This is a genomic window from Blastopirellula marina (assembly GCF_002967715.1).
Taxonomy (GTDB): Bacteria; Planctomycetota; Planctomycetia; order Pirellulales; family Pirellulaceae; genus Bremerella; species Bremerella marina_B.
The window spans coordinates 57,672-115,342 of sequence record NZ_PUIA01000017.1 but is presented as its reverse complement, the minus strand read 5'-3'; the positions used below and the strand labels follow the sequence as shown (position 1 = coordinate 115,342).

Below are 57,671 nucleotides of genomic sequence, written 5' to 3'. Positions count from 1 at the left end.
TCGGAGATTTGACCGGTGTCTATTCCCCGCTTGATTGTGTTTGATCTCGACTTCACCCTGTGGGACTGTGGGGGGACCTGGTGCGACTGTTTGAGTCCTCCGTTCCGCGTGAACGGAAAGCGGATTGAAGATCGTACAGGTCGGCTCGTGCGGCTGTACGATGACGTGCATGAGATCCTCGCGCACTGCGACGATCACGCTATCACTCTTGCGTTGGCTTCCCGCACCGAGAAGCCCACTTGGGCACGCGAGTTACTCAGTCACTTGGACATCACACATCGATTCGCCTTCGCCGAGATCTATCCGTCCTCGAAGCTGCGGCACTTCGCTGCACTGCAGAAAGATAGTGGTTTTGCCTACGAGGAGATGCTCTTCTTCGATGATGAGATGCGCAACATTCACGAAGTGGGTGGACTAGGGGTGACGAGCATCTACGTGCGTGACGGTATGACGGCCGATCTGTTCCATTCGAGCCTGAATGAATTCGCCGACAGACAGAATCCTCATCGAGGTTAGATTGTCAAGGTAAAAGGAAACATCCCAGATGCCATCACGCCGCGAACAAACGAAACAATGGCTGACCGAGGTCATCGAGCCTCGCTGTCCTGAATTACTGCCGGAAATTCATGCTGTGATGGATGCGGCAGATAGCATTGATCAGCGAGGAACTGTATCGGACACAGATCTTGCTGCCATTGTCCACGGCGCACGTAGTGCTCGTCGCCCTTTGTACGAATACACGGTTGATATCGTCGCTGGCCTTGCCGCAGACTATCAGGAAGTTCAAGCCGTTGTCATGGAGTTGGCCGAGGATAAGTCCGCCCAAGTACGCTTCAATGCGGTACTCTGCCTGGGGAAGAGAACACCGTCCGAATTGTGCGAGCGAGTCCTACGCAGAGGATTCGTTGATCGAAGCACCAAGGTACGACGCAAGGCGGCAGACTGGATGCTTCGACTTCGCATGTCGTCGCTATTGCCTGATTTGGAAGAGGCTATGTCGCTTGAGTCCGACGAGAAGGTACGCTCCGCAATGGAGTTCACCTTGGGACTGGTCCGAGACAGATACCTTCTTCGGCCAAGTGGCGATGGCTACAGCATCGTGATTCAATCGGGGGGAATCATTGGACAAAGCATTACCCAGCAGCAACTCGATGACGAAGGCATCGAGGCTATTGTGCAAAGACTCTATCGCGAACAAGAATAGCGAGCCGCCAGGCGACGTGCCCTGTCGCCAGACAGCGAGGAGTCAACTTAATCGTTCGCTCCTAACACCCGAATCGTGGTGCTCAAGTAAAGTGGCACCTTGTCGTGGGCGTACACCACTTCCGCGAACGTAGCACGGTAGCCTTCGGCTGGCGGGGTGAGCTTGGTGGTGGCGGTTCCGAACTCGTCACGCGGCAGAACCTGGCTGGTCCATTTGGCTTTGCGGAAGTCGCGTGTGGGGGACTCGGCCGTCCACAAGTGAACCACGGCAGCTTTCTCGCCGGGGGAAACCGCGAGCTTCAAGGGAACATCACCACCGGCGGTGATGTAGTCCCATTTCAGGTTGGGAAGTTCCTTCTGCTCGTCAACGTGTCGTCGCAGGGCGCGCAGGCCGCCAAAGATGCGGCCCCAGTCGTTGGCCAGGTCGTGGTCGGCGTTGGGAACGTAGACGATGAACTTGTCTCCTTCGACGTCATCCCAGTACAGGTTCAGCGAGTCGACCGTCCAGAATGAATCGTTCGTTCCTAGGAAGATAACCTTGGGCTGCTTGATCTGGGGGAGGTAATGATACGGATCGACGATGCGGCGAAGCTTCTGGCCTTCCGCCGTTTCCATCAACTCAGGAAGTTTCAGATCGGTATAGTCGTCGATGCGTTGCGAAAGTGCGCCGTACGAATTCTTTTGATGCTTGAGTTGCGCGTCCATCTTCAGCGTGTCGATTACCATCGGAGCCAAGCCTTGAACGCGAGGGTCAACCGCCGAGACGAGCCACGTGGTCCACCCTCGCTTAGAAGCACCCGTGACGGTAAAGCCATCGATCTTGACGTCCAGGCTTTCGCTGGCGTAGGCCTGAACGGCATCCATGGCTTTGGTGGCGCTTTTGACCATCGGCAGTAGCAGCGGCCAATCACTTTCGCCTGTCTTGATGTACTTGGCGAAGGTTAACGCAATGATGGCGTCTTCCTTCTTGCCGTCGAAGATCGGCTGCTGCGGAACGTTCAGCAGCACGGCGATCGGGCAGCCGATTTGCTGGGCATATAGCGAAAGGAGTGTGGTCTCTTTCGGTAGGCCAAGCTTGCCATCCGCTGGTGGCTGAGCGTATTCATCCTTCCATGAACCCCCAGCGACGACCAGCACGGCGTCCGTTTCCTGGGGAACGCCCGCCGGCAGAATGACAAACAGCCGGTGTTTCCATACGATATCCTTCCAGGTCTGCGACGTAAGCGTCAACTCGGTGACGTCGCACGTGCCGATTTTCTCTTGGTGTCGGACCTTCCAGGCAAAGCTGTCGTCCGGCTTCTGCATGTAGGTAGCCAACGCATCCGAGGGATCCTGGGCATTAACCGTGGGTAGAAGGTGAAAGAGGGCAAGAATGGTGGCAACGGCTGAAAGGATGCGAAGAGGCGTCACGACGAGGGCTCCAGGGGGTGGCGCGACAAAAAAGCCCACGGCCAATTAGCCATGGGCAAGGTCATATTACATACTCTTTTCGTGGGGAGCGAGTTTCACCAAGGGAAATTTATTTAGCCCCGACAAAAACGGTCTTCCAGTCGTCCTTCATGTTGACCACCGTCCAGCCGTACTTGGGGGCCACTTCTAGGGCCGTGATCAGCGTTCCACTGGCAGGCGGGTGTTTGTCGTAGGCGTATTCCCGTTCGGCGTCGGTGTGATGGACGAGCAGGCCGAAGCTGGGGTACTTGTTAGCGATGGTCGTGTACTCAAGCATGGCCTGGTCGCCGTCCGAGTTGCCAAAGCAGGCAATCGGTTTGCGGCCAATGAACTGCCAGATACCAACCGGTTTGCCCGTTTTGTCATCGACGAAGGCCTGCTCCATCGTTTTCGTCAAGGTTGGCTTACCGTCGATCATCTCGAACTTGGTGAGCGAGTTGGAGCCGATAACCTGATTCGGTGGAATGCCGTAAATACGATGGGAAAAGACTCGCATGAAGTCGGCACCCCCGCCCGAAACGATAAACGTTTGGAACCCATTGGCACGCAGGTACTTCAAAAGTTCCTGCATCGGCTGATAAGTCATGCCAGGCAGATTGTAGCCGAAACGCTTGTCCTTGAAGGTCTTGATCCAGTTGCGGACGTTCTGGTCGTATTGGTCGGTGGTCATTCCGGAATGCGTGAGCGCCAGGATCTCCATCAAGCCGTCATGGTGTTTACCGGCCAGAAGCTTTGCGAAGTCTCCGCTCAAGGCGGCTTTCACCATTTCGTTGTCAGCGAGCTTCGGTTCATTCGGGGCGCGTCGCTTAAGTTCGCTGAGAATGTAGTCGACCTGTAGCGGCAACGGTGCCTCGCACCAGAGGGTGCCATCGTTATCGAACACCGCGATACGGTCGTACTTGGGAACGAAGCCTTCGCTTCCCTCGGTAGTGACCTTGGTCACGAAGTCAATGATCGACTGCTTGGATGGGCCATCGTTCCACGAGGGAAGTGGATCGTCCTGCCCCAGGGCCAATGTGGGAGCCAGGGTAAGTAAAATCAGCGCAAGCCACTTCATTGGTTGGATCCTTGTAGATGTCTAAAAGCAAGGTCTCCGCCGCCCCGAATTGACGGCGGAGATCTAATGGAACTCTACTACAATCTAATGACCGCCGGCCGCGCCTTCGATTTGTTTCTGGATTTTTTCCAGGTTAAAGGAGCCTGGTGTCTGGCTCGGTGGATATTCGGCCATCGTTTGCAAAAACTTGCCGGCAAGCTGCTGCATAGGCACCAGTACAAACGCACGGTCGAGGAACCAGTCGTTATAGGTGTTCGAGTTGTGCTGAGCCTTCTCGAAAGGGTCTCGACGGAGATTGAACAGCAGAGGAACACGAAGTTCGGTAAATGGTTCTCGCCATACTTCGAAGGCTTGTCCCCGATTTTCCAGGAAGACAGCTTTCCAGTCGTCGTAACGCATAGCCACAATTTGACCATCGTCGTTGACGTAAATGAACTCGTGCCGGGGTGAGTCTTTGGTTTTGCCCATGAAGTAATCGAGCATGTTGTAGCCGTCGGGATGGTTACGGTATTTGCGACCGTTCAGTTCCACGCCGTTCATTAACTTTTCTTTGATATCTGGGGCACCTGCTGCGGCGGCTAAGGTAACCATCCAGTCTTCGTGAGCGACGATGCCGTTGCGAACTTCGCCAGCTGGGATCTTGCCGGGCCAGCGGACGAAACAAGGAACGCGATAGGCACCTTCCCAGTTCGAGTTCTTTTCGCTGCGGAAAGGAGTCGTGGCGGCGTCGGGCCACGTATTGTAGTGGGGACCATTATCGGTCGAGTACATCACGATGGTGTTGTCGGTAAGCTCCAGGTCATCCAGCAATGCGAGCAGTTCACCCACGTGCCGATCGTGTTCGACCATGCCGTCGTGGTATTCATTGCCACTGGGACCGGAAATGCCTTTGTGCTCTTCCTTGACATGTGTACGGAAGTGCATGCGAGTTGCGTTCCACCAGCAGAAAAACGGCTTGTCTGCTTTATCTTGTCGGGCAATGAAGTCCTTCGCAGCGGCGAGGGTTTCTTCATCGATGGTTTTCATGCGCTTCTTGGTGAGTGGTCCGGTGTCTACGATCTTGCCATCGGCCGAGGCTTTGATGATGCCGCGCGGGCCGTACGTTTGCAGGAATGTCTTGCCGTTGGCCAGCACCATGTCAGCTGGGTAGTCGCGGTTCTCTGGTTCTTCTTGTGCGTTCAAGTGATAGAGGTTGCCATAGAACTCATCGAAGCCGTGGTTGGTAGGCAGATGTTCGTCACGGTCACCGAAATGATTCTTGCCAAACTGACCTGTGGAGTAGCCTTGGCTCTTCATGATGGTAGCGATCGTGCAGTCGCTGTTCTGCCAACCTTCTTTGGCACCAGGCAGGCCAACCTTGGTCATGCCGGTGCGTACCGGAACGGTACCACCCATGAATGCCGCACGGCCTGCGGTACAGCTTTGCTGGCCGTAGTAATCGGTGAAGTAGAGACCTTCCTTGGCGATACGATCGATGTTGGGCGTTTGATACCCCATCATGCCACGGCTGATGTGGCTCACATTCCAGGTGCCGATGTCATCACCCCAGATGATCAAGATATTCGGCTTGTCGGCGGCTTGGCTTATGCCGGCCAAAAACAGCACGCATAGCGTCGCGAGCATGAATTGTTTTCGATTCATGGTGCAGGGCCTTTCAGGGCAACACAGAAAAACATGGTTGTTGTGCATAGCAGATTCTGCTGACTACAAGAAACTTCCGAGATGAAGATAGAGCGTTCATCATGATTGGACAAGTAACGCTGGCTGACAGCAACGCCTCGAAGAGTAGATCCTATTGGAATCTAGGCAATGACAGTCACGCACGCAATGTAATTCGATAGAAAATCATAAAAGCACGAAATTACGGCGTTTCAGGGCATTTGAACCGAATTTCCCGCGGTTCAATCATGGATTTCCTATAATAAGTGTTGCCCAAAAGCTTCTTCTCGGTCCGCATGCAGGAGACCAGCCATGCGACGTGCCATGCTTTTTCTTTCCGCTGTGTTATTGCTTTCTTCTGGTTGCAAGCAGTATGTAACCTTGTTTCCCTTAGCCAATCCCAATCAGCCTGTGTACGACGACCAACTGCTAGGTCGTTGGTATGGAGCACAGGAGAACGAAGACCCACTGACAGGCGAGAAAGTGCTTGTGGCGGATACCAGCAATCACTTCACGTTCACCAAGTATGGAATCACTGGGTACAAGCTGTCGGCGGAGAATACGAAGAAGGAAACGTCGATCGAGTTCGAGACGCGTCCGTTTCAAGTAGGCGATCAGAAGTTCTTGCAGCTTCAACGCACGAAGTCGAGCGTCAGCGAGCAAAACGTGGGGATCTTGCGTGTCTATTATTTCATGCCTTATCGGATCGAGAATGATAGACTCTTTGTGAAGTTCACTCCGACTGATCGCCTGCAGGCCCTGGCTAAGGACGCTGGAATACCGATGGTGGAAGCCGAGGGGACCCTTCTTTTGACAGGGAATCGCCAGCAGATGCTGGACTTTCTGGAGAAGCACATGGACGAGCTCTTTCCCCAGGACCGGGAAACGAAACCCCTTTATCGCGACAAGATATTGAATCTCGATGTGGCGGATCAATCGTGAATCTCGTAAGGTAATTCCATCTTTACTTGCCAGCTTCAAGGATGAGGAATCTTGCCATGGTCGGTTGCCGCGTTCGCATTGTTTGGGCGGTGCTTCTTGGGTGCTTTTGCCTGAACGATCTCAGGGCGGACGAGACACCAATCGAACGCTGGGACCGGGCTGTCTGCCTGGTCGAAAAGCATATCGATAAAGAAAGTAAGCAGGTAAAGCACGAGTGGTCGACGGCGTTTCTGGTCAGTGACGATAAGCAAGTTCTGTTGGTTGGAACGGCCCACGGAGCCCAGGCCACCAGCCGCGAAACGACCGTCATGTTTCGTCGCCCCGATGGTGGTACGGGCGAAGTCATCCTGGCCGATCTATTTCAAGCCGATGGCAATCCCTGGCGAACCCAAGCCAACTCGGATATGGCCGTGATACGGATTGAACCTGGCAGAGAGCCCCGCGAGGAAATTAGGGAGCTAATGAAACTGGCGATTCCACTGGAAAGCATTCAGACGACGCTACCTCGACGAACCACTCCGATCGAGCTTACCGGTTTTCCACTAGGCTTGGGGGTGAAGGGCTTCCGGGCCCAGCCTGAGTTATCATCGATCGTGATTTGCGGCCAGATTGCCTCGCGTGAAATGCCGTTCCCGGCCAAGTGGGGTAACGAGACGGTCTTCATCATTCAGCTTGCCGGAGCTGGTGGTATCAGTGGTGCACCGGTCTTCCTGGCCGAAGAGTCGCCTGAGTCGGTAACGGTGGTGGGCATGGTCATGGGGTATGTCCGCGAAGATAGCAGCGGCATCATGATGAGCCGAATCATCCCTGGGCGTCTTGTGGTCGACGCGGTGAAAGCTTCCTACTCGCGATTCTCGCCGTAAATTAGTCTTCGCCTTGCAACGGTTTCGCGATGAGCACCCGCCCTTGATAGACGACTTCAAAGTCACGGGCAAACTCCATCTCTGGCAGGGCAAGTAGACGCTCCATCATAAGATGCACACGCTCGTCTCCAAAATCATTGTGGTGTCGAAGCTCGATGTGCCCTGGTTTGACCACCCCGGCCAGCGCGTTGCCAACCGAGTCAGGCTCGTATCGGATGTCGGGTTCCGAGATCTGCTCATGTTCGATGTCGCGAGAAAACAGTAGAACCCCATGGTCGTTGACCAAAAGCTTGAAGAGGTAGCTTTTCTCTTTCAGGGTCGTTTCGATGCTGTCGCGGCCATAAACATGCATAGTGGGTCTCCGGTGTCTCTAAGCTGCAAATTCCACGACACGATTCTAGCGAATTGTTAAGCTTGTATTAGCAGGCCAGCCATGGCTTTGACTCCATTTCTGTCAGGAAATCATCCGATGGCCGATCTCAGGTCTCCGACACTCATCTATCTCAAAGGCTTCCTATTTGTCGTGTTGGGGATGTTCGCCTCCGGGATCTTGCTGGCCAAGGTAGGCGACTGGCAAATTGCTGTGCTTCTGGGCCTCTCGATCTGGGCATTTTGCCGGGCCTACTACTTCGCGTTCTACGTCATCCAGCACTATGTCGACCCCGGCTACAAGTTCGCTGGACTGGGGGATTTTGTGGTTTACGTGTGGTCTGGTGGATGTCGATCGCGGTCTAACGTATAGCCTGTAATAGGTTTAGGTCGATTATCGAGTATCTTGCTCAAGAAAAATAGTCCATCTAACAACTTTTTACATGTAATCTGAAACGCATCCTCGTCGGTGGCATCTACGAAGGAGGTAGGGCAGCTTAGCGCTGGCCTAGGCAGGTCTACTTCCGATGCATCCAAGGATCCGACAATGAGCTATCACGATTCGCCGCTGTTTCAGCCATACGATTTGCAGGGACTGACACTTCGTAACCGAATTGCCATGGCTCCGATGACCAGGGCTCGTGCCGGCAAAGAGCGAATTGCCAACCAACTGATGGCCCAGTATTACCGGCAACGCGCCGCGGCGGGACTGATCATTAGCGAAGCTACCACGATCTCGCCCCAGGCCAACGGCTGGAATCAGTCGCCAGGGATTTACACCAGCGAAATGATCCAGGGGTGGCAGCAGGTTACCCAGGCCGTGCACGAAGAAGGAGGCAAGATCTTCATGCAACTGTGGCACATGGGGCGTGCCTCGCACAGCAGCTTTCATGATGGCGAGTTAGCCGTGGCACCGTCGGCCATCATGATCGACGACGGCGAACTACAGCACACGCCCAATGGGAAAGAGCCCCACGAAGTTCCCAGGGCGCTCGAGACCGACGAGATCCCCGGCATCGTTGCCGACTACGCAAAAGCCGCCGCAGGGGCCAAGGAGGCAGGCTTCGACGGGGTAGAGATTCACTCCGCCAATGGTTATCTGCTCGACGAGTTTCTGCAGTCCAAAACCAACCATCGCACTGATCAGTACGGGGGAAGCATCGAGAATCGCTACCGAATCCTTGATGAAGTTGTTCAAGCGATCCGCCAGGTATGGCCTGAAGAGCGAATCGGCGTGCGGCTATCTCCCAATGGGGCGTTCAATGGGATGGGGTCGCCTGACTTCCGCGAGCAGTTCCTATATGTTGCCAAACAGTTGAACCAATACCGCCTGGCGTACTTGCACGTGATGGACGGTACGCAATTTGGTTTCCATTCGCTGGGCGAGCCGATGATGTTGCCAGAGTTTCGTCAGGTGTTTGATGGGCCATTGATGGGCAACGTTGCCTATACCCGCGAGTCCGGCGAGCAGGCGATTGCCCGAGGCGATGCCGACTTGATTGCTTATGGCCGCCCCTTCATCAGCAACCCCGACCTGGTCGAGCGATTCGCCAAAGATGCGCCTCTCAATCCTGCGGCCGACATGAGCGATTGGTACTCGCCAACCGGGGCCGCCGGGTACATCGACTTCCCCACGCTCGAAGCCGTGTAGTTGAATCGGCCAAAAGAAAAGTCCCGCCCAAGGTTTACCCTCCGGCGAGACTTTTTATTTACGGTGATCTCAGCAACCTGAGCATTAATACTCGGGGATCACTTCACCGCCGTCGATCGTACCCAAAGCTGCCTGGGTACGCAGGTTGATGGTTTCTGGCAGGAAGACCACGCTGGCGTCGCCGTTGAGGAACTGAGCGCCCCCTGGGTGATTGCTGCTTGGGTTGTAAACCGAGTTACCGTTGATATTGTAATCGGTATCGTTCGAGACGCGTTCCATACGCAGACGAATCTGGAATTCCCACACGGTAATCGCTCCGCCAAAACCGGTGTGGTTGCCAACCCAAAGCGAGCCGGCTGGGCCCGACGACTTGCCGGTGCGGCGTTCGGCGACGATGACCGTGTTGCTCAAGCCGTCGGTGATGTCGGCGAACTTGACCTTCGAGTTGTCGTAAAAAGTCGCATCGCGATCGGTACCGCCGGCATTGTTGGTGGCAGTCGGGTCGGTTGGGTTGTAATATGCCGAGAAAACACCCACGTAGTTCGACTTGCCAAACTGGTTGGGCGAAGTGCCGAGACGTTCGTTGATGCCGTCGCCCGTGTCCGATGGGCAAATATAGGCATCGACAATCGTCTTGGCCAAAGGAGGCGTACCGGTGTTGGTCATCGCAGCGACGTTTTCCCATGGCTGATTGAATGCACCCACGGTCGAGATCGCTTCGAACAGCGAGTTCTGTTCGATTTGGGGCAGAATCTGAACCTGCCAGCTGATCCGGTTGGTGCTCACGCGACCCGGAGGCAGCTTTCCGTAGGTGTCGTGATAGTTGTGCAGGGCAATGCCGACCTGACGCAGCTTGTTGCTGCACGTCATTCGGCGAGCGGCTTCGCGGGCTTGTTGTACGGCGGGAAGGAGTAACGCAATCAAAACGCCAATGATGGCAATAACCACCAAAAGTTCCACCAGGGTGAAACCGCGTTGGAGTGAACGGGACTGCGCAACAGGGATCATAGGGGCTCCTTGGAAACAATGTTCCATTAAATAGGAATAAGTAAGAAAGAAAACGTTATCAGACAGTGAAAACATCAGAAGGAGTCATGCTCGTTGTTCTGTCAAAGAGCGGTTTCAAAAGCCCGAACTCGTAAGAGAGGTTTCGCGGGCCTCTGAAGTTTTCGATTTCGTCAGATGGCTGTCTATGGCGCTTGCAAGAACGTAGCAGCCCCCAGCTGATACACGTCGTTCAACTAGGGACCAGGAAACGTTTTGTTGCTATGATTACTTCGATTGCAGGTCGAAGTTCGTGCTATCGTTCGAGCCAGAAGTCACGTCGACGATCAGCTTCGATTCGTCGTTGTACTTCGCCGGCAGCTTCTCTTTGGGGGGCCGAGCAGGGCCGCCTTCCCCTTGCACGGTAGCCGTCGTGATTTTGACGGTATGCTTGCCGATGGCCGCGCCATGCTGGTCATTGGTATAGACCAGTTCGTAACGGCCACTGGCATCGGTCGTGCCGGTAGAGAATCGCTTTCCTTCTTCTTGCGGATAGAACGAGACCAAAGCATTCGCCAACGGTTGCCCGTCCAGCGTCACCGTGCCGGATACAGGCGCAACGCCTGCCCCTGAACCGCAGCCTGTCAGCCCGATCAATGCAATCGCGGCCAAGGTTGTCGTTGCGAGGCGACTTGTTAACACGTAGGGGAGTTTCATCGAAGCGCTCATGAATGAAATGGGGATGGGAAGCGAGCCGACCGCTTCCACCCGAAGCGGCCGGCTGCGGTTGGAAATTAGTATTCGCCGATCACTTCGCCACCATCGATCGTTCCCAGGGCTGCCTGGGTACGCAGGTTGATGGTCTCTGGCAGGAACACGACGCTGGCATCGCCACGCAGGAACTGGGCACCGCCGGGGTGATTGCTACTGGGGTTGTAGTTGCTGTTGCCGTTGATGTTGTAGTCGGTATCGTTCGACGACCGTTCCATCCGCAAACGTACCTGGAATTGGGCGATACTGCCCGAGATCGCACCACCAGAGTCGTTGTGGTAACCAATCCACAGCGAACCGGCTGGGCCAGAACCCTTGCGCTCGGCTCGCTCGGCCACGATGATCGTGTTGCTCAGGCCATCGGTGATGTCGCGGAACGAGGTCGACGAATTGTCGAAGAAAGTCGCTTGGCGGTCACTTCCGCCGTTGCCGTTGGTGGCAGTCGCATTGGTCGAGTTGTAGTAAGCGGAAAAGATACCGATGTAGTTCGATTTGCCGAATTGGTTCGTGGAATTCCCCAGACGCTTATTGACCCCGTCGCCGGTATCGGATGGGCAGATGTAGCCGTCGATAATGGTTTTAGCCAAAGGAGTATTGCCCGTGCTGACCATCGCCGGGACATCTTCCCAAGGCTCATCAAAAGCACCGGCCGCGTCGATTTGATCGTACAGCGAACCTTGTTCGATTTGCGGAAGGATATGCGTTAACCAGCAGGTCTGGTTGGTGGTCACGATGCCTGGTGGCAGACTGCCAAAGGTATCGTGGTAGTTGTGCAGGGCAATGCCGATTTGCTTGAATTGGTTGCTGCAAGTCATCCGGCGTGCCGCTTCACGGGCTTGCTGAACGGCAGGGAGCAACAGGGCGATTAAAACACCAATGATGGCAATTACCACCAACAATTCGACGAGGGTGAAGCCGCGCGGCCTCTGGAGATTCTTCATGGAAGAGGCACCTCTAACTGAATCAACAACGAAACGAGAAAATAGATAAGAGCGAATCAGGTACCCTCCGATTTCTCCCAAATGGAAAGTCCGATCCACTCACTACTCACGAACGGCGTCGGCTTTCCTGACACGGCCACGGAAAAAAACAAAAGAAAATTCGCTATTCGCATCAAAGTCCCCTTATTGTCGATGGATTTTTGTCAGGTTCCGGGGCCTTCAGCGTTCCATAGGTAGAACGCCGACCGTATCCCCGTTGCACGGCGGCTGCCGATTGAATAGGAATGATGCTGTTGTCGGTGGTTCTTTTGGGGGTGTTGGCTTGCCGGCTAGCGATAGCCGGTTGCCAGAACGAAAGGTGCCACCTGGCGGAAGAAATATGCAGGAAAGCGACGTAGTACGTGTCTTGCTCGAGGCACGCATTCGATTGACCGTTCCAATCTGGTCCATCGTGCGCGAGTCTCAAGCGGTCGAAGATATCTTTCAAGAGGTTGTGCTGAGGGCACTTCGGCAACGCGAGCAAATCAACGACGAGGGACATTTGCTTGCCTGGTCGCGCACCACGGCCAAAAACCTGGCGGTCGATTGGTTGCGGCAACGAGGGAAGTCCCAGGTCATGGATGGCGGTGCGATGGATCGTATCTGGTCCATCTCCGACGATCAGGCCAAGGGCCTTTCCGACCGGAAAGATGCGTTGCGACGGTGTTTGAAGAAGATGCCAGAACGCAATCGTGAGATGATTCAGTTACGGTACGGAGAAGGGCTCAGTTGCATCGAAGTGGCCAAGCAGATCGGTGCTTCACTCGATGCCGTGTACAAACGCCTGTCGCGTGCACATCGAGATCTCCGACGCTGTGTCGAGGGGACTTTGCACGGGGAGGTAACGCAGTGATAGTTGCCTGCACAATGATGGGTGAGAGGGTCCGCCGGGGGATCGCGGCATGAACGACAACACGCCAGCAAATGATGACCAGTCGATGTCGGACGATGACTTGATCGAATTGATCATTCGTTACAACGACGACGATCTGGACGAATACGAAATGACGGCTCTCGCGGCCGCGCTGGAAGGAGATGACCGCGCGGTTGAACTCTTCCATAGTATCGCCCTGCAGTCGCTGACCATCGCCGAAGTCACCTCGCCACGACACAAGCCAACTCCTTTCCCGCGGCAAACCATCTTCTGGTGGTCAGCTGCGATGGCGCTGGCAGCCAGCTTGGCATTCGCCGTCTTTCTCGACTTGCGGGCCGGTCAACTTCCGACCGTTGCCAAGCTGGTGCAAGCCACCGGTAAGGTCACCGTGACTATGCCGGATGGCGAAGCACGCAAGCTGGCGGTCGGAGACGATATTCCCGTAGGCATGAAGATCACGACACATGCGATCGGCAGTTCGGCCACGATTCAGTTCCCCGACCAGACACGCGTCAGCCTGCACGGAGCCACCGAGGCTGCTTTTCGGGAAGAAGACCATAAGCAGATCGATCTGTTTGTTGGCAACCTGGTAGCCGACGTTCAGCCGCAGCCGCAGGGCAAGCCAATGCAGATTCTTACCGAGCTCGCGGTCACTGACGTTCTGGGAACGGTTCTCTCGGTTCAGGCATCGCATCAGCGAACCGATGTCGATGTCGTTGAAGGGAAGGTCCGTGTGATACGTACCGGTGATCAAAGTACCGTGGATGTCGCTGCTGGCGAGAAGGCGATCGTGGCCCGCGATCTTCCTCTGAAAAGCCAACTCCGTATGCCAGCGCCTGATCACTGGGAGATCGATTTCGAGAAAGAGCTTCCCAGCGACTGGCGTAAAGGGATCTGGGCACAAGAGGGACTTCCTGCTGGTTCGTCCGGCGCGGTAACAGCCGAAACACGTCCTGGCTTCCTCGATCAGAGTGAAACCTGGTATCAGATCGAAACCTACAACCGTTGGAGCGAAGGCTTGTTCACGGTAGTGGAAGATACCCACATGAAGGTCACCTTCCGCGTCGATCCATCGGAAAACGTACAGGTTGTATTGTTGGCCCGCGGAGCCGATTTCCACGGCTCGGATAGTGTCTACGAATACGAGATCGGCGATACCGATTCTAAACCGGCCGCAGGCTGGCGGACGCTCGATGTTCCGTTGACCTCCTTCAAGAAGGTCCCTGCGGAAGATGCCATGATGAGCCCGCCGCAGCTCGGTCAGGTGATCTACAAGGTGGTTCTATCGACCCAGGATCGCGACGTCGGCCTGGTTGTCGACCAAATGCAATTCGCCCCCCAACCACCCGCTAAGCAAGACTAAGACCGAGCCTATCAAACACTGCTCGCAATGGTAGGGTGCGAGCAGCGAAGCGAATCGTACCAAGAGTAATGCGCGGGGTGCATGACACCGCGCACGGTTTCTTCCGGCTGCGCCCAAAAACTTTCCTAGCTAACTTCCGAGAATTCACGCAACTTCCGCGATCCTTGCTCGATGATCTTATTGTCTGGAGGGAAACCCAACTAAAGGCAATGAGAGCCTGGTTTTAAGCGTGTTTCTGAGGAAACACATCACTGCAAGGTTCCGAGCGATGATTACGTTCGACATAGTAGAATGGGAAGAAGCGGTACGAACCGCATTAGGAAGAGGAGGGCACCTGGTCGCCTTCCTGGTTGCGTTGGTCCTGATCGCTACCTACATGGGCGGTGGCCAACTGCTGGAAAACCCTGCGAAGCTGGTGATCGGCGGTTTCTTCGTCGGTTTCACGATGGATATGGTCTTCAGCATTTGCTGGAACCAAATGAGCGGATCCAAGGCCTAAGCAATTCCCACCGCTTCCCCTGCCAATTTCCTGCCTCGCTACCCACCCGAAGAAAGCCATCCCTCTCGGCTCTGTCATCAAGAGGTTTCAGGCTTTTCACCCGCGAGATATTTCTTCAAAAAAATATTCGAGGCGTACTTTGTTACTGAAGCGCTTTGCCCATAAATTACTTTCATGAGACCTCAGGGTTCTCTTTTCTCGGGGAACCATGCCCCGAGATTGGTAAGGCTCGCCGTCGAGTCTTTGACATCCGCGCATAAAAACAGGTGGCTGACCCTGCCAAGTCAGCCACCTGTTCCATTAGGGACAAGTGGACAAGACATTACAACTTGGCCGACATGCCCTCGGGAATCTTGCCGTCTTTCGTCAAGTTGAACTCGAAGTTCTTTTGATCAGGAGCCACCGTAATGCGAAGTTTCGATTGACGGTTGTACTCGGTAGGAATGATCGAAACGCTGTCTTCGGTCAGGCCGCGTTCGATTTCTTCCCGCGAAGGGTTCTTCTTCTGGACCATCTTGTGGGCATGAATCTGAACGGCCATTTCGCCTGGGGACGATTTCGCCGTGTAGTATCCATTTTCAATCAGGCCGCCTCCCATGCTGCCGCCGTTGATCGGCATCAGCGAGATCGAACCATCTTGCACTGGTTCGCCATCTAGCGTGACGCTGCCCGAGATCGTGATCATGCCGTCGCTTGGGCCACAGCCAGCCAGGAAGCTAATCGAGGCCAGCAATACAATACAGCTCGTCAAACAGGAGAGGTGTTTTTTGTTCATAGTGTGAATGCTCCGTCTGGAGGTTGGGGGAAGACCTGCTCACGTGGTGAGTCTTCCCGCTACCGAAACCAGGAGTCGTTATTGACTGACGACCTCGCCACCTTGCGTCGACGTTCGTGCACGCCATGCCCAGATGTCGATCGTCTCTGGCACGAAACTGACCGAACCGTCGAAGTTGCAAGCGTTCACCCCGCCTGGGTGCATGCTGAACGCTGCAAACGTCGCAGACCACCAGTTGTCGCCGCCGCTATGGCAAGGAATCTTCTGGAGGTAGTCGGTCGGGTTCCAGCAGCGACGACCACCATCGATCGAGGCCTTGGTGTTGGGCGTCAGGTAGCCGGTGAAACCAGCACCCGAAGCATAGATGCCTGCGGCATACATGCCTTGCCAGCCTTGGTCGTTCTGGTTCATGGGGACTTCCGAAACCATTACGGTGTTGCTCGTACCGTCGGTAATCGAAGCCATGCTGCGGATGTGGTCACCCATCTTGAAGGCCGAACCGCCGTTGTCGTAGGTCCAAACGCCGTCCCAGTTGTTGGCGTTGTGCTGATCGTAGTTCGTGTTGCCGACACAAACGGCATAGCTGTAACGTTGGTGCGACCAGTGGTTGTTGCCGCTGTTTGATTCACCCAGCGTGACCGTTTCCGAAGGGCACGAGTAAACGTCGATCGGCGTGGTGCGGTATAGGCGATTGTTACCGTCGTTGGCACGCACGTTGAAATTCAACGTTTCGTACATGGCCGTTTGTTCGATGAACGGGAGCAGTCGTCCGAAGACCGAGATCGTATCGCCGTTCCAGCCGGTGAAACCGAGATATGGGAAGTTGCGATAGGTGTCGTGATAGTTATGCATTGCCAACCCAATGTTCTTCAGGTTGTTCACGCACTGGGCACGTCGTGCTGCTTCGCGTGCCTGCTGTACGGCCGGCAAAAGCAAAGCGACCAACACGCCGATGATGGCGATCACGACCAACAACTCGACGAGCGTGAACCCGCGCTTGGCTCGAGGTGAGTGTGTGGATGACAACGAAAACGAGTTCATGATTCGGGACCTTTCACCGCCAAATGGCAGATAACGGGATGAAGAGGAAGAGTTCTAGTCCGTGGCGAAAATCAAATGAGATAAGTCCACCTGCGAGGCTCATCAGGTAAAGGTTATTTTCCGCCGTTTTTGTCGAAAGTGAATGAGAAGCGACGTTTACTTTTTGAGAAGTATTACGACTGTTTGCAAGGCCTTGTGAGAAGCCTTGGTGGTTATCCACCGTCTTGACCGCGTTTTGTGGGAGCTGGTTTTCCTTAGGTCGATAGGTGGCCAAAGAATTGCCACCTTCAATGTGATACTTATTTCGGGTGGATGATATGGTCTCAGAATCCAGGTCAATTGAGTTTCTTGTGCGTTAATTCCCCCATAAGAGGCACCCAAGTCTCAGTCGCGTTATAGGGATTCTAAGGTTTTAGAACGTGTAATTGAGCTTTTTTGCCTCGGGCTCGATTGGGTTAATGGGGGCGAGATCGATATTGCTCCGGAACGTTCGAAAGGCTTGGTCTTTCTCCCTATAAGAGGTCAAAAGATATGTCAGATCGATCGTGTACGAAGTTTAGCCGGCGATCTTCGGTGAACCCTTCTTCGGTGCCTGGAAATGATTCTCAAATGCTACGTAAGTCGTTTTCGTGGCAAGAGAAACAGTCGCAAAGGGGGAGCCCATTGGGCAAAATCCCCTGCTAATTTGGGGGACGAAAAGCTTGACTTCAACCGGTAAGGACGTAGATAGCTTGGACGCAGAATCCGATTCTTAGCGGTAAGCAGCCGCGGTCGAGTCAACGTCTGAAGCGTAAGAACGCAATTCCCAGGGCAGGAGAGATCACGATGCCGACCAGCGCCACCCTCGAGGCCACTCAGCCCTCGACGAAACCTTCCTCGCGTAAAGCCAAGACAACGACCGCCAGTTCGCGATCGATGGAGACCGAGCTGCGAAACGAAATCGCCCTGCTAAAAGCCGAGAACGCCGCGATTCACAAATCGCAAGCCGTGATCGAGTTTGAACCCAACGGAACGATCCTGACGGCGAACGATAATTTCCTCGGTGCCGTGGGGTACACGCTCGAAGAAATTCGAGGACAGCATCACCGATTGTTCGTCGATCCGGCCTATGCCCAAAGCGCCGAGTATCGTGACTTTTGGACTAAGCTCAGCCAAGGTAAGTTCGACGCCGGCCAATACAAACGCTTGGGTAAAGGTGGTCGCGAGATCTGGATCCAGGCTTCTTACAATCCAATTCTCGACGAAAACGGCAACACCATCAAAGTGGTGAAGTATGCCGTCGACATCACCGCTCAAAAATTGCAGGACGCGGACTTCCAAGGTCAGATCAACGCCGTCAGCAAAGCCCAGGCCGTCATCCAGTTCAACATGGATGGTACCATCATCACGGCGAATGAGAACTTCTTAAACGCTGTTGGTTACAAGTTGAACGAGATCCAGGGCCAGCACCACCGCATGTTCGTGGGAAGCGAATACGGTAACAGTGTCGAGTATCGCGATTTCTGGGCCAAGTTGAATCGTGGTCAGTACGAATCAGCCGAATACAAACGCTTTGGCAAAGGGGGCAAGGAAATCTGGATCCAGGCTTCCTACAATCCGATCTTCGATGCCAGCGGTAAGCCATACAAAGTGGTGAAGTACGCCACCGACGTGACCCAGCAGAAACTGGCTACGGCAAATTACTCGGGGCAGATGGATGCGATCAGCAAGTCGCAAGCTGTCATCGAATTCAACATGGACGGCACGATCCTGACGGCCAACGAGAACTTCCTGGGTGCCCTCGGCTACTCGCTGAGCGAAATTCAGGGACGTCATCACCAGATGTTCGTCGACAAGCAGTACGCTTCCAGCAGCGAGTACAAGCTGTTCTGGGAGAAACTGAACAAAGGTGAATTCGACGCCGGTCAATACAAACGTTTCGGCAAGGGTGACAAAGAGATCTGGATCCAAGCTTCGTACAACCCGATCTTCGATCTCAATGGCAAGCCATACAAGGTCGTCAAATACGCCACCGATATTACCAAGCAGGTACGTCTGCGTTTGGCAATGACCGAACTGATTGCTAACGTGAACGAAAGTGCCAACCAGTTCAGCGAAAGTGCCGCGACCGTCAGCGAAGCTTCGCAGTCGGTTGCCGAAGGGGCTCAGACCCAAAGTGCCGCGGTCGAACAGATCAGCGCTTCGGCCCAAGAGCTGACCCGCAGCATCCAAGGGGTGCGCGATCGTGCCAACGAAACCGATAAACTGGCCAACGAAACCAACGTGATCGCCGTCGAAGGTGGCCAGGCTGTCACCAAGAGTGGCGAAGCCATGGACCTGATCAAGGCATCGTCCGAACAGATCAGTGAGATCATTCAAGTGATCAGCGAGATCGCCAGCCAAACGAATCTTCTGGCCCTCAACGCAGCCATCGAAGCAGCTCGTGCCGGGGAACATGGTTTGGGTTTCGCCGTGGTCGCCGACGAAGTTCGCAAGTTGGCCGAACGTGCCAGCAACGCCGCCAAGGACGTTTCGGCCCTGATCAAGGAATCGACATCCCGCGTGGCCAATGGTGTCGAACTGAGTGCCCAGGCCGGCAGTGCGTTGGAAAAGATCGTCGCCGCCGTGGAAGCGACCTCCGGCAAGATCGCCGAGATCGCAGCCGCCACCGACGAGCAGATGAGCATGTCGCAAGAGGTGTACGGTACCGTTCAGCAAGTCGCCACGGTGACCGAGCAGTCGACCGCTTCCAGCGAAGAAATGGCTGCCAGTGCCGAAGAACTCGGTGCCCAGGCCAAGTCGCTACGTGACCTGGTCGACAGCTTCGACATGAGCCTGTAATTCGCTCAAAGCAAAACATGGGGAGGCTCGATTGAAGGGAACAATCAGCCTTGGGTGACAGGGGCCCGCGAGAAAGCGGTAGCCCCTTTCGCCGATTCTTGGGGACACATCTCCCGTTGGCTGACCGTCAGCGAAGCACATTGCGTTGTGTTGCCTGGTGTTTGTCGGGTCTCTTATAATGACTTCGCTCGCGATGTAGCAGACCAAGGTACTGTCGATAATAAAACGCTCAAATGAGATGTTGACACACGCATGAAAACATTCGCTCAACTCGGGATTCCATTTCCTCTTTTCGAGGCTCCCATCAGCGAGACAAGTGACTACCTTGGTATTTCGCAATGCGAGATCTGTGAGCAGCGGGAGCAGCATTGTTTTCGGTTGAATAACGGAGACCACGTCGTTGTTCGATGTCCTCAGTGTCAGACGGAAAATGGATTACGTGCGAATTGCCCCGGTACTTTCGCATGTCAATCATGCGCAAGCAGCCTGACTCTGCCTGGGCGATCGAAGAGGGAAGGCGTTCGGATTTGCTTCTCGTGTCTGCGTGAGGGGAAAGGGGCCATCGGCAAAGATACTGAGTTTGGCGCTGTCTGGTGGGAAAACGCGTTGCTTGGGCATACCCACGGAGTTCCTGGTTTGAAGGCAGCCGGCTTCGAAACGGTGATACTCGATCCGGAAGAAAATTGGGCTGGTGTTCGGCTATCGCAGGAAAAGTTGTTCGAGCTGTTGCGAACTCCATCCTTTAGTACGTGGCAAGGCGAAATATGGTTGTTTTGCTGTAAGAGCCCAATGACCTACATCGGGGAGTGGCAATCTGTTTCCGCCTCCCTCGAAGAAGAGGAATCACGAAAATTATTTGGGCAGTTGACTGCCGAGATAGAAGAATTTCCGAACTGGGACTGGGAGAGTGTTTCTAATCCAGATGGTGGTGTTAGTCTTTATGCTTTTCAATGTAAGCAGTGCGGTCATTACCGCGCGAACTATGATATGGATTAACATGAGCTTCCGCTCGCCCGTTCCGCGGAGAGATCTTCTTGGTCGGTTTATTTCAACCGATTTGTTAGGCATTCCTCGTTGAACGATCGTGCGGAGCGTTATATTCTTATTTCGGTAAGAACGTTTCCCCTCTGAAAGAGCCCCTGCATTATGTCGTCTGAACCTCACAAGATTCGTTTCGTGATGCTGGGTGGTTTTCTTGGAGCAGGAAAGACGACGGCGATTGGCCGTTTGGCCAAGCAGTATCAGGACCAAGGATTGAAGGTCGGGGTCGTGACCAACGATCAAGCGGCCGATCTGGTCGATACGAACCTGCTTCGTTCGCAAGGACTTAACGTGGGGGAAGTCGCCGGCGCTTGCTTCTGCTGCAACTTCAACGAATTGACTTCGACCGTTGAAACGTTGGCCGCCAGCGAGCGCCCCGACGTGGTGATCGCCGAGCCGGTCGGTAGCTGTACCGACCTGGTCGCGACAGTGGTTCAGCCGCTGATGCAGCTGTTCGACGCCCAGTTCGATGTCGCACCATATGGCGTGATATTGAAACCTTCGCATGGGCTGCGAATCTTGCGGAAAGAGGCCCAGGCAGGCTTCTCTCCTAAAGCGGCTTACATCTTCGAGAAACAGCTGGAAGAAGCCGACTTTCTGATCATTAACCGCATCGACGAACTGAGCCCGGAACAGGTCGAAGAACTCTCGATGCTGCTCACGGAGTTCGCCCCGGAAACGCCTATTCTCCGGATGTCGGCTAAGACAGGCGAAGGGATGGATTCTTTGAACGAAATGCTCGATCAGCGCGGAGCGTTCGGGCAGAAGATCCTTGAACTCGATTACGATGTCTACGCCGAAGGGGAAGCGGAGCTGGGATGGCTCAACAGTAGCCTGGATGCGAGCTGCGACGAACCGTTCGCGCTCGATGAAATGCTGCTGGGCATCGTGGAAGGACTTCGACAGCGTCTGGAAACCGCTGGAGCCGAGACCGCCCATCTGAAGACGATCGGCCTGTGGGAAGGGGCTTACGGAGTTGCGAACCTAGTGAGCAGTGACACGCCGGCGGTCCTCTCGTTGCCGTCGAACTGCCAGACGAAGACGGCTCATGTGGTGGTGAATGCCCGCGTAGCGGTCGACCCCGAGTCGCTTCGCACGCAAGTTGAAGAGGTCGTCCGCGAAGTCGCCGAACGCATGGGCGTGGCGGTGAAACTTCACCAAACCCAAAGCTTCCGCCCAGGTCGCCCCGTGCCAACGCACCGCTTCGCCAAGCCTGGCAGTTAGAGAGCGAAATTAAAAGGTGCCATTCTGAAATGAAAATGATGAACAACGCTGGCGTGCTCATCATAGGGTTAACGTCATGGATTGGGGCTAAGGGGTTAATGCGTTAGCTCGTAAGTAAGCAGTGCATTGATGCCAGGACCATCGCTACCGGAACCGTGTACCCGATACTGCTCGTCGAAGATATTTTCAACATTGAGTGAAAGCCGCTGGCGGGGCGAAATCATGCGGCCGTAACGGAAATTAAGCGTCGTATAACCTGGCGTGCCGCCGGGTGGAATTCGGTTGGTATCAGAGATGTCGCGATCATTCAGGCGATCTTGCTTATCAACAATCCAGGCGTAGGTATCGAACCAGTCGCGCCCGTCGTTCCATCGCTTACGCAAACCCAGGGTTCCCTGTTGCGGTGGAATGCGGGACAGCGGTTGCCCCGTGTCGACGTTGCGTCCGTAGGTATACCAGTAGTTGCCGTACACGCTCCATTCGTAGCTTAACTGGTATTCGGCCGAGAACTCGACACCGTTCAGATAGGCCTGCGAGTTCGTGCGGTCCAGCAGAAGCATCGTGTTCGGAGCACTTGTGTCGATGAAGTTTTGCAGGTCGTTCCACCAGACAAATGTTTGAGCCCGGAATCGCTCGGTGTTCAGCTTGGTACCGACTTCATACGTGATACTTGTTTCCGGCTGTAGATCGGGGTTGGGCAACTGGGTTCCCACAAACACGTTTCCGTTGATGGTTGCCAGGTCGTCCAGGTTAGGTGCGCGGAAACCTTCGCTGATCGAACCCACCAGGTGCAGTTCGTCGGTCAATTCGTATGTTAGTCCGATGTTGCCAATCCAATCTTGATATTCGGGATCGATATGATCCGTTACCGAGTTGGCAGTTACGGTAGCGCCAGCGGCAACGTGTTCATAGCGGACGCCGCTGGAAAGGAGTAGGCGATCCGTCATCCAAAAGTCCCATTGGACATAGGCACCATAACGCGAATAGAAGGCATCGTCGGGGATCTCCCCAGCTCGGTCGGTAATCGCCGGTGGATCGGTGCCGTAGTTGAAATCGGTTCGCGCTGATCCAATTTCATCGTGGTACCAGTCGAAACCGTACGAGACAGTCCCCAGTGAATCGCAGTCCTTCATGAAGCTGAAGGTCAGCCCGAACTGCTCGTCGAAGAAGCTCCGTTCGCTGACGATATTCGGATTGGCCGACATGCGATAGTCGCGATCCTTCCGTAATTCGTCGGTTCGATGATACGAAGTGGTGATCTGGTAGAAGTCTGCCAGGCCAACGTCGCTGACACCCTGATAGCGGATGTAATACAGATCGCGTACTTGGGGATCGAAGATCGATTCGCGGTTGGAAGGATAGCGGTCGGTGCGGAAAATGTCTTCGCCTCGGTAGTGCTGCAAGCCGAAGATCAACTCGGAGGAGTCATCTACCAGGTAGGTGACTTTCAAATCGGCTGCATTGTATCGCCAACTGGTTGCTGGCTGACGGCCGACATCGAATCCTACCGGAGCATCTGGCGAACCGCCGATATCGAGGTTGTTGTAGTTGCCATAGGTGCCACCTCCATAAAAGCCGGTCGACTCGGTGTAACCTTCGACACTAACGCGGCCTGTATAGCCGAGGTCGGCCGAACTAAACCGTTGAATGGTGCCACCGGTGGTGTAATTCAGGCCGGTGTAGTTGGCGCTTTTCGTGACGACGTTGATGACACCGCCGATAGCATCTCCACCGTACAAGACGCTGCCTGGACCTCGAATGACTTCAATGTGATCGACGGTGTTGGGGTCGATGGTATTGAAATACTGATTCGGTCCACTCCGGAAAGTAGAGTTAGTCATGCGAACGCCGTCGACCAAGATCAGCACTTGTTGTCCTGTGAGACCGCGAATATACGGCGACGACTGGCCTCGCCCTGTTCGCTGCATCATCACGCCAACTTCGTTCTCTAGGGCCTGACCCATGTCGAGCGGGGCTTTCTCGATCAGCCGCTGCTGGGAAATGATATCGATGGCTCGAGGGTTATCGAAAACCGAAAGGGGAGCACCACGAGATCCTCCATCCCACGGCTGGGCAACCTGGTCGGTCAGCGATGGGAAGAGCTCGTTGAAATTGAACGTTTCGGAGGGAAACGAACTGGAAGGGGATTCGAGCGGCCCCGCTTCCTGGGCCTCGGCGGAATCGGCTTCAGGGGTGACTTCGACGCGAGGTAGCTGCGGAGGGGTAGGTTCTTCCTGAAGTGCTACTGGCTGGGTTGTACCTTGCTGAGCGTGAACGAGACCTCCGCTAGCACCTACACAAAAAAGTGCTAAAAGAGTGATGCGTGTCATAGCTTTGTGCTGGCTCCTGACCGAGGAAAGCTAAGCTCGACCGGCTCTAGAGCTGCGAGGTTGCTATCCAGGTAAGTTGTAGGGTTTTAACCGGTTCGACCAATTTCTATGTCGTAAGCGATACATTTCGCTGTTACCGGCAAGGTTTTCCTGGGCTGCCTATTTTCTGCCCAAGGGGCCACTCGCTGTCGAAATGGTTGCCCGATGTTGTCGAGCGCGACATGGGTGTCGGATAGAGCGACATGCTTTCGCTCAAAACGGTCGAAAATCGCGAGAAAATGGGATCGGCGCGGTAGTTGCATAGTTTGGTAAGAGCTTTTTTCGCGTGATTGCGAGGAGAGTTTTTTCAAAAAAGTTATCCGAATGCTCCCCAAGGCGTTCAACCGATTCCCTTAGCAGGAAGTGTTCATCACCATGCATCGTAGCTATGATGGCATAAGCGGTACCCAGGTAACCGACCGCCCCCAGCAGAACCCAAGTGTAGAACCACAGCATCCATCAGCCATTGCCTCAGATGACCTTCTTAAAGGGCGTCGTCAGGTGTGGATTGATCATGATGGGACACTCTACTGCTTGAAGGCGACCTCAAATGGTCGTTTGTATTTAACGAAATAAGAGCTCTTTGAGTTTCAGGGGCTCGCTTTCCTTGGCCTGTCTCTGCGGTTGTTTTCGGCCGTTTCGCGGCTGTTTTCATGCAACGACTCACGACAACTCAATTTGCCTTCCATCTGTCGGTCTGGAGCCATGTGGCTCTGGTGATCGCCATGGCATGGCAAAGTATGAAGTTGTTTCAGCCGGTCGATTTCGCAGGGGAGCGTCAGGCCGTGACCGTCTCGGCTACGTTTGCCCCTCCGGTTGTGCTTAGCGAACCGGAACCGATCGAGCTGGTTCAAAGTGAAATGGATGCCGCTGAGTCGACCGTCGAGGTCGAGCCTGACGATACGATCGCGAAAGAAACACTTCAGATCGAGCCAACTCATCAGATGGCCGAACTGTTGGTCGATGCGGTGAAGGCCACCCCCAACGTCCAGGTTGCCGAGCGTCGGCAGTTTAAGCGACAGCCAAAAAAAGCCGAGCCGCAAATGCAGCATCTGCCGCGGCATTCACGCCCCGTACCCATGGCGACACTGGCTTTGTCGGTCCCTGTTCCGGTGGGGACCACGTTGGAAACGCCGCCTGACTTCTCGATGAATCCGCCACCCAGGTATCCGGCCGAGGCGGTCCGTAATGGCTGGGAAGGGGAAGTCTTATTGCGGATTACGGTGGCCCCTGATGGGCAAGTCAGCCGAGTGAGTATCGAGAAGAGCAGTGGCCATGAAATCCTCGATCAGGCAGCCCTTCGCGCCGTAAGTACATGGAAGGGGGTGCCTGCCACCCAGGCAGGCGAGCCGGTCTCTGTGGTTCGCCTAATGCCAGTCAGGTTCCTACGTTAGGAGCCCTGCGACCCCCTCGGTCGCCGAGCCGGAACAATCGGTAATTTCAACACATGGCTTGCAAATGATCTGCGGTAAAACGAAATGCTAGCGGTTTCTGTGTGTTTTGGGCGCTGCTTCGCTCTTGGGTAACCGATAACGATCTTAACGCCTGGGCAGCGGTTGCCTGGCGAGCCGAGATGATAGTTGTCCGGGGCAGGGCAGGCATGCAGGCAAACAAGCATCTTCTTCGAAGTACGGCCGAGGTCGTTGGTGCGGTTGCGCTGGCCGAAGTCGTCTCGACGCTGGTCTTGCCGCTGGTAATTCCTCAGTTACCTAATTTCGCTTTGCATATGCTGGGGATGGCGGTCACGCTGCTGATTGCAGCTCCGCTGATTATCTATCGCTTGATGACCTCCTGGGGCGTAAAGTTGTCGCCGGTCACTCAAAAGGTCTCGACCGACGTTATGCGTCCGGCGACATTGGTCCTGGTTTGCGGTGTCGCGGTGACCGGTTTCTTTGCATATTGGATGGCCTGCGAAGCACACCGCCAGTCGGAAGTAGCCTTCGACGCTCTGGGCGAACGAGTGCGAACGGAAGTCGCCCGGCGTATGAAAGAATTTGAAGATGGTTTAAAGGCATTGCGCGGTCTTCACGAAGCCACCGAAGAACTCACGCTCGTCGAGTTCCGTGAGTACTGCAAAGTAGTCGATCCCCAAGTGTGCTTTCAAGGCGCGATGGGGCAGGGCTTTATTCAAAGCGTAAAAAAGGATGATGTCGGCCAGTTCATGGCTTGGTCCGAGGAGAAGCTAGGCAAAGAATTCCGGATTAAAACCGCAGGAAATCTTGATCAATACGACGATTACTTTGTCATTTGTCATATCGAACCTCTGGCCGCAAACCGAGCTGCCTGGGGGCTGGATGTTGGTTCGGAAATCAACCGTCGCGTCGCCGCCGAGACGGCACGTGCTACGGGCTTGCCGACTTTAACGGCGAAGATCAACCTGGTTCAGGATCAACTGCACCACAATGGGTTTCTTTATTATCTGGCTGTCTACCAGCCTGGCGTTTCGCTCGATACCAGGCAACAACGCGAAGAGGCGTTTTTGGGTTGGGTCTACATGCCGATTACTTCAGAGTTGGCACTTGATGGTATTCTTGCATCGGGCGACGGCAAGGTGGATGTCGAAGTTTATGACACAATGGCCATCGATCCTTCCAACAAACTGTTTTGCGACCATGGCTATCACTTCAAAAGTGACGACGAAAAGCACAGTTATCTGCCGATCTTTTCTAAGTCGTATCCGTTGATTTTTGGTGGTCGTCAATGGACCGTGCAGATCAGCAGTAATCCTAACTTCGATACCAGTGCACTCTTTCTGCGTCCGTTTTTCACCACGGTGATCGGCGGGACGTTGACCGTGCTGCTGGCGGCGATGGTCTGGAATATGGGGACGTCGCGTCTGCGAGCGATTCAACTGGCCGAGTCGATGACGGCCGATCTGAAAACGGCCAAAGAAGAAGCCGAGGAAGGCTTTCGCCGGTTCACGACCATTTTCGAAAACGTACCGGTGGGGGTGAATCTGCTGGACGTCGATGGATGCGTGCTCGAGACCAATCCGGCCGGTTTAGAGTTGTGGGAGGCCAGGTCCCAGGAAGAGATCCGCGGAAGATCGATTCTCGAACAGATACCTAGGCAGTTCCATAGCCAGGTAATCCGCAGCCTGTGTGATGCCTTGGTAGGGCATCCTTGCTGTGTCGAGTTTCAAATGACGGGGCTTCGTGGTACCAATCGCTTGATCGAACTCCATGCGGTCGTGTTCGAGAATCCAACGCAAACCTACAAGAAGTCGTACCTGTTGACGGCCCTTCGCGACGTAACCGTGCAGCGAAATGCCGAGGCCGATCTTCGCGAAGCTCGCGAAAAGGCCGAAGAAGCCAATCAAAGTAAGAGCGAGTTTCTCGCCAATATGAGCCATGAAATCCGGACGCCGATGACGGCCATTCTGGGTTATGCAGATCTCTTGGCCGAACAGTCTTCGTCCGATACGGATCACCCAGAGAGGTTGGAGTATATCGATACGATCCGCCGCAACGGCGAGCATCTGTTGGCGATCATCAACGACATTCTCGACTTGTCGAAAATTGAAGCGGGCAAGATGACGGTCGAGTCGGTACCAATGCGTCTCGATGCGCTCGTACGCGACGTGATGGATCTGATGCAGGTCAAAGCAAACGCAAAGGGGTTAGCGCTTGATTCGATCGTGGAAAGCAATATTCCGATGATCATCGATAGCGACCCGATCCGCTTGCGGCAGATTCTGGTCAACCTGCTGGGCAACGCGATCAAGTTTACCGAGATCGGTCGTGTTCGACTTCGCGTATGCTACGTGCCATCGCAGAATAGCCTGCGACTGTCCGTCGAAGATAGCGGCATCGGCATGACCGAAAGCCAACTGCAGCGACTGTTCCAGGCATTCGTCCAAGCCGACAGTTCAACGGCCCGCCGCTTCGGTGGAACGGGGCTTGGCCTGCGAATCAGCAAGCGTCTTGCCCAGATGCTCGGCGGCGATATCAGCGTTACTAGCGAGCCAGGAGCAGGGAGTGTCTTCTGTCTTTCCCTGGCACTCGAAAAGATCAACGAGAACAACTGGCTCACCCCAGACGAAGCGTGTGCTGCGGCGATGCAGAAGAAAGAAGCCATCGAGAGTTCGACGAAGTTGCCGACCCATGCCCTGCAGGGGATGCGAATCCTGTTGGCAGAGGATGGCCCTGACAACATCCGTTTGATTTCGTTCCATCTTCGTAAAGCCGGTGCCGAAGTGACTACCGTCGAGAACGGCAAGCTGACCGTCGAGCAGATGACCCAGGACGGAACGGTCGATGGCCCGCTGGAAGTGCCATCACGTTTCGATGTGATTCTCACCGACATGCAGATGCCCGAGATGGACGGATATCAGGCAACGAGTTTGTTGCGAGAGAAAGGATGCACGCTTCCGATCGTCGCTCTGACGGCCCATGCCATGGCTGGCGACCTGCAGAAGTGCCTGGACGCTGGCTGCTCGAACTATACCACCAAGCCGATCGACCGCAAGCGACTGATCGAAGTGCTGCAGCAGTACCACCCCGAAGCGATGCAATCGGCGGTGATCTAGTTGCTCCATCGCTACGGCAACAACAGGGTGCGATCTGCTTCGCTGTTCGTACCCTGCGGAATGTTCTCCTGGGCCGCAGGTTCTGTTTTGCGGGAATCTTTAGGTCGGTAGCCGTTGACAATTCATGCTAACGGTTAGTAGGCTAAAAGGGTGTTGTTGAGACATCGTCTCTTTAAGGTCAGCCGCCGCCAGCCTTTCTCGCCTGCCCAACCCTCCCCCCGATGAATCGAAGAAAGGTGGCCTAAATGTCTTTGCGTAAAGGCTTTACGCTCGTTGAACTGTTGGTGGTGATCGCCATCATCGGAATCCTGATCGCCATGCTTCTGCCTGCAGTGCAACAGGCCCGGGAAGCCGCTCGGCGGATGCAGTGCCAGAACAACCTGAAGCAAATCGGTCTCGGTTTCCATAATTTCCACGACACGATGGGAGGGTTCCCCGGAGCGATTTCCAATAGCGGTGCGATCCATTACTGGGGTGCTCAAATCCTGCCGTACATGGAACAGAACCCACTGGCCGAGTTGTACGATTACAGCGTGAAGTGGAATGCGGTGGAGAACAAGGAAGCGGTTCAGTTTCCGGTGCCGTTCATGCTCTGCCCGAGCACTCCCGGCAGCCCCATCCCACACCCCAAGTTCAAAACGGGAACCGACGGTTGGGGATCTCTGGGGGCCGACTACATTGGTAGCCAGGGGCCGAACTCCGACCAATGGGACTTCGCTTCAATCCCCGAACCCAACGACTACAACGGTTTCTTTACTGGTTCAGTCAAGGATGCGAAGAAGGGACGCCGGATGCGTGACATCACCGACGGCACCTCGCACACCGCCGGCGTTGTCGAATGTGCTGGGCGACCGCAGTACTGGTACAAGAACAAGCTGGTCCCTGATAGCGGTTTAGAGACCAGCAGCGGGTCGATGTACAACTCGCTGTGTAGCTGGGCCGATCCCAACATCGCCAAGATGAAAGGTTGGACGTTCGACGAGACGCAAACCGACCCCATGGATCGCTTCGATGACCCAGGTCCGCAAATGGTCAACGGCGTGAACAAGTGGTCGATCTACGCTTTTCACCCCGCCGGCGCGAATGTCTCGATGGCCGATGGTTCGGTGAAATTCGTCACCGAGACAACCAGCGTCGACGTGATTTGTGCCTTGTTAACCATCGATGGTGGCGAGATCGTCAGCGAGAACTAATGCGACCCAACTCTTTCCAACGAAGATGTACGCTCTCGGCACTTTTGCTGCTGGGAGCGTTAACGGCTTCTGCCAAGGCTCAAGTAGCGACCGCCGATGCCAAGCGGGCCGTTCGCCCCGAGCAAACGGATCTGGCGCGGCAAGCTCGTGCCGAGGGGCTACGCGCTGTCTACTCGCAGAAGCCCGATACATGGCCTGTGCCACACGTCGACGAAGGAGTGCAATGGAAAGAGATCGGGCTGCTGCCAGAGGTTGTCCATCCTGCCGCCAATCCGCACAATCAGGCGAAAGAATCGCTCGGCAAAGCGTTGTTCTTCGACCCACGTCTTTCCGGTAGCGGACAGATCGCGTGTGCTTCGTGTCACGACCCTGACCTGGCCTGGACCGATGGTCGCACGACCAGCTTTGGTCACGCGCGGAAGATGCTTGCCCGCAATGCTCCGACGACGCGTTTCGCGGCGCATCAAGAGAAATTCTTCTGGGATGGCCGGGCCGAGTCTTTGGAAGAACAAGCCGTGGCCGTGCTGTTGAATCCCGACGAAATGCATGCCAGCCGCGATCATGTGGTGAAGACGGTCGCCTCCATCACCGCCTATCAGAAGCAGTTCGGTGAAGCGTTTGGTGATGAAGAGGTCACGCTCGAACGTGTCGGTCAGGCGATTGCTTGCTTCGAGCGTATGACGGTCAACGGTCGCAGCCGCTTCGATGCGTTTTTGAAAGGGAAGTCCGACGTGATGTCGGATGCGGCGATCCGGGGAATGGACCTGTTTCGCCGCGAGGCTCGCTGCATGAACTGCCATCATGGCCCGCTGCTGAGTGACGGAAAGTTTCACGATGTCGGCTTGAGTTACTACGGCCGCAAGTATGAAGACCTCGGTCGCTTTGAAATCACCGGCGAGGCAAATGATGTCGGTCGTTTTCGCACGCCAGTCCTGCGCGACGTGACCTCGACCGAGCCGCTGATGCACAACGGACTGTTTCATCTACAAGGCGTACTGAACATGTACAACGCCGGTATGCCGACTCTCAAACGCAAAGAGCACCAGCAAGACGACGCCCGCTTCCCGACCAAGTCGCCCCACCTGAAGCCATTAGGGCTCAATCGACAAGACCTGGAAGACCTGGCCGCGTTCCTTTCGTCGCTGGAAGAACCGAAGCTCCGCGTCCGTCCCCCTGAGCTACCTGGCCTGCACGCTGCCCCTTAGTCACACCCTACGGCGGATGGGGGCTCGCCAATTGCTGGAGTGGGAAACGCAATGCGATTAGAGTAGCAAGAAGTGCTTACCTCCAACGGGAGTGATTGCGATGCGATTCTCGCTACGAAATCTGTTGATCTGCGTGACGATTCTTTTTCTGTTGCTGCCAGCGATGCGGCCCGTCGCGGACTACATTCGCCGGGAACGAGAATATGGACGTCGACAAGCTGAGATTGAACGGTTGCATCTCCAGATCATGGCAAAACGTGCCAGTATGCCGCTCCGATTAGCGTCTCGTTCTAGACTTCAGGAAGAGGAACTTCGTCGAATCGACGTGTATCTCGCTAAGGAAAACAATCGGAGTCTTCACGCAGAATCCCCTTAGTGCTTCCCCACTAGAGTGCGGTTGCCGGGGGCTTTTCTCTCGATGCTTCTTTCTGGGTTGTCTTAAGGGGCGTTAACCGGTTATTGGTCGGAATCTCCCCCTACGAATCGTTATCGATTCGCGTTAACCTATTATCTAGGCGAAGATTAGGCATCCGAAGAAGCGAGACGAGTACGAACATGTATCACGAAGAGCATGTGCCTGGGTTGAATCTGTTGGTTGAGTTGCTCGACCAGGTCGTTCGCGAACAAGTCGGTGATTCGCTGGCCGAAACGATGGGACGCATACGCCGAATGTCGCTCGAACGCCGGTCAGGCATGCCCGATGCCGAAGAACGTCTGCTGGCCGAAATCGGTCGTATTCCCAAGCAGCAGCTGCGTAGCGTGATTCGTTGGCTGAGTCTCTACTTCGACCTGGCCAACCTGGCCGAAGACTACCATCGCGTGCGGATTCTCGACCAGCGCGCCGAGGAAGCGGAAGCCGAGGGCCTGCCGCGCAGTGAGTCGATTGCCGATGCGATTCGCCAGCTTTGCGCCAGTGGCTGCACGGCTGCCGAGATGCAGGACTGGCTAGACCGCCTGGCGATCACGCCGGTCTTCACCGCCCACCCCAGCGAAGCTAAACGCCGAACAACGCGCGAACTGCTGCGACGTCTGCGCGATCACTTGCCATACCTGGAAGATCATCCGCACGACGAAGACTACCAGGCCGCTCTAAGCGATCTGACCCTACTATGGCAGACCGACTCGCTGCGTCCCCAGCGGCCAGGCGTGATGGGAGAGGTCGAGCGTGGGTTGTTCTTCGCGGAAGCTCTGTGGGATGTCGCTCCGCAGATCTATCACGAAATGCGAATGGCCCTGGCTCGCTATTACCCCACACATCAGTTCGAGCTAAAGCCGTTTCTCACGTTCGGCAGCTGGATCGGTGGCGACCGTGACGGGCATCCATTCGTGACCGCCAAGGTGACCGCGACAACCCTCAGCCTGCTTCGTAAGACCGCGCTGGAACGTCATCTTTCGTACTGCCGCGAGTTAAAGAAGACCCTGGTTACTTCCGATCGACAGGCCGCCGTCAGTGATGAAATTCGCGAACGCTTGGCCACCGCTGCCGAACATTGGACGGAGCTTGCCCAGCGTCTGGAAGAGGTCTCGCCGAACGAAGTTTATCGCAGCTACTTGAAGATGATCGAGTTCCGGCTCGAGGTCTCGCTAGGCCTGGCAAGTGTTGAAGGAGACAACCACGTTGCCTACCAGCAGCCAGAAGAGCTGATGGAAGAAGTCGAGATGCTGCGCGAGAGCATGCTCGAACATCAAGGGCGACGCGTGGTCGAGCGATATCTCGATCCGTGGAAAGATCGCCTGCAAACGTTTGGTTTCCATTTCTTCTCGCTCGATATACGCCAAGACTCCGACGTTCATCGCAACGCATTGCGAGAGATCCTGTACGCCGATCTTCCCGAAGATCAGAAGATCGAAGAAGCCGACTGGCTGAAGCGACTTTGCCAGCTCGAGCAGCCGAAGATCGATACGACCAAGCTTAGCGAAATGGCCCAGGAAGTGTTGGCCACCTTCGGCGTGCTGGCCGATACGATGGCGACCGGCGGACCGAAGCCGTTCGGCGGGTACGTGATCAGCATGACGCATCAGCCGGCCGACGTGGTCGCCGTGCTGTGGCTGTGGAACTACGTTTGGAATCAGAGGTATCCCGGCAAGCCGCGGCCTTACCTGCCGATCTCGCCGCTGTTTGAAACGATCGACGACTTAGAGCGGGCTCCGATTATCTTCGAGGCGATGCTCAAGCAGCCGGTCTATCGCGATTACTTGGGACAGCAAGCACGGCTGGAACAGATGATCATGGTGGGCTACTCCGACAGTACGAAGGATGGCGGTTACCTGACGGCATCGTGGAACCTGCACCAGGCCCAGGAACGCCTGGCCGAGGTGGCGGCGAAGCATCATGTTGAGATGACCATCTTCCATGGTCGTGGTGGTAGCCTGGGTCGTGGCGGTGGTCCGGCCGCTCGTGGGATTCAGTCGTTGCCGCCACAAGCGGTTGATGGCAAGCTGCGTCTGACCGAGCAAGGGGAAGTGCTGGCCGAGCGGTACGACAACGCCGTGATCGCCCACCGTCATATCGAACAGTTGACCAACGCAACGCTGCTGGTTAGTGCGTCGACTCATTCGCCTGAGATGGAAAACTGGAAGGAGATGAGCGAGTCGATGAGCCAAGCCGCGCTGGCCAAGTATCGCGAACTGGTCTCGCACGAAGACTTCCTGCGATACTTCGATCAGGCCACGCCTATCAGCGAGATCGAAGGCCTGCCGATCGGTTCGCGTCCGGCGCGGCGTCGTGCTCGTAAATCGCTCAAGGATCTGCGAGCGATTCCTTGGACGTTTGCCTGGACCCAGTCGCGGCAACTGTTGCCGGCCTGGTATGGCATGGGGACTGGTATTCGCACCCTGGTCGATGCCCAGGGTGGAGACTGGGAACCTCTGCAAGAGATGTATCAAGAGTGGCCCGTCTTCCAGGCCACAATCGATAACGCCGAACTGGCCCTGGCCAAGGCCGATATGGACATCGCTCGTGACTACGCCGAGCTGGCTGGCACAGCCCAGGAAAGTATCTGGCGGATGATCGACGAAGAGTATCGTTTGTCGTGCGGGGTGATCTGCTTGATTCGCCAGCAGCATGAACTTCTAGAGAAGATCGGCTGGCTCAATCGCAGCATTCGCAGCCGCAACCCTTATGTCGATCCGTTGAATTTGATTCAGATTCAATTGATCAAGCAAAGTCGCGAAAGTGGCGAGGCTCCCGACGAAGAAGGAACCGACGGCCTGGCCCAGATGATCCGGCTCACCATCCAAGGCATTGCCGCCGGTCTGCGTTCGACAGGTTAGGCAACACACAGGGAATGCTGCCGTATGTTGGGATTCCTTTAACTTGGAAAGAAATGCTAGGAATTTGGTGGTAAAACGGTAGACTATCAATCCTAGCCATAATCCTTTTCCAACTCCCCCAACAATTGCCATGAAAAGCATCCTACCTGTGCTGCTATGGGGATGGTTCGTCCTTGCCATAGGTTGTGGTCCCACAGCTGATTTGTCGGTACCACGTTTCGTGCCGCGGCCGGTGGTTTGGCTGAATAACTGGCAGCCGGCGCAGCTGACCGAGTCGCGCAGCGAGGCTGAAGAGCTTCTGCAGAAGGGGGACGCGCTCAAGGCTCAGGGTATGTACGATGCGGCGGAAGAGATGTACGTCGACGCGTGCAATGCTGATCCCGACTTTGCCTTTCCGATGTATCAGCTGGCATGCAATTACGAACTGTCGGGCAAGCATGACGAAGCGCTTGAAGCGTTCCGGCAGGCAATGCAGCGTGGCTTCGACGACTTCCCCACCGCGCTCAGCGATGACGAACTTGGCAAGATTCGCCGCCGCAGTGATTTTCAAGAATCGCTGGCCACGATTCGCACTCGGTACATCATCGCGGCCTCCGACCATGTCGGCCAGCCAATCGCCGTTCGGCCGGAAACCGACAAGCCTCCGCAAGGCTGGCCGATCATTTTGCTTTTGCACGGATACGGCGATAGTCACCTGAACTACCTGGACGAAGCCAAGCTATGGGCCAAGCAGGGGCTTGTCGCCGTGGTGGTGCCAGGCAGTGTTCCTACGCATGGCGACTACTATCAGTGGTCGGACGACTCAGTCGAGCCAACACACCAAGACCTGCAGGCGATCGTGAACTCAACGCTGTTCGACGGCGTGGTCGATTTGAATCGCGTCTACTTGCTCGGTTTCTCGCAAGGAGCGCTACATGCCATGTTGGTGACCGAGGAACATCCCGACTTGTACGCGGGCTGCGTGGCGCTTTCCCCGGGTGGTAGTCTAATCAGTCAACTAGCCTGGCCTTCACTCGATCCGAAGAAGGGAACGGCGCGGTTTGTCCTCATTCACGGCGACGAAGAGCCGCATGCCCCTTTGGTGAAGATCTGGGCTCGCGAGTGCGGTAAGGCGAAGTGGATGTTCGAGAGTCAGACCCATCCCGGCGGCCATCACTTCCCCGACGACTGGGAAGACCGTGTGCCAGGAATTGCGAGTTTCTTGCAGAAGTAAGTTGCCGGCTTACTTGTCGGGAGCCATCGCGTGATCTCCCAGGCGAACGGTTTCGCTGTCGGGCGTGATCGTAAGAAGTTCATGATAACGCCCATCCAGGCTTTCGATCGAGAAGACGTGCCCGACGAACGTGCCGAACGGACGTTTCTCACCGGGCATAAGATCGAACGTATTACGTCGTTGGCCTGACACATCAATCCAGGTAACGCGGACCGTGCCGTCGTAGCGATTGTCGAGCGTTAGGTTCTTACGCGGGCCATTCCTTTGCGAGTGAATCTGAGGACGCAGAACGATCTTGTGCGGAATGAGTACCTTTTGCACGCGGGCCTGCAGGTCGGCTTCGACCTTGGGATGCTGGCCGAAAATGTTAACGTTTTCCTGGGGATCGCTGGCGTGATCGTAAAGCTCTTGGTGCTTGATGGTGGCGTCGTCCATGCCGCGCCACTCGATGTAGTGCCAACGATCGGTGCGGATGCCGTTGCCGATCAGTGGTCGCCAGATGTATTGGCTATAGGCGACGCCGGTGTGCGGCGCGGCCGGATCATCGAGCAAATGGGCAGCGCTCTGGCCGTCGAGGAACTCAGGAACCGGAAGTCCGGTCAGGTCGCACAGCGTGGGGAAGATGTCGAGCGATTCGACAATGCGATTGGTTCGTTGACCGTTGGCCTGAGCTTGCGGGGAGCGAATGATCATCGGGATCCGCGTGTCGATCTCCAGGTTGGTCATCTTTCCCCAGCCGTTGTGTTCTCCCAGCTTCCAACCGTGATCGCTCCACAGAACGACGATCGTGTTGTCGGTCAGCTTCTGCTGGTCGAGGGCATCCAGCAGCAGACCTACCTGGGCATCGATGAACGAAACGCTGGCGAAGTACGCATGGCGAAACCGGCGAGCTTCTGCCTCACTCACGCTTCCTACATGTGGCTTAGGAACGTGGATGGCGTCGGCATAGTGAGTCATCTCGTAATTTGTTCCGACGGCAACCTCGGGCGAATTCTTCGGTGGATAAGGATTGATAGCCAAGGGAAGCGAGTCGCGATTGTACTTATCCCAGTAGCGTTTGGGCGGGCACCACGGCAAGTGAGGCTGCGTATAGCCCACGGCTAACAGGAACGGCTGCTGGCTATGAGAAAGCTCTTTCAAGCGTTCGATGGCCATGACGGTCAGCTCGCCGTCGTGGTGTTCGACGTCGGCAATATCAGGAGCGTTAGCGATCACGCCTCGCAAGTTATTGTAGCGCCAGTCGTCTTCTGCGATGGTCTGGGCAACCTTATTGCGAAATGCTTTCTGCTCTGGTGAATAGTTCGTCAGCTCGGCGTCGGGCCAGCGGTGAGGGCGACTCCACGAACGCGGGTCTTGCCAGGGGTTGTGGAAGATCTTGCCCATACCTTCGCATGTGTAACCATGCTGACGAAAGTATTGCGGTAGTGTTACGGCTTCAGGCAGCGTTTCGCGAAAGTGAAACGGCAGCGTCCAGCAGCCTAGCTTGTCTGGTCGCAGGCCGGTGAACGTACTGGCCCGCGATGGATTGCAGACGGCTACCTGGACGTAACAACGATCGAAAATCACACCACTTTCCGCCAAACGATCGATGCTGGGGGAAAGGATGTGGTCTGCCCCGTAACACTTCAATTCTGGGCGAAGATCGTCAACGCAGATCAAAAGCACGTTAGGGTGCTTGTCGGGCTGGTCGGCTGCGTAACACGCCGCCGCTGCGTTGGACGCACTAAACGCGACCATCATCAGCAGGCATCGAAGTGGACGAGCAAACATGCATTCACCTGGGGTGCGAGGGGGATCTAATGAGCCGGGATGATGGCCTGGGCCGAGCGATCATCGACTTTGAAATAGCCTAGCGGCTTATCTTGCAGGTTAGTGATTTGCCAAATGGCACCAGGGCGAGTGGCTTGCCGAGCCGTTTTGGTAGGTTGGATTTCCTCGTAGAACTTTGGCTGTCCCATTCGGTCAACCCAATACAGCTTGACCGGTGCTTCCGATTGGTTGATGAAGAAGACCGGGAATTGCGAACCGTCGGGCCGCGAAGGGGGAGCCTTGTCGTCCCCTAAGGTAACCCACGTCAGTTTGTTGAGTGACTGAATGCTTGGCTCAGGCTTACTGGCGAAACTGGTGGGACCTTTCGCACGAAGCTCGGCTAGTTTGTCAGCGTACTTGGGATCGGCGGCCAGGTTGTTCCATTCATAGCGATCTGCTGCGATGTCGTACAGTTCTTCGTCACCGTTGGCATAGTGAATGTATCGCCAGCGGTTGTCGCTCAGGCCGTAATCGCCGGGGTTGTGTAAGCAGGTCACCGAAACGTGAGGCCACTGGCCGTCGACGTCTTTTAGCAGCGGAGTAAGACTTGGTCCGTCGTGCACTTTGCTGGGTGGCAGGCCGCACAGGTCGAAAAGCGTTGGAGCGAGGCTTACCAGGTTGACCGGTTGGTTGCAGATGCCTGATGACGTTCCCTCAGGCAGGCCAGGGCAGTTCTTGGGTACGCGGATCATCAAAGGGATGCGTGTGCATACACGCCAGGCCGTGTACTTCTGCCAGTGCTGTTTTTCCCCCAAGTGCCAGCCATGATCGGACCAAAGTACGACGATCGTGTTGTCGGCGTACTCGCTGTTGTCCAGGGCATCGAGCACGCGTCCGAGCATCGCATCGGCAAAGTGAATGGAAGCGAGATACGACTGGATCGCGTGTTTCCACTGGCCCTGCTTTTGGATGTGGGCAAAGTAGCGGTTGGGGCCTTGGCGTTGTCCTTCAGGCGGTAGGTCGGCCAGGTCGTCTTCTTTGTATCCCGGCGGGATCAGGATCGACTCAAGCGGGAAGGGCTCGAAGTATTTCGCCGGTACGAACCACGGTTCATGCGGGCGATAGATGCCGCACGCCAGGAAGAAAGGATTGTCGTGTTTCTGGGCCAACTGCTCCGAGACCCATTGGCTGACGGTGAAGTCGCCACCGAACTCTTGATCGGTCGTCTCAAGCGCGCCCCAGTCGGTCTCGACGTACTGCCAAGGACCGGCTCGCGGCAGGCTGACGGGACGCTTGTCGGGGTAAAGCGTATGGGGAATGGGCATCTCAGAAGCCGGCTCGGGGAAGTAATCGTCCCACGACTGGGCATCGATGATGTAGTGCAACATCTTGCCGGAACCGGTCGAGCGGTAGCCGTTTTTCGAGAAGCTTTTAGGGAGCAACTCGACGTCCGGCAGGACCTCGCGCAGTACCTGGTTGTTGGCATACACTCCGGAAACATTCGGTGCAATGCCTGAGAAGACCGAGATTCGCGATGGGTTGCAGGCCGGGGCCGCGCAGTGAGCGTTGGTGAACAGCACGCCGGACTTGGCCAGCCGATCGAGATTCGGTGTGATCGTTTGCGGATGTCCACCCATGCACCCGATCCAATCGTTCAGGTCGTCCATGGCAATGAATAGAACGTTTGGCCTGATGGTTTCCGCCGCTTTGATTGACGAGGCAATGGTGATCGATATGGCGATCGAAATGAAGGCGAAGATCAAGCGGCGGATCATAACTTTTAACCTATCGCGGGAAGTTGTCGGCTTGGCGAGACGTCCCGGGAAATAGATCCCAGGGACGCGACTTTCAAGTGAGGTCCTGACGTTAGTATTCGCCAATGACCTTACCATCGTGCCGCATGTTGAGCATGACCCAAACACCGTCGGGACCGCCAGCTTGCCATGGGTTAAGCGTGCCGGTTTCGATCGTCTCAGGGATGAAGCGGGTACTGGCATCCGCGAAGACGAACATGGCACCGCCTGGGTGACGGCTCTGGTAGCTCTCGTCGCACTCGCCTGCTTCACAACCATTGGCCGTAAGGCCGAAGTTGATCGGCTTGTCTTTATGGCCGTAGGCGTAAACGGCGTTATTGCGATTGCCATTTCCGTTAAGCCCCGAGGCATTGGTGATCCCCCGAATCTGGGCCCAAACCGGGAAGCCATTGTTATCAGGCCGCGAGTCTCCTTCGACTTCGCCGACTAGAATGGTGTTGCTCGTTCCATCGGTGATGTCGCGGAACTTGTACGAATGGTTGTGCGTGAAGAGGGCACCGTTGCGGTCGGCCTCGTCACCATTGCTCGTTACGCCGTTCCAAACTGCACCATGATTGGCATTGTAATTGGAAGTGCCTAGTCCGTCTGCATTGCGTTCCGGCAGCACCGAGGAAGGGCAGCGGTAGGCTTGGAGGATCGCTCCGGCTTTGTCATCGGTAATTGCGGAATCTTGCTTGCCAAAGTCGGGCTTCATGTTGTCGTACAGGGCGGTCTGTTCGATAAACGGTAGGATCAAAGTTCCCCAGGCATGCAGTTGGTCGTTGCCGTTCTCTATCCAGCCGGCTGGCAAGCCACCAAACGTATCGTGGTAATTGTGCATGGCCAGGCCGATTTGCTTCAAGTTGTTGCTGCACTGCATACGCCGGGCGGCTTCGCGGGCCTGCTGTACCGCAGGCAACAGCAGGGCTATCAGCACGCCGATAATGGCGATCACAACTAAGAGTTCGACAAGCGTAAAACCAGTTCGTTGACGTTTCATGAAATCAGTTTCCGGCGAAATAAAGTAATAAGAACAAGATGGATTCATGCTGGCGGTGGGGCCGCGTCATGGGAGGGGTGAGAGCCGCTCGATCGCGAAGATCAAACCGATGGTTTACTTCTTCGAGGTGAGTTCGAAGTTGAAAATGTTCTCGCTGGGAGTCACTTCGGCCGTCAGTTCTGACTGGACGTCGTACTGCTTGGGGACTTTTTGGGCTTTGGGCATGCCTGGTTCCGGTAGTCCGTCGATGTTAACCACCTGCACTTTGTGGATGCCGATAAGTGCCCCTTGTTGCTGCGACGTATACCGTAGTTCATAGCGGCCTTGTTCGTCGGTCTTGCCCAGCGAGGTCGTTCGCTTTTCGCCGGTCTGAGGCGTGAAGCGAACCATCACTCCGGCCAGTGGCTGACCGTCGAGCGTGACTGTTCCGCTAACTGGCTGAACATCGCTGCTATTGCTGCAACCGCCGATAAACAGGACGAGGAAAGTTGCCAAGAGAGTCGCCAGGCCAGACAGGTATTTCGGCTGTCTCTCGGTAACGCAGCGTGTACTCATGAGTTTCTCCGCAGGGTCGTTGGTCCGATGAAGATTGGAATGATTCAGGTTGCATTTGCCGTGCTTCATGCGGCTAAGCAAAGGAGATTCCCCAGTCTTCCGTAAATGACATGGGGCGATTGGGGACACACGATATTGAGCATGGAGAGGGAGCAGCCACTTGTTGACTGATAGTGCCAATTATTCTTTTTTCAGAAACTTTCATCAACGAATAATTCGATAGGATGCATGCCGAATAAATACAAAAACTAAAATAGATGGCCTTTAATCCGCCAGATCTCGCGAAGTTGTGCTGAAAGGGTGTGGTTATATTGGCTGAGTCACTCGCTCGATTCGCTTCGCGCGTTGACGTTGGGTGCCGAACAAAACATACTGTGATTTCCCTGGATATCTTCTTGCCTTAATCGTTGGATCGGAGCTTGTCGCAATGTCTCGCACATTTTTCACTTGGAGCGTGTTCGTACTGGGCCTTGCATGCCTGATGGAATTGCCTGCGGTTACGGATGCCGCTGAACGTGCTCCAAACATCGTCTTCATCCTGGCCGACGACCTCGGCTACTCCGAACTGGGCAGTTACGGTCAGCAAAAAATCAAGACGCCGAATTTGGACCAGCTGGCCAAGGACGGCATGCGACTGACCGACTTCTATTGCGGCAACGCGGTGTGTGCTCCTTCGCGATGCGTGCTGCTGACCGGCAAGCATGGCGGGCATGCTTACATTCGCGACAATGGTGACCCCGGTCAGATGCTTCCCGAAACGAAGGCGTTGGGGGCTGAGTACCCTGGTCAGAATCCGATCCCGGATGAAGAGGTCACGATTGCCGAGATGCTCAAGCAGAAGGGCTACGCGACAGCAGCAATCGGGAAGTGGGGCCTGGGGCACTTCGGCACCACCGGCGATCCAAACAAGCAAGGCTTTGACCTCTTCTATGGTTTTAATTGCCAACGCCACGCCCACAATCACTACCCCAAATACTTGTGGCGCAATCGTGAAAAGCAGGTGCAGCCTGGGAACGACCGCACACTGCATGGCGAGACTTACTCGCAAGACCAGTTCCGCGACGTGGCGATCGAGTTCATCGAAGCTAATGCCGACAAACCGTTCTTCCTTTATCTCCCGTTCGCCGTGCCGCATCTTTCGATTCAGGTTCCCAATGAAGACTTGAAAGAATATGCCGATATGAAGGAAGACGACTACGAGCACCATGGCTACCTGAAACATCCCCAGCCGCACGCAGGCTACGCCGCGATGATCACCCACATGGACCGCGACATCGGTGCGATCCTCGACACGATCGAAAAAAAGGGCCTGACCGACAACACGGTTGTCATGTTCAGTTCGGACAATGGGCCGACCTACGATCGACTGGGTGGCAGCGACTCGGACTTCTTCGCTTCTGCCAACGGCTTCAAGGGGCTGAAGGGAAGCTTGTACGAAGGGGGCATTCGCGTGCCGCTGATCGTGAAGTGGCCAGGGCACGTAAAGCCTGACACGGTGTCGGATCGCCCGGCAGCGTTTTATGACTTAATGCCAACCTTTGCTGAAATCGCTGGGGTAAAGACGCCTGAGGGAATCGACGGGATCAGCTTGCTTCCGACACTGCTGGGCAAAGAGCAGAAGCAGCGCGACTATCTCTACTGGGAGTTCCGTGCTTATGGTGGCCAGCAGGCCGTGCGTATGGGAGACTGGAAGGCGATTCGCCAAAACATGATGCGTCCTAAGGTCCCCGGAGCTGGCAAACTTGAGCTCTACAACCTGAAGAGCGACCCAGGTGAATCGAAGGATGTTGCCGCAGAGCATCCGGACATCGTCGCCAAAGCGGAAGCGGCCATGAAAGAGGCCCATACCACTTCGGAATTGTTCCGCATTCCGATGCTGGACGGTAAGAAGTAAGCAGGAAAGGTACACGCCCCCATGGCCGGTATTGGAATGATGGAACTGTTGGTACTGGCCATTTTGGGAGGCGGCTGCCTGGTTGGGGTTGGCGTCCTGATTACGGTCATTCTGCTGGTGGTGAAGAACGCGACCAAAGAGAAATAGCGTCTTGACATCTTCCGCCGAAGCAATGCTTTACTGCTACGGCTTAAGTCAAAATGGGCTGCTAGCGTCATTTTTACGGGAATTTGCCCTAGGAACGATGCGTCCATTTCGTTAGCCTTTGAAAACTTTACAAGTCGGCGATACGTAGCGATGAGGCTGAACGGATTGACGCCCCGCAGCGTATCGAAACCGGCTGTCTGTGCTCCGATGACCCCAACAACCCACGGGATGCACGACAGCGAAGCCTGAATATGTTGCCGCCAAGCCACCGCATGATGCGACGGAGTGGACGGGAACCCAATTGCTTGGAGCCTGCTATATGAGCATGGATGCTCGCGTGACTCGTCACGCTTTGGTGACGATGTGCGTCTGGACCTTCCTGGTCGCCGTCGCTTCTGCCGCCAGCGTTCGCGGAACCAACTTTCTGGTGACCGCTCAAGACCCGCAACTGGCCAAACAAGTTCTTGAACTCGCTGAAGTCTATCGTCGCGACCTGGCCAACGAATGGCTCGGACGCGAACTCCCTCCCTGGTCGCAGCCATGCCCTATTACCGTGAAGGTTGGCGGTGGTGCTGGCGGACAAACGAGCTTCGCTTTCCATCAAGGCGTGCCGTTTAACTGGACCATGGAAATTTTTGGCCCACGTGAACGCATCCTCGATAGCGTTTTGCCGCACGAGATTCTGCACACGATCTTCGCCACCCACTTTGGCGGTCCGCTGCCACGCTGGGCCGACGAAGGAGCCTGCACGACTGTCGAGCATACCTCGGAAAAAGATAAGAACACGACGCTGCTGTACCGCTTCCTGAAGAGTGATCGCGGCATTGCGTTCAACCAGATGTTTGCCATGAGAGAGTACCCGGCCGATATCCTGCCGCTGTACGCCCAAGGCTACTCGCTGGCTCGCTTTCTGATCGCCCAAGGTGGCAAGCAGAAGTACGTGCAGTACGTCGGCGAAGGGATGCGAACTAACAACTGGACCGCGACTACCAATAAGTTCTACGGTCACCCCAGCCTAAGCAGCCTGCAGGTTGCCTGGTTGGACTGGGTTCGCGACGGATCGAACGAAGGAATGATCGACGGCTACGCTCCGGCTCAACTGGTTTCCAATCAGCAGCAGCCTGACAACGGCGTTGGTATTGTCCGCGGTCAAAGCCCACAACCTCAAGGTAAGGAAGTCGCTTTGGCCCGCGACGATCAAGATCGTCCATCGCCCCTGACCGGACCCATCATGCCGGTCGGCCATCAGCAGGACATCACTCCCCGTGAAGAAGGCGTCAGCGGAGGTTTCTACTCCAACGGAGGTCGCCTGGCTTCCGACCAGACAGAACCACGAACGACGTCCGTTCCCAACGATCGCCGCGAGATCCGCCAGATCGACGCCATGCCAATCTCCAGCGGAGCCAAGAGTGCTCCGACGTTCTATCTGCCTGGTGGGACTTCGCTGTATCGCTAAAAAGTCGTTCAAAGCAGAAATTTTATACTGGAAACACCATTCTGGAGGGTGTATCACGTACCCTAATCAAGGAGTTACTTATTTGAGAGCCAGTTAATGACAAGCCTCCAGGAATCTGGACAACACTCGGAACTAATCATTGGATTGGTTAACGCAGTTGGTACTGAATCGCAACGTGTAGTTGAGCTTCTTCGGGAGCGTCTTGGACTAGCCGGCTACGAAGTAAAGCTGATTAAGATATCGAGTGATGTCATTGAACTCCTCGCACCTAATAGTTTTGAGCCGGAATCCGAGTATCAACGAATCAAACGCTTGATGGGTTTGGGGAATGATATTCGAGAAAGTTCGGGTGATAATTCCGTGCTTGCTTTAGGGGCAGCAACGAGAATAAATGCGTATCGAATCGAGAAGTCTGGTGGCAATAATAATCCACTGCCCAAGACGGTTTTCATTATAGATTCGCTGAAGAGGCCCGAAGAAGTTGAGCAACTTCGATTGATCTACCCCTTTGGCTTTATTCTGCTCGCAATTCATTCTGAGGAAGATCGTAGGAGAACGCATCTAATCGACGATCTTGGAATGTCTGAGAATGACGCTCAAAGCCTAATTGATCGAGATGGCGAAGAGAGCAAGGTCAAACATGGTCAGCGATTGAACGATACATTCCATCTCGCAGATTTCTTTGTGAGCGCAGGACGTGAACATGGAAAACTCCGTTCTTCAATTAAGCGAATGGTGGAAATTTGGTTTGGAAACCCATTCTACACGCCAACATTCGACGAATTCGCGATGTTCATGGCCTTTTCGGCCGCGCTCAGGTCAGCAGATTTGTCTCGCCAAGTTGGAGCTGTTATTGCAAGAAATCAAGAGATTCTTGCGACCGGTGCGAATGATTGTCCACGCCCGGGGGGCGGTTTGTATTGGCCTGACTCAAGCCTGCACGAAAAGGAGTGTTGGGATGAAGATAGAGGGCGTGATTACACTCGAGAAGAGGGGGATTCAAATCGAGTGGAACAGCTTAGGATTATTAATCAAATTGTTGAGAATTCTAAAGCTAAAAGCAAAGAGTCCGGCTTGGAAATTGATGAAGGACTGTTGCGAGCCCTTCTTGAGGAAAGCTCTATAAAGAATCTTACGGAGTATGGGCGAGTTGTTCACGCTGAAATGGAAGCATTGCTTTCCTGCGCACGGAATAGTCAATCCACCGTTGGAACTACGATGTATGCAACAACATTTCCATGCCACAATTGTGCAAAGCACATAGTAGCAGCAGGTTTGAAGCGAGTTGTATATGTCGAGCCATACGCAAAGAGCAAGGCACTTCAATTTCACGATGACTCAATCATTCTTTCAAGTCTGGATGCGTTAGAAGCTGGAAGCAAAGACTCGGTTAAAGTGCACTTCGAGCCCTTCGTCGGAATTGGTCCGAGACGTTTTTTTGACCTTTTTTCTATGCATTTGGGGTCAAGTTATCGCCTTGTACGCAAAGATAAAAATACAGGAAAGCGCGAAAAATGGGATATTCGCACAGCTAAGCTCAGAATTCAAATGAATCCTGATTCATACTTGGACTCTGAGTTGCAAGCTTGCCAAGTATTTGGGAAATTACAAGCTTCAGGAAACTCGTTGGGAGAAGGCCAATGACTGATCCGATAATTCTAGAAGTGATCGCCAAAGCTAATGCAACCATCCAAAGCTGGCCTGAATGGAAGAAGAATCTCTTGGTTGAAAGCTCAAAGCCATCAAATCCTACACCTCGAGAGCCTGTAAAGGCATCGTCTCTTGGTGAGCAAAGTGAAAATCAGTCTGTAAAATAGACGATTGCTTTCAAGGCCAGATTGAAATGGCTACTAACCCGGGGGCCAAGTCATCTGCCGGCCACCCAGCAGGTGGTAATGCAAATGCGGTACTTCCTGGCCGCCTGCTTCTTTGCAGTTGACGATCACGCGGTAGCCGTCTTCCAGGCCCAGGTCGCGGGCCAGGTTGCGGATGACGATCCACATGTGGCCAATCAGTGCGGCGTCTTCGTCGGCGAGGTCATCGACCGTGGCGATTTCCTTTTTGGGGATGATCAGCACGTGCGTGGGGGCCTTGGGGGCGATGTCTTTGAAGGCCAGGCATTGGTCGTCTTCGTAGATAATGTCCGCGGGGATTTCTTTATCGATGATTCGCTTAAAGATCGTCTTGTCCGACATCATGGGTGCCTTTGCTTGGGGGTTACTCGTTCGCTGTTCAGGCTACCACTTCCGCCTGATGGTTCAAGCTGGCGAGAAAATTTTCATACAAGCGATTTTCGATGAATGCACGTTTGGTTTCGATCGCTTCTTAACAAACCTAAGTCGCCATGGAGACTTAGATTTCATCGATGCGGTTGGATGCTCGTTTTGTTATCGCGTGATGGCATCGCTAGCGGAGGAAATTGTGTGAACTCGTGTGAAAGCGCGTGCCGAAACGGTACCTAGGAGACGCTGGAAAGCATGGCAAGATGCGTGCTCCCGGCGAACTCTCTTTCGACTTGGCCTTCGCAAGGATGCGACGAGCCAACTCGGTTCTTACTCGATTTCGACGCAAGGGGGTACGCAGGATGCGCTGCCGCGGACTTGTCTTGGGGATGCTATTTTTCGGGACCACTCAACCACTTCTGGCCGAAGATGTTCGTTATGTGGAACGTGGCGGAGTGACCTATCGCGAAGTCGTGCAGAAAGTCAACGTGCCGGTCTCGGAGACCAACTACCAGACCCATACCGAGAAGTTCTACCAAGAGCGGCTGACAACCGATATTCAAGAATCGCAGCGGGCCTACTTAACACCTGTTACCGAGTACCGCTGGGAAGCCTACACGCCGTTTTCGGTCAATCCTTTTGCCCCGCCGCGGGTCGCGTATCGCTGGGTACCGCGAACCCACTGGGAACAGCGTACCGAGACCGTTCGTACGCCTGTCACTCGTCGCGAACTGGTTCCAGCCGAACGTACCGTCTCGCGACCGGTGACCACGCTGAAGATGGTCGAGCAGGAACAAGTCACGCGAATCGCTATCGCCCCGCCGTCGCAACCGGCGGCGAGTGTGGCTTCACGCAACGCGATCGGCGGGGTTTCTAATCTGCAGAACGACCCGCCGCGCGTTGGTACTTCGCTAACACCGATGAGTAACCTGCGGCGTTAACTCGCTGGCTTAGGCAACTCTTCTGCGGCCGAGCGGAGCGAAGTCATCTGGCTGTTGACTTCGTCTTTGCCGGCGTTGGAATTGAGCATCTCTTCCAGCTTCTTGGCTTCGTCGCGGACCTTTTCAAAGGCCCCGCCTCGTTCGGCGCTCCCTTCGAGTGACTCGAGAAGCAAAGACAGGTCTCCCTTGGCTCGAGAAGGTGCTTTCTCTGCTTTGGCCAGAAAGGCTTCGATTTGATCTTTGGTTGCCTGGCCAAATTCGCCATCGGACGTTCCGCCCCCATGGGTTGCCGGGCCAGCGGGGCATCCGGTGAACAGAATCAAGCAAGCGGCCAGAAGAAGTAAGTTACGTGTGAGCATGATGATGACTACCGCGCGGGTTGTGTTGAAGATGATTGGTGAATGAAGAAAGCCCATTCGCTGAACAAGCAGATCAAATGGGCTTTCTGATGAGATCTAGGTATGGCTGAATCCAACAAAACTACGGAAGTTGAGTTGGGTTGCCATCGGCAATCGCCAGGGCATTGGTGTAAATGGTTTCGTCAATGGTTTCGGCCACGAATTGGCAACTGGCGTCGCCCATGCACATGATCACGCCGCCTGGGTGGAAGCTACGAGCGGCGACACAACCGTCCTGCGTGTCAGGATTGCTGTTCATGCCGTAGATGGTCTGCGTGGTCGAGTTGAACGAGTAGTGCGACGAGTCGTACTGCTGGCTGTCGTTTGGTGTCAGGATGTTCGAGCCGTTACGACCATTGAAGGTCGCTCCAGTCGTCCAGCCCCAAGCACCGCGGTCGTCACCGCCCGAGCTCACGTAGAAGATTTCGCTCAGGAGGATCGAGTTCGAGGTACCGTCGGTCATGTCACGGAAGTTGGCACCCCACTGTTCGACAATGCTGAATGGACCCTTACGCGTGTTATTGTTGAAGTCGGCACGTCGCAACTGACGACCAGCACCCAGGCTCACGGCGTAGTTCACCTTGGCGAAACCGTCGAAGTCTTGCGTCAGTCGACCGCTGACCGATGGAAAGCTAGGGCATTTGAACGCGTCGGGAGTTTGGCGAGTGACCTGGTTGTTGCCGGTGGTTGCATTACCGTTGCGGGCGATCACACCAAAGTTGTACTGAGCATGCAGATTGTCTTGCTCGATAAACGGCAAGATCATCAATGCCCAGGTCGCACCCCAGTTGCCGTCACGACCGCTTTCAGGTGCGGTAGTGCCGGTCCCCAACCAAACGGCCCCTGGTGGGAAGCTGCCGAACGTGTCGTGATAGTTGTGCATCGCCAGCCCCAACTGCTTTTGTTGGTTGGTGCACTGAATACGTCGAGCTGCTTCACGTGCTTGTTGCACCGCTGGCAACAACAAGGCGATCAACACACCGATAATGGCGATCACCACTAAAAGCTCCACAAGCGTAAAGCCAGATTTCTTGTGCATAAAACGGTCTCCGAGAAATTGATAGAAAAGGAAGCGGGAGAGTCGACCAAGACAGAACAGAAATTTGATAAGTGAATTTGGCTCGCCATGGCCCGCGAGAAGGTTTCATCTTTGCCCCTACTCTCAAGGAGAGTAGAGGAAAAAAAGTATTTTCCCATTATTTTACTGATGCACTGCCAGAAAAGCAACAATAATTCACAGCATCGATGAATTATGTTGCGGGGTATGTCTCGGTTCTGAAGGGGGGTGTTTTGGTCTCTCGATGAGGATCTAGGAACCAAATTCAAGCAAATCGCCTGCCAATGCGAATGTATGGTGGGTTACTTATAGCGATTCTCTGCCGAAACTGCACGATATGCCGGCTGTTCGCACTATGCCTAAGAGTTCTGATGTAACTGCCCATCAGAAAAAGGTTTGGCTTCGCTAGCACGCGTTCCGATACCTGTTTGTGTGAAAGGCAATGTAGCCAGTTGGAATTGAGGAGGCATTGGTAGACATGGCGAAGAAAGACACCTTCCGAGTGGTAACCCGCGGGGCCAACGGCGAGATCCGGATCAAAGACTACGAGTCGGCCGAGCCGCTGCTCAAGATGCACTCTCAAGTCGGCACCGAAGACAGCAGCACCGATCTCGCCCTGCGTGGGATGCCTGTTTTCCGCGGTTTGATTGGACCAATGCCAGAAGGAAAGACTATTATCCGCTACGAATCTCCAGAGGTCTTTGAAACCTTGACCAAGGAGTGGGGTGCCGCCAAGCCGAAGCGTCGTCGCCGTCGTACCGCCTCCTCTGATGCTGCCACGACGGAAAGCTAAATCACATTTGAACTTAACGCGGTTTCTCGATAGGTCGGAACCGCTCTACAAGTCACCCTCCCGGGCGATCCCGCCGAGTATCCTGTTCTCGGCGGTCGCCATAGCGAGAAGCGCGGATCACGGGTGGTTGAGAAATATCGCACGAGAAATCTCCAGAACTGGGTATTGGAGAGCTTCTCTCCTTTACCCTATTTCTCAACCACCCGGCGCTCTCGCCGATCTTAGATCCGTCCCTTGTTACTCTTCTGCAAGGGGGAGGGACGTCCGCTAATTTCGCTCTGGTCGTGGTTTCCATTCTCTGTCTATAATCCGCGGCCATTGTCCAATCAGGACACGTTATTCCGTTCCTCCGAGATATGCAGCGTTATGCTGGAACGACTGGTACAGGGAAGTCCCGGCCGACAGCACTCCGATCGTCTGCGCCGAAACGTGAACAAGAAGTTTGCGAAGCGGCTTGCGTCGTTCTGTGCGCTGCTCGTTGCGCTGTTGGCAACTGCCCAGTCGCATGCTCAAACGGACACCCCGGTCGAAAGCATTCGCAGCACCTTGCGAATTGCCTGGGGAGGCTCCTCCGAGAAGCGTTGGCGCGGAAATATCTCGCTAACCGCCGGTAAGATTCGCTTGGTCCATTTATTGGGAATGGAAGCGGACGAAGCCAGGGCTGTGCAGCCGGCTCGTGGTCGGATCGAGATTAACCATCTCACCCCACGCATCTACGACGGTTTCGACGTGCAGATCGAAGCTCCGCCTGGGGCTCAGCTCACAATCCAACTGTCCGGTAACCCCAATGATCAGATCGCACCGATTTCCATTCCGGTGACGTCGCTGCTTCAGCAGCCTTACCAGGCAGCCCTGGATGACCAGGGCTCGCGGATCCTGGTGCAACGTGCTCCGGGGGACGTTATTCGAGCCGAGTTGTATCGCGATCACCTGGTTTTCTCGCCGAAAGAATCCCTGCGAGCGAGCATCACCGGCTATCGTACCCAGTTTCCTACCGGCACGTCGGTCGAAACGCTGGTACGTCTGCGTCCGGCGCGTTCCGGTCGATCGGTTTGGGAAAAGAAGTACACCAGCACGGTCGACGCCGAAGGGAAGATCGATCTCGGTGAAGCAGTCGAAGTCGAGTTGCCTGCGGAAGAAGGTGTCTACGAACTCGCAATTACAATGACCGAGCAGCGGCTTAGCAGCCTGGTGTTTGCTCAGAAGCCGACCCACCAGCGGATCTTACAGTTCGTGGTGATCGATCCGGAACTGCAGTATGTTCCCAGCAGCGAAGAACCTCGCATGCTGGCGTCGTTCGATCCGACTCATGCCGACTGGTGGCCGAGACTCTCGAAACTGGCCTCGTACAATCCGTGGATGAAGTCGAAGACCTCGGAACTTCATAACAACCTGACGAAAACAATCGAGCACAACGACCGCAAGTGGCAACAACTGCAGCCCGGTGGTTGGCATGCGTACCCATTGCCGATCGAGTCGATGGGAACGCCGTTGGTGGTCGAGGTGGAATATCCGACCGACATGCCACAAAGCCTGGGGATTAGCATTGTTGAGCCAGACGCGGCCGGCATGATTACCCCGATTGGGATCGACTCAGGCGTAGAAGTCTCGCCGCCGCAGCCGGGGGACAAGCCTGGCGAGACGAAGCATCGACTCGTCTTCTGGCCGCGCACCAATACGCCGATGCTGTTGCTCACGTGTCGTGATGCCGAGAACCCCTCGATCTTCGGTCGCATTAGCGTGCTGGCAGGACGACCGGTGATGCCTGAAGGGGGAACCGAAGAGGCAGCCGCCACAGTGACCTCCGACGACGACCGTCTGGCGATTGCATTTTGGGACAAGCCCTTGTTTGCCAAGGGATTTGGTGCCCCGGAAGACCTGAACGTCGCTTCGAATCGATCGCTTGAAGACTGGCTGACTTTCCTGGAAGGAAGCAACCGAGTTGTCGAGCATATGAAGCGTGTGGGTTTCAACGCCGCATGCATCAGCGTGATGAGCGAAGGGGGAGCCCTTTACCCGAGCCCTCATTTTCGTTCGACCCCCAAGTTCGACAAAGGTCTGTTCTTTGATGACGGGCGCGATCCGTTCAAGAAGGACGTGGCCGAACTGTTGTTCCGTCAGTTCGATCGAGCCAACTTGCGACTCATTCCGGCAATGGAATTGAACGCACCGATCGTCCGCCTGGAAGAAGCTCGGATCAACTCATCCAATCCCAACTATGCCGCGCCCGTGAATCACCTGGGGCAGCCGGCGATGGATCATCTGGGTACGTCAGTTGGTGAAGGGGCCTATTACAATCCTCTGGACGAAGACGTTCAGCAGGCCATCAGTGACATGGTGCTCGACTTTGTTTCTCGTTACGGCCACCATCCGTCGTTCGCAGGCATTTCGTTGAACCTTGATGGAGACGGATATGCTTTGCTGCCGGGGCCGCAGTGGGGCATGGACGAGAACACGTTGCTATTGTTCGCCCAAACGTTGCCGCCGGTGCAGCAACAGGTTTTCGCAAACCTTCCCCCTGACTTGAAGACACGCAGCAGTTGGGTTCTGGAAGAGCAGTGGGAAGAGTGGCTCAAGTGGCGGGGACAGCGAATGTTCCAGCTACATGCTCGTCTGGCTACGATCCTGAGAAGTGCGAACTCGAATGCCGTGCTGTACCTGAACACGGCTGGCTGTTTTCACGGCCCACATGCCAAAGAACGTCTGACGCCGGAGCTTCCGCGTACGGTCACCACGACCGACGTCCTGCTAGAACTTGGCATCGATGCCAAGCGTTACAAGGCGCATCCGAACATCGCACTATTGGAAACCAATTTCGTTCGTCCGAAAGGAAACGAAAAGCGAGCCCGGTGGTACGCTCATTACCAAGCCGCCCGGGAAGAAGAGGTTTCGTACGGTGATGAAGACAACCGTAGCGTGATGCACTTTCACGTGCCGGATACGCTGCACGTGGCCGGCTTCGATCAGGCCAAGCCGTTTGGACGTGACGGAACGTTTACCTGGATTGCATCTCAGTTTGCTGGCAGTGGTGCCGAAGTACGACGGCCACTGGTCGAGCACCTGGCCCAGGAAGATGATCTCTCGATCTTCTACGGCGGCTGGATGGTTCCGATGGGACAAGACCAGTCGCTACACGAGTTCCTGTCGGTCTATAAGCTGCTGCCTCGCGGGAATTACCATCGTTTGAATGTGCCGCAATCGCAGCCGCTGGTTATTCGCAAATTGTCGACCGGAACAGATACGACCTTGTACTTCGTCAACCCAACACCATGGGATTTGAACGCCACGCTCACGGTGCAACTGCCTGGTAACGGTGTGATCACTCCGCTGGCCAGCAGCCAGATCTCTCGTGGCCCACAGCCCAAGGGGGAGAGCCAGTGGAGCATCACCATCCCGGCTTATGGTCTGATTGCGTGCAAGGTGAATGTCTACGATGTCGCGATCACCGGGGCCAAGGTTTACCTGCCGACCGGCGTGATGCGAACGATGCGTGAGAAGCTCGACGCCTTGGCGCTTCGCCTGCGAAGCATTCGAGCGATGCCCCCGGTGGCGATCCTTGCCAACGGCAACTTCGAACAGCCATCAACCGGCGGCGAGATCCCCGGCTGGATGGTCAGTAACCAGCCGGGCACGACGATCGGTCTCGAGAAAGTGAAGGTCTACGAAGGTCTGCAATCGCTGCGGATGCAAAGCAATGGCCAGGTCGTCTGGGCACGGAGCGAGGAAATTGAAATCCCCGACAGTCGGCGAATGATGCTGAAGATGCATCTGATGAACGACGGTCGCAACGTTCAGCCGAACCTGCGGATCGTGTTGGATGGATACATTGGCAGTCAGAATGTTTACCGGCCGGTCTCGGTCGGCTCAGGGACACCGTTTCCACTGCAATCGGAATGGAGCGAGTTTGCTTACCCAGTGCTTGATCTGCCGCCAGAACTGGAGCGTGCAAAGATCGGTTTCGACATGATGGGAGAAGGAAGCGTTCTGGTTGATCGGATCGAGGTGTACGATGTCGCCTTCCGTGACAACGAAATCAACCAACTAAACAAGCTAGTGACCCTGGCCTATGCCAAGTACCAACAGGCCGACGTCGGAGATTGTCATCGCCTGCTCGGGAGTTACTGGGTGAAGTTCCTGGAACGACACGTTCCCATCTCGCCGGCGCTTGCACAGCAGCTCGAACAAACCCGAGCCGCATCGATGGCGCAGAAGAACGCGCCGCCTGAAGAGCCTAAGTCGAAAACCTGGCTCGAGACCTTCCGCAGTTACACACCACGCTTGCCTCGCTTTCAGTAGCCCCTATTGAAGGGCCGAGCGAAGTTCTTCCGGAAGCTCTGGTAATGGTAGATGGTTGCGGTAGGCATGCTCGATGGCCAATGCCGTTTGCAGGCCTACTTCCGCAATATGTTTGCAGCGGTCGGCAACGTTGTTCACGTCCCAGCGGTCGTCTGGCTTAACAAATACTTCTGTGGCAATCTGATGAAGGTCGATTTCATTCAGAGGTGTTTCCAGGTCTGGTAGATGATACCGCAGGCTCCAGTGGTCGCAGCGGAAGCACCGCTGATCGGCCAACCCGCAGAGGACGAATTCCCGCTCGTCGCTCAGGCAAACCTCCAGCAGGTCGAGTCCTTCCTGCGACGATGCTTCGAGCCCAAACGCACTCACAATAGTAGGAAGAATATCTCCGAGCCGCGACAGCCCTTGGTAGCGAGACAGGCCATCCTTGCCGCCTGGCTGGCGAATCAATAGCGGCACGTGAAGCGTATCGCTGTAGAGACGCACGGTTGAATCATCATCGCGTCCGATCTGCCCATGCAAGCCAAGCGGAAAGCCACCGGTCGAAGTCAGCACAACCAGCGGCTGTTCGTCTTCCGGCAGTTCTTCGATCGTCGCCAGGAGTTCTCCCAAAGCCATATCGAGCACGGTCACCTGGCCGGCGTAGGCCTGTGTGATGCCTAGCACGTGGTCAGAATCGAACTCCCGGTTCTCGCGCTCGAATGGAGGTTGCACCATGGTGGGCGGCGCAGGGTCCTCTTCGTCGGCGAGATCTTCCCGGAAGCTATACGGGGCATCCCATGGACCAAGCATGCCGCGGGCATGAGCCCAGATAATTTCTTCGCGAGCCGGTTCTTCCAGCCAATCTAATAGCACTCCAGCGAAGCGAGCAAGCGTCGTTTCTTCGGGAGAAGCGGCAGCGACATCGGCAACCTCGGGAAACGTTTCCACCGAAGTCAGAGGGGTCGTATCACGTAGTGCGAGCAGGCGTGGATCGTCCGACAGTAGATGGACCGGAATATCGGCCTCGGCAAGCGCACTCATCAGGCCATTAGGAGAGACTGGTCCCAAAGGGTGCGAACCTTCAAACAGATGCGGATAAAGGTCCAACGGGGCAGGACACTCGGTCAGGCACTGCTCGAAGAGTACCGACTGACAGGCCCATTGGTCGAGCGCTGGGGTATCGAGCCACGAGTTCCCGTAACAACCGAGAAACCCGGCTCCCCAACCATCAATCACCAATACCAGCGCACGCCGCACGATTCATTCCTCTAGCTACTAGCCGCTCCAACATTTGGGGCAACCCCAATGCAAGCGGATGACTCGACTTCCATGTCGCAACTATAGAGGGATGTAGCTATTTGGAAAAGTCGGGGCGACGAAGACCCGGCTTCATCCATTCGTTCCAAAGAATGCGTGGAAAGACGACAGCGTCCTTGGCATATCGCTTGGCCAGACGCTTCGGGTCGGTGCCAATTCGGTAAGCCCATTCCAACCCGGTGGTCTGCATCCACTTAGGAGCCCGGCTCTTTTCGCCTGCCAGGAAATCGATCGTTGCCCCGGCACATACGGCCACTTTGGCATTTACCTGGCCACGAACCTTATGGATCCATAGTTCTTGCTTAGGGGCTCCCAGGCCAATCACCAGTAGCTGTGGCTGGGCATCGTTAATGCGTTCCAGGATTTGCTGGTTTTCTTCGGCATCGTTCTCGAAACCGAGTGGTGGGCTGTAGGTTCCCACGATCTGCACGTTAGGGTACTGCTTGTGGACATTGACCGCAGCTCGCTGGGCCACGCCAGGGGCAGCACCCAACAGGAAGGTCTTCAGGGGAGCGGCCTTGTCGGCGGCGCGAAACAGGGCCGGGATCAAGTCGCTGCCGGTAACTCGCTCGGGAAGTGGTTTGCCAAACATGCGCGAAGCCAACACAACCGGCCAGCCGTCGGCCAGCACCATATCGGCATCGCGGTAGGCATCGCGAAGGGGAGGACTGGTTTGCAGCAGAACGGTGTGATCGACGTTGGGGGTGACGACAAAGCGGCAGGCGGCATCGTTATCGCTGTTAATCCAGGTCATCAAACGATCGACAGCCCCGGTCATGCGGAGTGAATCGATCTCGATCCCGAACATCTCAATGCGGTTAGAACTCATCGTAGGGTTAACCTCGAGCGGCGGCCTGACGTGGCCAGGCAGTGGGTGGGGTGGCTGGTTGGATGCGTTTGACCAGGCCAAAGTCGTAGGCCAGGGCAGCGTTCATGCCGGCGACCAGAAAGATCAACAGGTGGTCGTATGGCATAAAGGTGATTTCGTGACCGACCATCTGACAGGCGGCAATCAGGACGACGCCGACTCCCAGGGTGCCGACCGCTTTCGCCCAGTCGGGTGAATTACTGCGAGCCTGACGCCAGCCGTTGCGGAACCACATTCCGTACATCAACAGGAAGGGAATCAAGCCCATCAGACCCAGGTCGCACAGCACACTGAGGAACGTGTTGTGATGGTCGTAGTCGCGAATCGACTCCAGAACCAGGTCGACGTTGCGGTCGGCCAGGTAGGGTAGTTTTGCTTTCTTAAACTGACTGAAGCCGTGCCCCAGAATCGGGCGATCGACAAACATCTCCCACGAGACGTAAGTGAAGCTGGCTCGCATGCTGACCGAACGCCGCGTGTCCTGCACCGAGCCTTCGCGCTGCAGTCCCATGATGGCGTCCGACTTGGCAACAACGGCCAAGAGGCCACATGCCACCATGCCGGTGAGCAGCACCGTCCGGGTCCTTCCTTGCATGGCCAGAAAGATGCCAGCCATCAGGCTCACGCCGCAGCCGGCCCAAACGGTTCGTGTTTTGGTGAAGAAGATCGCCGCCAGGAACAAGGGGATCAGGCTGAAGACGAACCACTTCCACTTGTTAGAAGCCCGCGTCCACAGCAGGCAAGTTGTCAGTAGGCAGGCACACAGGTACACACCGTAACTCACCGATTGAACCATCGGCCCACGAGCACGGCCAAAGTGCAAACCAACCTTGGGATCGGCGATGTAGCGAGGGAAGACGAAGCCATACAGACCCAGACCTTCCATAATGCCAATTGCCGCCAGGTAAACACCGAATGCGGTCATTGCCATCAGGAACCAGTCGATCTGCTTTTCGTCGTACTTCAAGTTGCGTGCGACGATATAAACGGCCAAGGGAATCAGGTAGCCGTTGATCAAGTGCTGAACAGGCGGAACCTGACCTGGTTCGATATTGCGGAAGTCGTGCGTGAAGGTGTTAAAGAACAGCACACCGAAGAAGATGGCGATTACCGTGTCGAGTGTCATCCACGGACGAATCTCGACCTTGCCCATTTTCCACTGCAAGACAAACGTAGCGACCAGCCCGACAATTGCCAGGCGGTCGATCGAGAGAGTAATACCCCCTAGATCGAATTGCAGGAAGTAAACGCCTGTGACCGCTGTGGCAAACAGCAGTCCAACACAGGCCAACAGCAAGTTGCCGCGCGTGGCCAGGATGGTTCCCCATACCAGGCCGACGAGAACGAAAATGGCAACAATGGCGGTCATGTCAGTGTCTTCAGCAATCGGTTTTCAGGATCGAAGTTGCTGAAAACGCGACTCAGTTGGGTGAAGGGTTGCGATGTGCGAGATTGAACAAAGCTTCCTTCAAAGATAGGCCATGCCCTGCCACAGGAGCGGGATGCTGAGCGGCACCGGAAGCATTACTCGGCGAGCTTGCCGATAATGCCGGTTGTGCCGATGGTGCGGCCGTGATCGGGACCGTTAGGAAGAGGATTCCCAATCCCAATGTCAGACCGCCGACAACACCGGCTCCGGCGATCGCCTTGCGGGAAGGGCCAACCGGGTAGTCGCTCACTTCCGGGGTGCTGACTTTGGTGACCAGTGTGGTGGTCGTTGCCGCTTCGACCGACGACCGGGCATCGGCCAAATCGGTGCGGATTTGAGTCAGCTTGTTGTTCTTCTCGCGAACTTCCGCCACCAGGTTGTTGTACCCGGCACGCAGCGAGGCCAGCTTGGTCATCCGTAGGCTGACA

The 57,671-nt window shown here is 55.4% G+C and carries 50 protein-coding genes (1 of these 50 only partly in view); 28 read left to right on the top strand and 22 right to left on the bottom strand.

Annotated features, from left to right (window positions below):
• Window positions 1-15 precede the first annotated feature (15 nt).
• Entirely contained in the window at window positions 16-516 is a 501-nt protein-coding gene (locus C5Y96_RS06415) for a magnesium-dependent phosphatase-1 (protein WP_105351096.1), read from the top strand.
• A gap of 28 nt (window positions 517-544) precedes the next feature.
• Window positions 545-1,204, top strand: a complete 660-nt coding sequence (locus C5Y96_RS06410) for a HEAT repeat domain-containing protein (protein WP_105351093.1) — start codon at window positions 545-547, stop codon at window positions 1,202-1,204.
• A gap of 47 nt (window positions 1,205-1,251) precedes the next feature.
• Here C5Y96_RS06410 and C5Y96_RS06405 read toward each other — a convergent pair whose 3' ends face one another.
• The 3 genes from C5Y96_RS06405 to C5Y96_RS06395 all read right to left on the bottom strand — a co-directional run bounded on the left by C5Y96_RS06405 (window position 1,252) and on the right by C5Y96_RS06395 (window position 5,350).
• Window positions 1,252-2,613, bottom strand: a complete 1,362-nt coding sequence (locus C5Y96_RS06405) for a PhoPQ-activated pathogenicity-related family protein (RefSeq protein ID WP_105351090.1) — start codon at window positions 2,611-2,613, stop codon at window positions 1,252-1,254.
• 109 nt (window positions 2,614-2,722) lie between these two features.
• The gene (locus tag C5Y96_RS06400) at window positions 2,723-3,709 is read right to left on the bottom strand and encodes an HAD family hydrolase (RefSeq protein WP_105351087.1); all 987 of its coding nucleotides are present in this window, start codon (window positions 3,707-3,709) and stop codon (window positions 2,723-2,725) included.
• Window positions 3,710-3,793: 84 nt separating this feature from the next.
• Entirely contained in the window at window positions 3,794-5,350 is a 1,557-nt protein-coding gene (locus tag C5Y96_RS06395; protein ID WP_199188641.1) for an arylsulfatase, read from the bottom strand.
• 330 nt (window positions 5,351-5,680) lie between these two features.
• On the opposite strand from C5Y96_RS06395, the gene C5Y96_RS06390 reads away from it, so the two are divergent.
• On the top strand, window positions 5,681-6,310 hold the full coding sequence (locus C5Y96_RS06390; RefSeq protein ID WP_105351083.1) for a hypothetical protein: 630 nt from the start codon (window positions 5,681-5,683) through the stop codon (window positions 6,308-6,310).
• 56 nt (window positions 6,311-6,366) lie between these two features.
• On the top strand, window positions 6,367-7,173 hold the full coding sequence (locus C5Y96_RS06385) for a serine protease (protein ID WP_105351081.1): 807 nt from the start codon (window positions 6,367-6,369) through the stop codon (window positions 7,171-7,173).
• Window position 7,174: 1 nt separating this feature from the next.
• Here the strand turns inward: C5Y96_RS06385 and C5Y96_RS06380 are convergent, their stop codons facing one another.
• Entirely contained in the window at window positions 7,175-7,525 is a 351-nt protein-coding gene (locus tag C5Y96_RS06380; protein ID WP_105351079.1) for a hypothetical protein, read from the bottom strand.
• Between the two features lie 81 nt (window positions 7,526-7,606).
• On the opposite strand from C5Y96_RS06380, the gene C5Y96_RS06375 reads away from it, so the two are divergent.
• Both C5Y96_RS06375 and C5Y96_RS06370 read left to right on the top strand, forming a co-directional pair.
• Window positions 7,607-7,915 (top strand): hypothetical protein, encoded by a 309-nt coding sequence (locus C5Y96_RS06375; RefSeq protein WP_233198840.1) that lies wholly within the window; start codon window positions 7,607-7,609, stop codon window positions 7,913-7,915.
• A 174-nt stretch (window positions 7,916-8,089) separates the two neighbouring features.
• Complete coding sequence (locus tag C5Y96_RS06370) at window positions 8,090-9,193, top strand: alkene reductase (RefSeq protein ID WP_105351075.1); 1,104 nt, start codon at window positions 8,090-8,092, stop codon at window positions 9,191-9,193.
• Window positions 9,194-9,277: 84 nt separating this feature from the next.
• Here the strand turns inward: C5Y96_RS06370 and C5Y96_RS06365 are convergent, their stop codons facing one another.
• From C5Y96_RS06365 to C5Y96_RS06355, 3 genes are all read right to left on the bottom strand, one after another.
• Entirely contained in the window at window positions 9,278-10,201 is a 924-nt protein-coding gene (locus C5Y96_RS06365) for a DUF1559 domain-containing protein (protein ID WP_105351072.1), read from the bottom strand.
• A gap of 264 nt (window positions 10,202-10,465) precedes the next feature.
• Window positions 10,466-10,894, bottom strand: a complete 429-nt coding sequence (locus C5Y96_RS06360; RefSeq protein ID WP_105351804.1) for a carboxypeptidase-like regulatory domain-containing protein — start codon at window positions 10,892-10,894, stop codon at window positions 10,466-10,468.
• 77 nt (window positions 10,895-10,971) lie between these two features.
• Window positions 10,972-11,889, bottom strand: a complete 918-nt coding sequence (locus C5Y96_RS06355) for a DUF1559 domain-containing protein (RefSeq protein ID WP_105351070.1) — start codon at window positions 11,887-11,889, stop codon at window positions 10,972-10,974.
• Window positions 11,890-12,268: 379 nt separating this feature from the next.
• Here C5Y96_RS06355 and C5Y96_RS06350 point away from each other — a divergent pair, with 379 nt between their 5' ends.
• From C5Y96_RS06350 to C5Y96_RS06340, 3 genes are all read left to right on the top strand, one after another.
• Window positions 12,269-12,781 (top strand): RNA polymerase sigma factor, encoded by a 513-nt coding sequence (locus C5Y96_RS06350; RefSeq protein WP_105351068.1) that lies wholly within the window; start codon window positions 12,269-12,271, stop codon window positions 12,779-12,781.
• A gap of 49 nt (window positions 12,782-12,830) precedes the next feature.
• Window positions 12,831-14,165 (top strand): FecR domain-containing protein, encoded by a 1,335-nt coding sequence (locus C5Y96_RS06345; RefSeq protein WP_105351065.1) that lies wholly within the window; start codon window positions 12,831-12,833, stop codon window positions 14,163-14,165.
• A 268-nt stretch (window positions 14,166-14,433) separates the two neighbouring features.
• Window positions 14,434-14,664 carry a hypothetical protein gene (locus C5Y96_RS06340; protein WP_105351063.1) on the top strand — a complete coding sequence of 77 codons (231 nt, stop codon included), beginning with the start codon at window positions 14,434-14,436 and terminating at the stop codon, window positions 14,662-14,664.
• 322 nt (window positions 14,665-14,986) lie between these two features.
• Here C5Y96_RS06340 and C5Y96_RS06335 read toward each other — a convergent pair whose 3' ends face one another.
• From C5Y96_RS06335 to C5Y96_RS27025, 3 genes are all read right to left on the bottom strand, one after another.
• Window positions 14,987-15,439, bottom strand: a complete 453-nt coding sequence (locus tag C5Y96_RS06335) for a hypothetical protein (RefSeq protein ID WP_105351060.1) — start codon at window positions 15,437-15,439, stop codon at window positions 14,987-14,989.
• Window positions 15,440-15,517: 78 nt separating this feature from the next.
• Window positions 15,518-16,480, bottom strand: coding sequence for a DUF1559 domain-containing protein (locus tag C5Y96_RS06330; RefSeq protein WP_105351057.1), 963 nt, complete (start codon window positions 16,478-16,480; stop codon window positions 15,518-15,520).
• Window positions 16,481-16,493: 13 nt separating this feature from the next.
• Window positions 16,494-16,754: a hypothetical protein gene (locus tag C5Y96_RS27025; protein ID WP_146115541.1), complete on the bottom strand. Its 261-nt coding sequence runs from the start codon at window positions 16,752-16,754 to the stop codon at window positions 16,494-16,496.
• Window positions 16,755-17,305: 551 nt separating this feature from the next.
• Here C5Y96_RS27025 and C5Y96_RS06325 point away from each other — a divergent pair.
• The 3 genes from C5Y96_RS06325 to C5Y96_RS06315 all read left to right on the top strand — a co-directional run bounded on the left by C5Y96_RS06325 (window position 17,306) and on the right by C5Y96_RS06315 (window position 21,565).
• Complete coding sequence (locus C5Y96_RS06325) at window positions 17,306-19,300, top strand: PAS domain-containing protein (RefSeq protein WP_105351055.1); 1,995 nt, start codon at window positions 17,306-17,308, stop codon at window positions 19,298-19,300.
• 252 nt (window positions 19,301-19,552) lie between these two features.
• Window positions 19,553-20,296, top strand: a complete 744-nt coding sequence (locus C5Y96_RS06320; protein WP_105351052.1) for a CbrC family protein — start codon at window positions 19,553-19,555, stop codon at window positions 20,294-20,296.
• A 150-nt stretch (window positions 20,297-20,446) separates the two neighbouring features.
• Window positions 20,447-21,565, top strand: coding sequence for a GTP-binding protein (locus C5Y96_RS06315; RefSeq protein ID WP_105351051.1), 1,119 nt, complete (start codon window positions 20,447-20,449; stop codon window positions 21,563-21,565).
• Between the two features lie 95 nt (window positions 21,566-21,660).
• On the opposite strand, the gene C5Y96_RS06310 is transcribed toward C5Y96_RS06315, so the two are convergent.
• Window positions 21,661-23,895 carry a TonB-dependent receptor plug domain-containing protein gene (locus tag C5Y96_RS06310; protein ID WP_105351048.1) on the bottom strand — a complete coding sequence of 745 codons (2,235 nt, stop codon included), beginning with the start codon at window positions 23,893-23,895 and terminating at the stop codon, window positions 21,661-21,663.
• 414 nt (window positions 23,896-24,309) lie between these two features.
• Between C5Y96_RS06310 and C5Y96_RS28115 the strand changes: the two genes are divergently transcribed.
• The 7 genes from C5Y96_RS28115 to C5Y96_RS06275 all read left to right on the top strand — a co-directional run bounded on the left by C5Y96_RS28115 (window position 24,310) and on the right by C5Y96_RS06275 (window position 35,346).
• On the top strand, window positions 24,310-24,510 hold the full coding sequence (locus tag C5Y96_RS28115) for a hemin uptake protein HemP (protein ID WP_105351046.1): 201 nt from the start codon (window positions 24,310-24,312) through the stop codon (window positions 24,508-24,510).
• A 77-nt stretch (window positions 24,511-24,587) separates the two neighbouring features.
• Window positions 24,588-25,328, top strand: coding sequence for an energy transducer TonB (locus C5Y96_RS06300; RefSeq protein ID WP_105351043.1), 741 nt, complete (start codon window positions 24,588-24,590; stop codon window positions 25,326-25,328).
• A gap of 101 nt (window positions 25,329-25,429) precedes the next feature.
• Entirely contained in the window at window positions 25,430-28,462 is a 3,033-nt protein-coding gene (locus tag C5Y96_RS06295; RefSeq protein WP_105351040.1) for a CHASE domain-containing protein, read from the top strand.
• A gap of 245 nt (window positions 28,463-28,707) precedes the next feature.
• The gene (locus C5Y96_RS06290; RefSeq protein WP_105351037.1) at window positions 28,708-29,655 is read left to right on the top strand and encodes a DUF1559 domain-containing protein; all 948 of its coding nucleotides are present in this window, start codon (window positions 28,708-28,710) and stop codon (window positions 29,653-29,655) included.
• Entirely contained in the window at window positions 29,655-30,860 is a 1,206-nt protein-coding gene (locus tag C5Y96_RS06285) for a cytochrome-c peroxidase (protein WP_105351034.1), read from the top strand. The genes C5Y96_RS06290 and C5Y96_RS06285 overlap by 1 nt, the downstream gene beginning before the upstream one ends.
• Before the next feature lie 555 nt (window positions 30,861-31,415).
• Window positions 31,416-34,133: a phosphoenolpyruvate carboxylase gene (gene ppc / locus C5Y96_RS06280; RefSeq protein ID WP_105351031.1), complete on the top strand. Its 2,718-nt coding sequence runs from the start codon at window positions 31,416-31,418 to the stop codon at window positions 34,131-34,133.
• Window positions 34,134-34,263: 130 nt separating this feature from the next.
• Window positions 34,264-35,346: an alpha/beta fold hydrolase gene (locus C5Y96_RS06275; RefSeq protein ID WP_105351029.1), complete on the top strand. Its 1,083-nt coding sequence runs from the start codon at window positions 34,264-34,266 to the stop codon at window positions 35,344-35,346.
• A 9-nt stretch (window positions 35,347-35,355) separates the two neighbouring features.
• Here C5Y96_RS06275 and C5Y96_RS06270 read toward each other — a convergent pair whose 3' ends face one another.
• The 4 genes from C5Y96_RS06270 to C5Y96_RS06255 all read right to left on the bottom strand — a co-directional run bounded on the left by C5Y96_RS06270 (window position 35,356) and on the right by C5Y96_RS06255 (window position 40,443).
• The gene (locus C5Y96_RS06270; protein WP_105351026.1) at window positions 35,356-37,116 is read right to left on the bottom strand and encodes a sulfatase-like hydrolase/transferase; all 1,761 of its coding nucleotides are present in this window, start codon (window positions 37,114-37,116) and stop codon (window positions 35,356-35,358) included.
• A 26-nt stretch (window positions 37,117-37,142) separates the two neighbouring features.
• Window positions 37,143-38,870, bottom strand: coding sequence for a sulfatase-like hydrolase/transferase (locus C5Y96_RS06265; RefSeq protein WP_105351023.1), 1,728 nt, complete (start codon window positions 38,868-38,870; stop codon window positions 37,143-37,145).
• A gap of 91 nt (window positions 38,871-38,961) precedes the next feature.
• Window positions 38,962-39,888 carry a DUF1559 domain-containing protein gene (locus C5Y96_RS06260; protein ID WP_158261137.1) on the bottom strand — a complete coding sequence of 309 codons (927 nt, stop codon included), beginning with the start codon at window positions 39,886-39,888 and terminating at the stop codon, window positions 38,962-38,964.
• Between the two features lie 114 nt (window positions 39,889-40,002).
• Entirely contained in the window at window positions 40,003-40,443 is a 441-nt protein-coding gene (locus C5Y96_RS06255; protein WP_146115540.1) for a DUF4198 domain-containing protein, read from the bottom strand.
• 427 nt (window positions 40,444-40,870) lie between these two features.
• On the opposite strand from C5Y96_RS06255, the gene C5Y96_RS06250 reads away from it, so the two are divergent.
• The 5 genes from C5Y96_RS06250 (at window position 40,871) to C5Y96_RS27265 (ending at window position 45,757) form a co-directional block, all read left to right on the top strand.
• Complete coding sequence (locus C5Y96_RS06250) at window positions 40,871-42,337, top strand: arylsulfatase (protein WP_105351016.1); 1,467 nt, start codon at window positions 40,871-40,873, stop codon at window positions 42,335-42,337.
• A gap of 21 nt (window positions 42,338-42,358) precedes the next feature.
• Window positions 42,359-42,484 (top strand): hypothetical protein, encoded by a 126-nt coding sequence (locus tag C5Y96_RS27975; RefSeq protein ID WP_261341381.1) that lies wholly within the window; start codon window positions 42,359-42,361, stop codon window positions 42,482-42,484.
• Window positions 42,485-42,803: 319 nt separating this feature from the next.
• Window positions 42,804-43,940, top strand: coding sequence for a hypothetical protein (locus C5Y96_RS06245; RefSeq protein WP_105351014.1), 1,137 nt, complete (start codon window positions 42,804-42,806; stop codon window positions 43,938-43,940).
• Between the two features lie 96 nt (window positions 43,941-44,036).
• Entirely contained in the window at window positions 44,037-45,584 is a 1,548-nt protein-coding gene (locus C5Y96_RS06240) for an anti-phage dCTP deaminase (protein WP_105351013.1), read from the top strand.
• Entirely contained in the window at window positions 45,581-45,757 is a 177-nt protein-coding gene (locus tag C5Y96_RS27265) for a hypothetical protein (protein ID WP_158261116.1), read from the top strand. Before C5Y96_RS06240 ends, C5Y96_RS27265 begins: the two co-directional genes overlap by 4 nt.
• Window positions 45,758-45,790: 33 nt before the next feature.
• Here the strand turns inward: C5Y96_RS27265 and C5Y96_RS06235 are convergent, their stop codons facing one another.
• Window positions 45,791-46,135, bottom strand: coding sequence for a histidine triad nucleotide-binding protein (locus tag C5Y96_RS06235; RefSeq protein ID WP_105351802.1), 345 nt, complete (start codon window positions 46,133-46,135; stop codon window positions 45,791-45,793).
• Between C5Y96_RS06235 and C5Y96_RS06230 the strand changes: the two genes are divergently transcribed.
• Together C5Y96_RS06230 and C5Y96_RS06225 are read left to right on the top strand one after the other, a co-directional pair.
• A complete protein-coding gene (locus C5Y96_RS06230) occupies window positions 46,125-46,367 on the top strand; it encodes a hypothetical protein (RefSeq protein ID WP_146115539.1) in 243 nt (80 codons plus the stop codon). The two genes, C5Y96_RS06235 and C5Y96_RS06230, sit on opposite strands and share 11 nt — an antisense overlap.
• Window positions 46,368-46,524: 157 nt before the next feature.
• Entirely contained in the window at window positions 46,525-47,103 is a 579-nt protein-coding gene (locus tag C5Y96_RS06225; RefSeq protein WP_146115538.1) for a hypothetical protein, read from the top strand.
• On the opposite strand, the gene C5Y96_RS06220 is transcribed toward C5Y96_RS06225, so the two are convergent.
• Together C5Y96_RS06220 and C5Y96_RS06215 are read right to left on the bottom strand one after the other, a co-directional pair.
• The gene (locus C5Y96_RS06220; protein ID WP_146115537.1) at window positions 47,100-47,462 is read right to left on the bottom strand and encodes a hypothetical protein; all 363 of its coding nucleotides are present in this window, start codon (window positions 47,460-47,462) and stop codon (window positions 47,100-47,102) included. The genes C5Y96_RS06225 and C5Y96_RS06220 overlap by 4 nt on opposite strands.
• A 121-nt stretch (window positions 47,463-47,583) precedes the next feature.
• Window positions 47,584-48,540, bottom strand: a complete 957-nt coding sequence (locus tag C5Y96_RS06215; RefSeq protein ID WP_105351009.1) for a DUF1559 domain-containing protein — start codon at window positions 48,538-48,540, stop codon at window positions 47,584-47,586.
• Window positions 48,541-49,036: 496 nt separating this feature from the next.
• On the opposite strand from C5Y96_RS06215, the gene C5Y96_RS06210 reads away from it, so the two are divergent.
• Window positions 49,037-49,351 carry a hypothetical protein gene (locus C5Y96_RS06210; RefSeq protein ID WP_105351008.1) on the top strand — a complete coding sequence of 105 codons (315 nt, stop codon included), beginning with the start codon at window positions 49,037-49,039 and terminating at the stop codon, window positions 49,349-49,351.
• A 366-nt stretch (window positions 49,352-49,717) separates the two neighbouring features.
• Window positions 49,718-53,647 carry a family 10 glycosylhydrolase gene (locus C5Y96_RS06205; RefSeq protein ID WP_105351007.1) on the top strand — a complete coding sequence of 1,310 codons (3,930 nt, stop codon included), beginning with the start codon at window positions 49,718-49,720 and terminating at the stop codon, window positions 53,645-53,647.
• 3 nt (window positions 53,648-53,650) lie between these two features.
• Here the strand turns inward: C5Y96_RS06205 and C5Y96_RS06200 are convergent, their stop codons facing one another.
• The 4 genes from C5Y96_RS06200 to C5Y96_RS06185 all read right to left on the bottom strand — a co-directional run.
• Complete coding sequence (locus C5Y96_RS06200; protein WP_105351005.1) at window positions 53,651-54,886, bottom strand: sulfatase-like hydrolase/transferase; 1,236 nt, start codon at window positions 54,884-54,886, stop codon at window positions 53,651-53,653.
• Window positions 54,887-54,983: 97 nt separating this feature from the next.
• Entirely contained in the window at window positions 54,984-55,775 is a 792-nt protein-coding gene (locus tag C5Y96_RS06195) for a WecB/TagA/CpsF family glycosyltransferase (RefSeq protein ID WP_105351003.1), read from the bottom strand.
• 7 nt (window positions 55,776-55,782) lie between these two features.
• A complete protein-coding gene (locus C5Y96_RS06190; protein WP_105351001.1) occupies window positions 55,783-57,183 on the bottom strand; it encodes an O-antigen ligase family protein in 1,401 nt (466 codons plus the stop codon).
• Window positions 57,184-57,235: 52 nt separating this feature from the next.
• Window positions 57,236-57,671: the 3' end of a GumC family protein gene (locus C5Y96_RS06185; protein WP_105350999.1), read on the bottom strand. The gene runs 1,034 nt beyond the window's last position; 436 of the gene's 1,470 nt are visible here — the last part of the coding sequence; the start codon falls outside the window, past its right edge; it ends in the stop codon at window positions 57,236-57,238.

Bases quoted from the DNA above. Each gene is read 5' to 3' on its own strand.
- C5Y96_RS06410 (WP_105351093.1), top strand. From the start codon at position 545: ATGCCATCACGCCGCGAACAAACGAAACAATGGCTGACCGAGGTCATC.
- C5Y96_RS06400 (WP_105351087.1), bottom strand. From the start codon at position 3,709: ATGAAGTGGCTTGCGCTGATTTTACTTACCCTGGCTCCCACATTGGCC.
- C5Y96_RS06395 (WP_199188641.1), bottom strand. From the start codon at position 5,350: ATGAATCGAAAACAATTCATGCTCGCGACGCTATGCGTGCTGTTTTTG.
- C5Y96_RS06390 (WP_105351083.1), top strand. From the start codon at position 5,681: ATGCGACGTGCCATGCTTTTTCTTTCCGCTGTGTTATTGCTTTCTTCT.
- C5Y96_RS06385 (WP_105351081.1), top strand. From the start codon at position 6,367: ATGGTCGGTTGCCGCGTTCGCATTGTTTGGGCGGTGCTTCTTGGGTGC.
- C5Y96_RS06380 (WP_105351079.1), bottom strand. From the start codon at position 7,525: ATGCATGTTTATGGCCGCGACAGCATCGAAACGACCCTGAAAGAGAAA.
- C5Y96_RS06375 (WP_233198840.1), top strand. From the start codon at position 7,607: ATGGCTTTGACTCCATTTCTGTCAGGAAATCATCCGATGGCCGATCTC.
- C5Y96_RS06370 (WP_105351075.1), top strand. From the start codon at position 8,090: ATGAGCTATCACGATTCGCCGCTGTTTCAGCCATACGATTTGCAGGGA.
- C5Y96_RS06365 (WP_105351072.1), bottom strand. From the start codon at position 10,201: ATGATCCCTGTTGCGCAGTCCCGTTCACTCCAACGCGGTTTCACCCTG.
- C5Y96_RS06360 (WP_105351804.1), bottom strand. From the start codon at position 10,894: ATGAAACTCCCCTACGTGTTAACAAGTCGCCTCGCAACGACAACCTTG.
- C5Y96_RS06355 (WP_105351070.1), bottom strand. From the start codon at position 11,889: ATGAAGAATCTCCAGAGGCCGCGCGGCTTCACCCTCGTCGAATTGTTG.
- C5Y96_RS06350 (WP_105351068.1), top strand. From the start codon at position 12,269: ATGCAGGAAAGCGACGTAGTACGTGTCTTGCTCGAGGCACGCATTCGA.
- C5Y96_RS06345 (WP_105351065.1), top strand. From the start codon at position 12,831: ATGAACGACAACACGCCAGCAAATGATGACCAGTCGATGTCGGACGAT.
- C5Y96_RS06340 (WP_105351063.1), top strand. From the start codon at position 14,434: ATGATTACGTTCGACATAGTAGAATGGGAAGAAGCGGTACGAACCGCA.
- C5Y96_RS06335 (WP_105351060.1), bottom strand. From the start codon at position 15,439: ATGAACAAAAAACACCTCTCCTGTTTGACGAGCTGTATTGTATTGCTG.
- C5Y96_RS06330 (WP_105351057.1), bottom strand. From the start codon at position 16,480: ATGAACTCGTTTTCGTTGTCATCCACACACTCACCTCGAGCCAAGCGC.
- C5Y96_RS06325 (WP_105351055.1), top strand. From the start codon at position 17,306: ATGCCGACCAGCGCCACCCTCGAGGCCACTCAGCCCTCGACGAAACCT.
- C5Y96_RS06320 (WP_105351052.1), top strand. From the start codon at position 19,553: ATGAAAACATTCGCTCAACTCGGGATTCCATTTCCTCTTTTCGAGGCT.
- C5Y96_RS06315 (WP_105351051.1), top strand. From the start codon at position 20,447: ATGTCGTCTGAACCTCACAAGATTCGTTTCGTGATGCTGGGTGGTTTT.
- C5Y96_RS06310 (WP_105351048.1), bottom strand. From the start codon at position 23,895: ATGACACGCATCACTCTTTTAGCACTTTTTTGTGTAGGTGCTAGCGGA.
- C5Y96_RS28115 (WP_105351046.1), top strand. From the start codon at position 24,310: ATGCATCGTAGCTATGATGGCATAAGCGGTACCCAGGTAACCGACCGC.
- C5Y96_RS06300 (WP_105351043.1), top strand. From the start codon at position 24,588: ATGCAACGACTCACGACAACTCAATTTGCCTTCCATCTGTCGGTCTGG.
- C5Y96_RS06290 (WP_105351037.1), top strand. From the start codon at position 28,708: ATGTCTTTGCGTAAAGGCTTTACGCTCGTTGAACTGTTGGTGGTGATC.
- C5Y96_RS06285 (WP_105351034.1), top strand. From the start codon at position 29,655: ATGCGACCCAACTCTTTCCAACGAAGATGTACGCTCTCGGCACTTTTG.
- ppc (WP_105351031.1), top strand. From the start codon at position 31,416: ATGTATCACGAAGAGCATGTGCCTGGGTTGAATCTGTTGGTTGAGTTG.
- C5Y96_RS06275 (WP_105351029.1), top strand. From the start codon at position 34,264: ATGAAAAGCATCCTACCTGTGCTGCTATGGGGATGGTTCGTCCTTGCC.
- C5Y96_RS06270 (WP_105351026.1), bottom strand. From the start codon at position 37,116: ATGTTTGCTCGTCCACTTCGATGCCTGCTGATGATGGTCGCGTTTAGT.
- C5Y96_RS06265 (WP_105351023.1), bottom strand. From the start codon at position 38,870: ATGATCCGCCGCTTGATCTTCGCCTTCATTTCGATCGCCATATCGATC.
- C5Y96_RS06260 (WP_158261137.1), bottom strand. From the start codon at position 39,888: ATGAAACGTCAACGAACTGGTTTTACGCTTGTCGAACTCTTAGTTGTG.
- C5Y96_RS06255 (WP_146115540.1), bottom strand. From the start codon at position 40,443: ATGAGTACACGCTGCGTTACCGAGAGACAGCCGAAATACCTGTCTGGC.
- C5Y96_RS06250 (WP_105351016.1), top strand. From the start codon at position 40,871: ATGTCTCGCACATTTTTCACTTGGAGCGTGTTCGTACTGGGCCTTGCA.
- C5Y96_RS27975 (WP_261341381.1), top strand. From the start codon at position 42,359: ATGGCCGGTATTGGAATGATGGAACTGTTGGTACTGGCCATTTTGGGA.
- C5Y96_RS06245 (WP_105351014.1), top strand. From the start codon at position 42,804: ATGAGCATGGATGCTCGCGTGACTCGTCACGCTTTGGTGACGATGTGC.
- C5Y96_RS06240 (WP_105351013.1), top strand. From the start codon at position 44,037: ATGACAAGCCTCCAGGAATCTGGACAACACTCGGAACTAATCATTGGA.
- C5Y96_RS27265 (WP_158261116.1), top strand. From the start codon at position 45,581: ATGACTGATCCGATAATTCTAGAAGTGATCGCCAAAGCTAATGCAACC.
- C5Y96_RS06235 (WP_105351802.1), bottom strand. From the start codon at position 46,135: ATGTCGGACAAGACGATCTTTAAGCGAATCATCGATAAAGAAATCCCC.
- C5Y96_RS06225 (WP_146115538.1), top strand. From the start codon at position 46,525: ATGCGCTGCCGCGGACTTGTCTTGGGGATGCTATTTTTCGGGACCACT.
- C5Y96_RS06220 (WP_146115537.1), bottom strand. From the start codon at position 47,462: ATGCTCACACGTAACTTACTTCTTCTGGCCGCTTGCTTGATTCTGTTC.
- C5Y96_RS06215 (WP_105351009.1), bottom strand. From the start codon at position 48,540: ATGCACAAGAAATCTGGCTTTACGCTTGTGGAGCTTTTAGTGGTGATC.
- C5Y96_RS06210 (WP_105351008.1), top strand. From the start codon at position 49,037: ATGGCGAAGAAAGACACCTTCCGAGTGGTAACCCGCGGGGCCAACGGC.
- C5Y96_RS06205 (WP_105351007.1), top strand. From the start codon at position 49,718: ATGCTGGAACGACTGGTACAGGGAAGTCCCGGCCGACAGCACTCCGAT.
- C5Y96_RS06195 (WP_105351003.1), bottom strand. From the start codon at position 55,775: ATGAGTTCTAACCGCATTGAGATGTTCGGGATCGAGATCGATTCACTC.
- C5Y96_RS06190 (WP_105351001.1), bottom strand. From the start codon at position 57,183: ATGACCGCCATTGTTGCCATTTTCGTTCTCGTCGGCCTGGTATGGGGA.